We start from the raw sequence: 55,507 nt of genomic DNA on the forward strand, positions 1-55,507 counted from the left end.
AAGAGACAGGGTGAGGGCGGGGGCGGGGGCGGGGATCGGCTCGGTGGTGAGCAACTCCCGGTGCAGGGAGCGAAGTTCGGCCCCCGGGTCGGTGCCCAGCTCCTCGGCCAGGGTGCGCCGGATCTCCTCGTAGCGGCCGAGCGCCTCGGCGGTGCGGCCGGCCGCGCGCAGGGCGCGCAGTTGGAGGGCCTGCAACTGCTCGTCGAAGGGGTGCTCGCGGCAGAGTTCGGCGAGTTCGGCGGTGACCTCGGCGGCGCGGCCGAGTTCCAGGGCGGCGGTCAGCCGGTGCCGGCGGGCCTCCTCGCGCTGGGACTCCAGCCGGGCGGCGGGGGCGGTGCGGTCGGGCAGGTCGGCGAGGGCGGGGCCGCGCCACAGCGCGAGCGCGGCGGCGAGCTGCTCGGCGGCGGCGGCCGGGTCGCCGCCCCGCAGGGCGCGGGCGCCGTCGGCGGCCCGGCGCTGGAACTCGGCGACGTCGGTGCGCGGGTCGGTCAGCCAGTACCCGGCGGGCCCGGAGCCGATCTCGGCCCGGCCGACGGTCCGGCGCAGCCGGCCGACCAGGGTCTGCAGCGCGGCGGCGGCGTCCTGCGGGGGCTCGTCGGCCCACACCTCGTCGGCGAGCAGCTCGGCGGGCACCGGTCGGCCCTGGCGCAGCGCGAGCGCGGCCAGCAGCGCGCGCAGCCGGGCGCCGCCGAGGGCGACCGGGGTGCCGTCGTCGTGGTGGGCGGTGGTGGTGCCGAGGATGCCGTAGTGCACCCGCCCATTCTGGGGGACGCGCCGACCGCCGTGGGCACACCCGTGCGGAACGCCCGGCCGCTCCCGTACGTTCACCCGGGGCCGCTTGTCCGGCCCGCCCGTCCGACGGCATGATCGGACGCCCCGTCCGTCACCCACCTCGGAGCCCCCTCGACATGACCTACGCCAGCACCGGCCAGCGCAGCGCGGAGAACCGGGTCAGCCCGATCTTCCTGGCGATGGCCGGCATCTTCCTCGCCTCCGGTCTCGCGCTGGCCACCGGCTGGGGCAACGACCGGCTCGGGGTGTTCCTGTTCGTGGTGGCGGGCTGGATGGTCTCGCTCTGCCTGCACGAGTACGCGCACGCCCGCACCGCGCTGGCGGGCGGCGACATCACGGTCGGCACCAAGGGCTACCTGACGCTGAACCCGCTGAAGTACGGGCACGTGGTGCTGAGCTTCGTGCTGCCGGTGGTCTTCGTGATCATGGGCGGCATCGGCCTGCCCGGCGGCGCGGTGTACATCGAGCGGGACCGGGTCTCCGGCCGGCTCAAGCACAGCCTGATCTCGGCGGCCGGCCCGCTGGTGAACGTGGCCTTCGGCGTGGTGACGCTGCTGCTGGTCGGCCGGGGCTGGTTCGACAACCCGGACGTGCCGTCCACCGTGGGCGAGCTCGAGTACGGGATCTCACCGCTGCCGGCCGCCCTGGCCTTCCTCGCCTACCTGCAGGTCACCGCGGCGATCCTGAACCTGCTGCCGGTGCCCGGCCTGGACGGCTACGGCATCGTCGAGCCCTGGCTGTCGTACAAGGTGCGCCGCGCGATCGCCCCGTACGCGCCGTACGGCATGCTGCTGCTGTTCGCGCTGGTGTGGCAGAGCCAGGTCGGGGAGTGGCTGCAGGAGGGGACGCTGCGGATCTTCGACCTGTTCGGCGTCGACCCGGTCTACCCCGCGCTCGGCGACCACCTGTTCCGGTTCTGGAAGTAGCCGCTCAGCCCCGCTCGGCGGCGGCCGCGGCGCGGCGCTCGGCGCGGCCCTTGCGCAGGTGGTACCAGGCGAGGTTGCTGGCCACGCCGGCCATCAGGATCCACACCACGCCGAACCAGGCGCCGTTGGCGAAGGAGACCACCGCGGCGACCACCGCCAGGACGAGGACGATCGTGGCGTACAGGGCGTTGCGGGGCATGGCGGGGGCTCCTCGGGAGTGGCGGTGTCGCCCGGCCATTCTCGCCGACCGAACGTACCGGCCGGGGCCGGGGGTGGTGACGGTACGGGCGCGCGCCGGGAGCGCGGGGCCGGCCCCGGCGCGCGCCGGGCTCACACGTCGGTGATCCGCAGTCCCGCGTGCGCCTTGTAGCGGCGGTTGACCGAGATCAGGTTGGCGACCAGCGACTCCACCTGGTGGGCGTTGCGCAGCCGGCCGGCGAAGATGCCGCGCATGCCGGGGATCCGGGAGGCCAGCGCCTGCACGGTCTCGGTGGCGGCCCGGTCCTCGCCGAGCACCATCACGTCGGTGTCGATCCGCTCCACGCTCTCGTCCTGGAGCAGCACCGCGGACAGGTGGTGGAAGGCGGCGGTGACGGTGGAGTCGGGCAGCAGCGCGGCGGCCTGCTGGGCGGCCGAGCCCTCGGGCACCTGGAGCGGGTAGGCGCCCTGCTTGTCGAAGCCCAGCGGGTTGACGCAGTCGACCACGATCTTCCCGGCGAGTTCGGCGCGCAGCGCGGTCAGCGTCTCGGCGTGGCCGTCCCACGGCACCGCGACGATCACCACGTCGCTGTCGGCGGCGCAGGCCGCGTTGTCGGCGCCGCGGATGCCCAGGCCGAGCTCGGCGGCGCAGGCTTCGGCGCGTTCGGCGCTGCGGGAGCCGATCACCACCCGCTGTCCGGCCTTGGCGAGCCGCAGCGCGAGGCCGCGGCCCTGGTCCCCGGTGCCGCCGAGGACACCCACCACGAGGTGGGAGACGTCGGGGAGGTTCCGGCCCGGCCCGGCCGTCGCGTTCACTGAATCGGGTTGCGTCATGCCGAAGATCCTGCCAAACCCGCTGCCCGGGCAGCATGCTGTCGCGCATGGACGCGGTGAGAGTTTCCGCACTCCGGCAGTCACTGGCCGGCACCGGCTGGCCCGAGCGGGCGGGCGCCTTCGCCGCCGCGCTGCGCGGCTCGGTGACCAGGCGCAGCGCGAGCGGCCTGCTGCTGGTCGGCACCCCCCGCTACGAGCCGTGGCACCTGGCGGCGCACCTGAGCGACGAGGCCGCGTACGGCGGCCTGCCGGAGCTGGCCCCGACGCTGCTGCGGCACGCCGTCCCGGCGGGCGCGCCGGAGCACCTGGCCTGCGGGCTGCCCCGGCTCGCGGAGGCGCGCGGAGGCGCGACGGTGCTGCTGGTGGCGCCCGACCCGGCGGACGCGCCGCTGCTGGAGCGGCTGGACGACGCCCGCCGGGCCGGGGCGGTGCTGCTGGCGGTGGACGACGGCGATCCGGAGCTGGCCGGCCTGGCGCACGAGCGGCTCACCGTGCCGGGGGCCGCGCCGGAGCCGTTCGAGCTGGTGCAGCACCTGGTCAGCTCGGCCACCACGGCGGCCGAGCCGCGCTCGCGGCTGTCCCGGCTGGCGGAGCGGCTGACCGCCTCGCCGGTGCTGCGCTGGTAGGGCCGGACCGGGCCCGGCCCGACCGCTCCGAAAACCCGTTGCCGTCCGGGGGCCGCGTGACGCAGCATCTGGCCATGTGACAGGTACCGCTCCTCTTCTCCGTCGGCTCCTCCCGGATCTCACGCCCTGGCGTTCCTCCCGGGAATTCCGGCTGCTCTGGGCATCGGGGTGCGTCACCGGTTTCGGCAGTTTCCTGACCTTCGTGGCGCTGCCGATCCAGATCAAGGAACTGACCGGCTCGACCTTCGCGGTGGGCCTGGTCGGCGCGTTCGAGCTGGTGCCGCTGGTGGTGTTCGGCCTGTGGGGCGGCGCCCTGGCGGACGCGCTGGACCGGCGGCGCCTGGTGCTGCTGAGCGAGGCCGGGCTCGCCCTGCTGGCGGCGCTGCTGCTGGCGAACTCGCTGCTGCCGCGCCCGCTGCTGTGGCCGGTCTACCTGGTCGCGGCGCTGACGGCGGCGCTGGCCGGGGTGCAGCGCCCGGCGCTGGACTCGATGGTCCCCCGGGTGGTGGCGCACGACCAGCTGCCCGCCGCGTTCGCCCTCAACTCGCTGTACCGCAACGTCGCCTCGGTGGCCGGCCCGCCGCTGGCCGGCGTGGTGGTCGCGGTCGCCGGGGCCCGCAGCGCCTACGCGCTGGACCTGCTGACCTTCCTGGTCTCGCTGGCGCTGATCGCCCGGATGCGGCCGGTGCCGCCCGCCGAGAGCGCCGAGGCCCCGTCGCTGCGCACCATCGGGCAGGGCCTGTCGTACGCCTGGAGCCGCAAGGACCTGCTGGGCACGTACGCGATCGACCTGGTGGCGATGCTGTTCGCCTACCCGGTGGCGCTGTACCCGTTCCTGGCCGCGGAGCTGGACGCCGAGTGGGCGCTGGGCCTGCTGTACGGGGCCACGGCGGCGGGGGCGCTGCTGGTGGCGGCGACCGGCGGCTGGACGGCCCGGGTGCACCGGCACGGGCGGATGCTGCTGTTCGCGGCGCTCGGCTGGGGCGGTGCGATGGCGCTGGCGGGCCTGGTCGGGAACGTCTGGCTGGTGCTGCTGTTCCTGGCGGCGGCCGGCGGGGCGGACCAGGTGAGCGGGGTGGCCAGGTCGACGATCTGGAACCAGTCCATCCCCGACCAGCTGCGCGGGCGGCTCGCCGGGGTGGAGGTGCTCTCCTACTCGGCGGGCCCGCAGCTGGGCCAGGTGCGGGCCGGCGGGATGGCGGCGCTGGTGGGGGTGCGCGGCTCGATCTGGGCGGGCGGGGTGATGTGCGTGGCGGGCGTGCTGGCGCTGACCGCGGCGATCCCGAAGCTGCTGGCCTGGGACTCGCGCACCGACCCGCACGCGCTGGCGGTGCGGGCCCAGCACGAGCGCCAGGCCGCGGGCGTCTCCTGACCGGCCCTCACTCCCGGGGTTCGTCGTCGTTCCAGCGCGGGTCCTGCCGCCACTCCTGGTTGCGCTCGGCGGCGGTCTCCAGGGCGTGCGCGGCCTCCTCCCGGCTGGCGTACGGGCCGAGCCGGTCCTTGGCGGGGCACTCCGGGCCCTCCTCGACCTTGCCGTGCTTGATGCAGTAGAACCACTCCCCCGGCTGCCCGGTGGGCTTGCTGCGGCCGAACGCCATGGTCTGCTCTCCCGTCCTGGTGGTGGCGCCGCGGCGGGGCCGCGGCGGTCGGTGGTGATCCTTTCCCCCGGCGGCGGCCCTACACGCGGCCGGGGCCGGACGGGCGGCGGCCGATACACTCGCCGTCATGGCTCTGGTACCCGGCACGCTGTCCCCCACCCGCAAGGTCCCCGCGCACATCGCGCGTCCGGAGTACGTCGGCAAGCCCGCGCCGACGCCGTACACCGGCCCCGAGGTGCAGGACGCCGAGACGGTCGAGAAGATGCGGATCGCCGGCCGGATCGCGGCCCGGGCGATGGCCGAGGCGGCGAAGCTGATCGCCCCCGGCGTGACCACCGACGAACTGGACGCCGTCGCCCACGCGTACATGTGCGACCACGGCGCGTACCCGTCGGACCTCGGCTACCGGGGCTTCCCGAAGTCGATCTGCACCTCGATCAACGAGGTGATCTGCCACGGCATCCCGGACTCGACGGTGCTCCGGGACGGCGACATCGTCAACATCGACGCCACCGCGTACATCCACGGCGTGCACGGCGACCTGAACGCCACCTACCTGTGCGGCGAGGTGGACGAGGAGTCCCGGCTGCTGGTCGAGCGCACCGAGGAGTCGCTGAACCGGGCGATCAAGGCGGTCAAGCCGGGCCGGCAGATCAACGTGATCGGCCGGGTCATCGAGTCGTACGCCAAGCGGTTCGGCTACGGGGTGGTGCGCGACTTCACCGGCCACGGCATCAACACCTCGTTCCACTCCGGCCTGATCGTCCCGCACTACGACAGCGACCGGGCCACCCAGGTGATCAAGCCCGGGATGACCTTCACCATCGAGCCGATGCTCACCCTGGGCACCTACGACTACGAGATCTGGCCGGACGGCTGGACGGTGGTCACCAAGGACCGCAAGCGCACCGCCCAGTTCGAGCACACCCTGCTGGTGACCGCGGACGGCGCGGAGATCCTCACCCTGCCGGCAGCGGGCGCTCGGGGCCGCGCAGCCAGCGCACCTCGGAGCCGCCCGGCAGCGCGGCCGGCGGGACGAGGGTGTACGAGCCCCGGCAGTGCCAGCGCAGGCCGGGGTGCTCGGAGACGGTGTCGGGGGTGGCGTCCAGCGCGCTGGTCCACCACTCGTCCTCGTCCTGCGGGGTGCCGCGCGTCGCGGTGAAGAACAGGTACCTGTCGGCGCCGACCGCGGCGACCGGGCCGACCGCGCCGAGCGCCTCCAGCCGCTCCAGGGCCAGCACGCCGGCCTCGGCCGGCACGTCCAGCACGTCGTGCGCGCGGCCGGTCGCGGTGACGAAGTTCGCCTCCGGGTCCCGGGAGAGCCAGCGCTCCAACTGCTCGGCGTCGGTGGTGGCCTGGGACTGCCAGGCGAAGGAGAGCGGGTGCTGGGCCGGGGCCGGACAGCCGACCCGGTCGCACGAGCACCGGTGCCCGGCCGGGTGCGCCGCGGGCGCCACCGGGAACCCCGCCCCGGCCGCTCCCAGCAGCAGGTCCAGCCGCGCGGCCGCGTCCCCTCCGGGGGCCTGCGGACGATCCCGCCGGTCCCGCCGCCACCAGGACGTCCACCTGCTGCTGGCTACCATCTGGCCCCTTCCGCACGCACCTGTCTGAGCTGCCGTGCCAGGTACGGCACGGCCACCGACGCAACAACCGACGCCAACGCACGGAGCGGCTCGCTGCTTCCCGAGGGGCACCACGCGCGGGGGCGTCCTGCCGCCGACCGGCGCCGGGGTCTCCGGGCCGCCGACGTCCGGGGTCGGGTACGGAGTACGAGGTTCGTGCTCGGCGGGCGGGCGCACCGCGGCGCGCCCCACCCGACCCGTACGGGCCCGCGGACCCGGGTGAACCCCGGGGGCGTACGTAGCAGGATAAGGCTCCCGGAGGCCTCCGGATGACCGGGGGCGGTGCCGCCCCCGTCACACCCGCTCCACACCCCCGCTCCGGAACGGACACACCCGCCCGCTCAGGGCCCCCGCGCCGCCCCTACCCTGGACGGGTGAAGAGCGCCGACACCGAGTTCGTCGGGGGACCGCTGGACGGGCGGGTCCTGCCGGTCCTGCTGGGCATGACCCACAGCGTCCCCAAGGTCTACCGGGTGCCCGTCCCCGCGCACGGGGACACCCCGGCGACCACCCTGGTCTACCGCCGCGCCAAGGAGTACGACGCCAAGGGGCGCTACCGCTGGCGCTACGAGTACGACGCCGGAGCCTGACCGCCCGCGCGTCCGCGCGCCCTCGTACCCTCACCCCTAGTCCGCGCCTCGCCCGCGCCTCGCCCGCGCCTCGCCCGCTGCCGGCGGGGCTCAGTCCTCCTCGGCCAGGATCAGGTACAGCTTCTTCTTCGCCTCGGCCAGCACCGCGAGGCCCTTGGTCCGCTGCTCCTCGGTGCCGGTCATCATGACCTGCCGCACCGCGTGGTCCACCGCCGCGAGCGCGGCGCCGACCTCCTGCACGGCCTCCCAGTCGTCCCGCCGGCCGGCCTCGTCCCACGGGGACGCCCCGGCCTGCCCGGCCTCGGCCCGGCCCTGCTCGGTCAGTTCGAACAGCTTCTTGCCGGACTCCTCGTTGGCCTTGATCAGCCCCTCCTCCTCCAGCAGTTGGAGCGTCGGGTAGACCGATCCGGGGCTGGGCCGCCAGGCCCCGCCGGTGCGCTCACCGATCTCGGTGATCATCTCGTAGCCGTGCATCGGACGCTCCAGCAGCAGCGCGAGCAGCGAGGCCCGCACGTCCCCCCGCCTGGCCCGCCCGCCGCGCCGCCCGCCGTGCCCGCGCGGACCGTGGCCCCCGAACCCGCGCCCGCCCGGCCCGAACCCGGGCCCGAACGGCGGCATCGGCCGCCCCGGCGCCCCGAACGGCCCGAACGCCGCCCGCCCGTCGAACCCGCCGGGCCCGTCCCCGGGCGTCCCCGGCCGCTCGGGGCCGCCGGCCCAGCGACGCCGGCCCTCTCCACCGACTCCACCAAAACGCTTGTCGTACCGCATGACGAACACCTGTCTTCCAAGAAGAGTGGACGCTCCACTTACCGAAGCATCTCGATACCTCGACGATATATCGCTAACTATCGGAAGACAACCCGTTCCGACACTCGTCCGCCGCCGGGCCCGCACCGCCTCCCCGGGCCGGGGGACGCACTACCGTGGCGGCATGGCAGGCGAACGCGACCTCGACAAGCTGCTCTCCGGGATGCGCCCCGTCCACAACCCGGGCCGCTACGTGTTCTGCACCCTCCCGGGACGGGTGCCCGCCGGGCTGCGGCCGGTGGTCACCGTGGCCGAGCCCGAGGGCGTCACCTTCGTGGTCGCGCAGGAGGAGGCCGACTCGCTCGGGCTGCCGTACTCGTACGTCGCCGCCTGGCTGACCCTGCGGGTGCACTCGGCGCTGGAGGCGGTCGGGCTGACCGCCGCCGTGGCCGGTGCGCTCGCCGAGCGGGGGATCGGTTGCAACGTGGTGGCCGGCTTCCACCACGACCACCTGTTCGTCCCCGTGGACGAGGCGGACCGGGCCGTCGAGGCGCTCGACTCGCTGGCGGCGTCCCGCTCCTGAGCCGCCGCCGGTCAGGTGCTCCGGCACCGGTCAGGTGCTCCGGCACCGGTCGGGCGCTCCGGCACCGGTCGGGCCTCTGGCACCGGAGGCCCGGCGCGGGCGACAATCCGGGGGAAGGCACCGCCGGCCGGAGGGGAGGGACGTCGTGTCCGCCGATCCGCAGCGGCGCGCCGCCGACTGGCTCCGCGCCACCACCGCCGCACTGGGCGACGCGCTCGGGGCCGCGGTGGACGGCGGCCAGTTCCCCGGCGGGGTGCTGGTGGTCGGGCAGGCCGGGGCGGGACGGGCGGTGGCCGCCCGCGGGGTGGTCGCCCCCGAGTGCGGCGAGGCCCGCCCCGACGAGCACACCCGCTACGACCTGGCCTCGCTCACCAAGGTGCTCGCCACCTGGCCGCTGGTCGGCACCGCCGTCCGCGCCGGGCTCCTCGACCTGGACGCCCCGCTGCGCGCCGCCTTCCCCGGACTCCCCTCCCCCGGCGGCGAGTTGACCGCCGCCCAGCTGCTGAGCCACACCTCGGGGCTGCTCCCGCAGACCGGCCTGGCCCGGTACCAGCACACCGGCCGGCCGCTGGTCGAGCACCTGTGCGCCGAACCGCTGGTCTCCGCGCCCGGCGCGCACCACAGGTACGTCGACCGCGGGTTCATCCTGCTCGGCCTGCTGCTGCCCGAACTGCTGGGCCGCCCGCTGCCGGTGCTCGCGGACGGACTCTGGCGCGGGCTCGGCCTGGACGCCACCGCGTACGGCCCGCTGCCGCGCGACCCGTGGCTCGCCCCGACCGAGCAGCGGCTGCGCGGCGCGCCCCGCACCTGGGGCATCCCGCACGACCCGAGCGCGGCCCTGCTCGGCGGGGTGGCCGGGCACGCCGGGGTGTTCTCCTCCGCCGCCGACCTGGCCGCCTTCGCCGAGCACCTGCTCGGCGCGTCCGGCCCGCTGCCCGAGTGGTTCGCGCTGAGCCGCCGCCCGCGCACCGCCGTCGAACCCGGCCTGCACCGCGGGCTGGCCTGGATCGTCACCGCGGACGGCTCGGTGGCCTACCACCACGGCTTCACCGGCACCAGCCTGTACCTCGCCCCGCCCACCGGCCGCTTCGTGGTGCTGTGCACCAACGCCGTCTACCACGGCTGGGACCGCGCCCGGCTGGCCGGGCTGCGCGGGATGGCCCTGCGCGCGCTGCTGCCCTCGGGCTGAGGCGGCCCGGCGGGCAGGCCCGGCGCAGCGGCCATGCGCGGCGGGTCAGCGCGGTACTCCAGCGCGGCGGGTCAGGTCTGCGCGTCCCGGCGGCCGCCGGTCAGCACGGTGAGCACCTCCCCCGGGTGGCGGCGGTGGCCCGGGCGCGGGGCGACCGGGGCGGCGGCGAGCAGCGCGATGTCGTCCTCGGCGGGGGCGGGGGCGTGCGCCAGGACGGCGTCCAGCAGGTCGGCCGGGCCCGTGCCGGCGGGCGGGCGCAGGGCGGTGAGCCGGGCCAGCGAGCGGTCGATGTCCTCGTCGCGGCGCTCGACCAGGCCGTCGGTGTACAGCAGCAGGGTGCGGCCGGGCGGGAGGAGGGCGGTCGTCCGGGTGTACCCGTTCAGGCCGGTGCCGAGCGGGGGGCCGGGCTCGACCGGGAGCAGGGCCACCTCCCCGCCGGGGCCGACCACGGCGGGCGGCAGGTGGCCGGCGCTGGCCAGCGAGTACCGGCCGCGGGCGGGGTCGGCGTAGACCACCAGGCAGGTGGAGGGCCGGTAGTCGTGGACCTCGCAGGCCAGGTGGTCGAGGCGGGTCAGCAGCCGGTCGGCGGTGGGTTCGAGCAGGGCCATGGCGCGCAGCATCGCCTGGTAGTGGCTCATGTGGGCGGCGGCCTCGATGCCGTGGCCCATCACGTCGCCGATGGCCAGCACGGTGCGGCCGTCGGGCAGCGCCACCGCCTCGTACCAGTCGCCGCCGACCAGCGCGCCGGTGCCGGCCGGGCGGTAGCGGAAGGCGACGTCGAGGTCGGGGTGCGGGCTGCCGGGCTCGGCGAGCATGGCACGCTGCAGGTCGACCGCGATGGCGTGCTCGTGGCTGTAGCGACTGGCGTTGTCGAGCGTGATCGCGGTGCGCCCGGCGAGGTCCTGGGCGGCGACGGCGTCGTCCTCGGTGAAGCCCGGGGAGGCGCCGGCCCGCATCAGCGTGACGGTGCCGATCCGGTGGCCGCGGGCGGTGAGCGGCACGATCATGCCGGAGTGGATGCCGATCTCCCGGTAGCGGGCGACCCGTTCGGCGTTGGGGGCGGAGCGGGCCAACTCCCGGTCGCCGAGCAGGTTCTCGATGACCGGGCGGCCGGTGTCCAGGCAGCGCGGGATGGCCGAGCCGGGCTGGTAGTCGACGTGCTCGCCGCGGTCGCCGAGCCCGCGGACCCCGGCCAGCAGGGCGGGGGCGGCGGCCAGTGCGGCGCGGCGCAGTCGGCGGCCGCCGTCGGGGCGGGGGCGGGCGTGCCGACTGTCCGGGTGCGGGAGGAGTTCGACGGTCGCGGCGTCGGCGAGGTGCTCGACCAGGAAGGCGGCGAGTTCGCCGCAGGTGGTGTCGACGTCGAGGGTGGTGCCGACCTGGGTGGCTGCGGCGTCCAGCAGGGAGAGCCGGGACCTGGCCTGTTCGAGTTCGTGCTGCTGCTCGCGGGAGGCGGTGACCTCCAGGACGATGCCGACCAGACCGAGCGGGCGGCCGTCCTCGGCGTCGATCCGGTGGTAGGCGCCGTGCCAGTAGCGGCGGCGCAGCGAGGAGGCGGCCCGGGTGTGGCCGTTGGAGGTGACCTCACGGGCCCTGCCGTCGGCCAGGACGGCGCGCAGCACCTCCTCCCGGGCGTCGATGTCGGGGAGCAGTTCGGCGATGGTGCGGCCGAGGTGCAGTTCGGCGGGGACGCCGTTCATCCCGGCGAGGGCGGGGTTGACGTAGCGGTAGCGCAGGCCGGTGTCGAGGACGGCGATGCCGGCGGCGGTGCCGTCCAGGACTTGGCGCAGCGGCGGGGGCAGGGCGCTCCAGAGCTCGTCGGCCATGGCTGGCGCACCTCCTCGCCGGGCGCTGGGACACCGTGGACCCGGCACTGTGACCAGTAAACACAGCGGCGCGGATCGGGGCGATCCGGTGCCGGGCGGCCTCGGCCGGGCCGGGCCCGGGGCGGCGCGTTCACCCGGATGGAGTCGCCCGAATGCCCGGGGGCGGGCTGTGCCGGAGGGTCGAACCAAGACCTGCTTCGGCCTAGGAGGTTCCATGAGCTCGTCTGTCGGTCCGACCGCAACACCGCCCCCCGGTTCACACGCCGGAACCTCTCCCCGGGCTCCGCGGAACAGGGGCTGGGTCTCCGGGATGGTGCTGTTCGCCGGTGTGATCATGCTGGTGAGCGGCATCCTGGAAGTGTTCCGCGGGATCATGGCGATCGCCGAGGACGACGTCTTCGTCACCACGCCCCGGTACGTCTTCAGGTTCGACCTCACTTCCTGGGGTTGGATCCACCTGGTGATCGGCGCGCTGGTCGCGCTGGTCGGTTTCTTCGTGATCAAGGGGGCGGCCTGGGCCCGGATCATCGGTATCTTCCTGGTCTCGCTCGGCCTGATCGGGAACTTCCTGGACCTGCCGTACTACCCGCTGTGGTCCGTGGTGATCATCGCGCTGGACGTGTTCGTGATCTGGGCGCTGGCCGTCTACCGGGAGGAGTGAACCCGGAGCGCCGTGTGCCGCCGGTGCGCGGCCGGGCAGCCCGCCCGGTGGCGTCCGGAGGGACGTCGAGGGGCCCCGCGGGCCCGCTCCTCCGGGAGCGGGCCCGCGGGCTGTGCGCCGCCGGTCTCGGGGCGGCCGGCGGCGTGACCCGCGGTGGGTCACTTGTTGAGGGCGTCCACCCCGGCCTGGGCGAACTGCTCGTCCTGGTCGCCGCTCGGGGCGCCGGCCACGCCGATGCCCGCGATCGGGGCGCCCTTGACCTGGACCGGGGCGCCGCCGCCCAGGAACAGGGTGCCGGGGATGTCCTTCAGGTTCGGGGCCTGGGCCAGGCGCTTGACCAGCTCGGAGGTCGGCGCGTTCCAGGACACCGCGGTGTAGGCCTTGCGCTCGGCCGACTCGAAGGCCTGCGGGCCGGAGCCGTCGCCGCGCAGCTCGACGATCACGTTGCCGTTGCGGTCGACGACGGCGACGGCGACCTTCTGGCCGGCCTTGGCGGCGGCGTCCAGGCTGGCCTGGGCGGCCTTGGTGGCGGCCTCGACCGTCAGGTGGGTGGACTGGAAGGTGTTCTTGTTCTGGACGTCGGAGTTGACCGCGGCGGCGGGGGCCGCGTTCGGGGTCTCGGCGCTGGCGGAGACGGCACCGACCACGCCGGCCCCGACCACGACGACCGCGGCAGCACCGGTGGCGACGCGGGTGCGGGTGCTCAGCTTCTTCATTTTCAGCTCCTGTATCGGGGTCTGCATCGGGGGCTGTACCGGGGATCGGCGTTTCGGTCCGGCGCCGGATTCCTGTGCGCTCCGGCCTCGGCATCCATGTTTCGCCCCGGCACCCCCTCCCCGGATCGGCGGACCGGCTCGCTCCGCGGAGCATGATGGACGACATCCGTGTCAACCGATCGGTGGATGTGCGGGCGGCCGCCCCGGTCCACCATCGCTATGACGGGCGTGACGCAGCGTGATCCTCCGTGATCGAGCGTCACACCGCGTCGCTCCGCCGGGAGCCCGGCGGGAGACCGGCAGAACGCGAAGGAGGCCGCCGTGATGCGTCAACCCCTGTCCCGGGCCATCGACCCGGACGCGGGCTGGCTCACCGTCGTGATGCGGTTGGCCTTCCTGCTGCTGCTCGGCACCTCGCTCGCGAGGTACCTGGCGCACCACCTGTACAGCCCGCTGACGCCCTGGGTGGTGGCGCTGAGCCTGGCACTGGCCGTGGGCCACCTGTCGGGGCTGTCGGAGCGGCGGCCGGCCTGGCTGACGGCGGTACTGGCGAGCTGGGCGGTGCTGGTGCTGATGGCGCCGAGCTTCGCCTGGTGCGCCGTCCCGCTGGTGTACACGGTGCTCCGGGCGCTGCCGCCACGGGCCGCGATCCCGCTGGTGACGGCGCTGACGGTGCTGGTGGTGGTGTCCGAGCTGCGGCTGCCGGGCGGCTTCGACCCGACGATGCTGCTGCTGCCCCCGGCCGTCGCCGCGCTGGCCACCGCGGTGTTCCTGTACATGCAGCGGCAGGGCGCCCGGCAGCGGAAGCTGATCGTCGACCTGATCCGCACCCGGCGGGAGCTGGCCGCGGTGGAGCGCCGGCAGGGCGCGCTGGCCGAGCGGGAGCGGCTGTCGGTGGAGATCCACGACACGCTGGCCCAGGGCCTGTCCAGCCAGCAGATGCTGCTCCAGGCCGCGGAGCGGACGTGGCAGCAGGATCCGGCGGCCGCCCTGGGCCACGTCCGGACGGCCGCCGCGATCGCCTCGCGCAACCTCGCGGAGGCCCGCCGCTTCGTCCACGACCTCGCCCCGGCCGACCTGGCGGAGCAGGGCACCCTGGAGGCCGCCCTGGAGGCGCTGGCCGACCGGGAGGCCGCGGAGAGCGGCCTGGCGGTCCGCTTCCACCTGGACGGGCCTCCGATACCCATGCCGGCCGCCGCGCAGTCCGCCCTGTTGCGGATCGCGCAGGGCGCGCTGGCGAACACCAGGGAGCACGCCCGGGCCGAGCACGCCTCGATCACGCTGTCCTACCTGGGCGACCAGGCGGTGCTGGACATCGCGGACGACGGCTGCGGCTTCACCCCCGGCCGGTCCGACCGGGGCGAGCGCGGCGAACGGGCGGGCGACGGGAACCGCGGGCACGGGCTCCCGGCGATGCGGGCCCGGCTGCGCCAGCTCGGCGGCACGCTCACCATCGAGTCCGCCCCGGGCGAGGGCACGGTGGTCTCCGCGGCCATCCCGCTGGCGGGCCGCTGAGCCGACTCCGACGCCGGAGCCGGCACCGGAACCGACCGGTAGCGTCGGCCGCCGACGGCAACACGAGAGGAGCTGTTCATGAACGACACCGTCCGGTTGGTCATCTGCGACGACCACGCCATGGTCCGGGCCGGGCTGCTGGCCCTGCTGTCCAGCGATCCGGCGATCGAGGTGGTCGGCGAGGCCAGCACCGGGGAGGAGGCCGTCTCGCTGTCCGCCGCCCTCCGGCCGGACGTGGTCCTGATGGACCTCCAGCTCGGCGCGGGCATCGACGGGGTGGAGGCCACCCGGCGGATCCTCGCCGGTCCCGGCCACAGCCACGTCCTGGTGCTGACCACCTTCGACACCGACACCGACATCAGCCGGGCGATCAGCGCGGGCGCGACCGGCTACCTGCTGAAGGCGGAGAAGCCGGAGGAGCTGTTCGCCGCCATCCGCGCCGCGTCGGCGGGCCGGCCCGCCCTGTCCCCGCCGATCGCCTCCCGGGTGATGGCACAGATGCGCTCCCCGCTGCCCCAGCTCACCGACCGCGAGCAGGACATCCTCGACCAACTGGGCCAGGGGCTCGGCAACAAGGAGATCGCCCGGGCGCTGTTCATCAGCGAGGCGACGGTGAAGACCCACCTCGGCCGGATCTACGCCAAGCTCGGCGTGGACACCCGCTCCGGCGCGGTGGCCATCGCCAAGGAGCGCCGCCTGCTGCGCTGACACCTCCCGCTCCGTCCCACCGCCCCGCCATCCCAACCGCCTCACCACCTCCACCGCCTCACCACCCCGAGCGCCCCACCGCCCCCACCGCCTCACCGCTCCTTGACAACCGAACAGACACCCACCGAACGGCCGCCGAACAGCTACGAGCGCCCCCGCCCCACCCCCAACCGCTCTGCTGCGTACCGGACCTGACGAACCGGCGGCTTCCGGGAGGTGCAGAAGTGGCGGGAGAGGGGTAACCACACGAGGCCCTCCGCTTCTGACGCGAACGCGTAAGAAAGGCGCCACCCTCCGCTCACCTCCCCCTCGCCGACCTGTCGTTCGGGCGCGACACGGTTTGGCCGGAACCGACGTCACGAAAGGCGGACGCGCACCATGCCGACCGCACCACCCCCGCCGGCGCGTCCGCGCCGTCTCGGGGAGCACGGGCTCGCCTGGGCGTTCCTGCTCCCCTCGGTCGCCGTCTTCGCCCTGTTCATCGGCTATCCGCTCGGGCGCACCCTCTACCTCAGCGCGCACGCCAACGACCTGTTCGGCGCGCCCTCGCGGTACGTCGGGCTGAAGCACTACACCGACCTGCTGGCCTCCGCCGAGTTCCGCGACACCCTGCTCACCACCGCCCTGTTCGTGCTGCTCACCGTCGTCCCCGGGGTGCTCGGCGCGCTGGCCGTGGTGCTGCTGCTGGAGGGCCGGATCCGCGGCGTCCGGCTGCTGCGCTCGGCCTTCGCCCTGCCGTTCGCCTTCTCGGTGGCCAGCGCCTCGGTGGTCTTCTCGGTCTTCTACAACCCGGCCAGCGGGGTGCTCAACGGGCTGCTCTCCCAGTTCCACCTGGGGCCGGTCGGCTGGCTCACCGACTCGCGGTACGCGCTGCTCTCGGTCGCCGCGTCCACGGTCTGGATGAACCTCGGCTACAACGTGCTGGTGCTGTCCGCCGGCATCGGCTCGATCCCCGACGAGATCACCGAGGCCGCCCGACTGGACGGCGCCTCGGGGCTGCGGCTGGCCCGCTCGATCACGGTCCCGCTGCTCGGCCCCAGCCTGTTCTTCCTGACCGTGGTCTCCACCGTGAACGCGCTGCAGAGCTTCGGCCAGATCCACATCCTGACCAGGGGCGGCCCGGACGGCGCGACCCGCACCCTGGTCTACTCCGTCTACCAGAATGCCTTCGCCTACGGCTCCAGCGACTTCGGCACCGCCAGCGCCCAGGCCGTGGTGCTGCTGGTCGTCGTCCTGGCCTGCACCGGCGTCCAGTTCGGCACCCTGGAGCGGAAGGTGCACTACGCATGACGGCCGCCCCCGCCGAGACCGGCACGCCCGCCGCCTCCGCCCCCGCCGCCCCGGCCCGCACCGCCCGGCGCCCCCGCCGGAGCCCGCGCGGCAGGCTCGCCACGGCCGTGGTGTACCTGCTGCTGCTCGCCGCCGTGCTGACGGTGCTCTTCCCGGTCTACTACGTGTTCGCCGGCGCGTTCATGCGCCCGGACGAGATCGCCGGCTACCCGCCCTCGCTGGTGCCGCACTCGCTCACCGGGCGGAACTTCTCCGGCGCCGTGCACGCGGTGCCACTGGCCCGCCAGTACGCCAACTCGGTGCTGGTGGCCGGCGTGATCACCGCGGCACAGCTGTTCACCTCGGTGCTGGCCGCGTACGCCTTCGTCTTCCTGCCGCTGCGGGCCCGCCGGGTGGTGTTCGGGCTGTTCCTGGCCACCCTGATGGTGCCGTGGGAGTCCGTGGTCATCCCCAACTACCTGACGCTGTCCGGCTGGGGGCTGGGCAACACCTACTTCGGGCTGGTGCTGCCGTTCCTGGCCTCCGCCTTCGGGACGTTCCTGCTGCGGCAGTCGTTCCGGCAGTTCCCAGCCGAACTGCGGGACGCCGCCCGGATCGACGGGGCGGGCCACTGGCGGTTCCTGTGGCGGATCCTGGTGCCGCTGAACCGGCCGGTGCTGGCGGCGCTCGCCGTCTACGTGTTCCTGTCCGCCTGGAACCAGTACTTCTGGCCGCTCATCATCACCCGCACCGCGGAGATGCAGACCCTGCAGATCGGCCTGTCCACGCTGCGCGACTCGGAGATGGCCGACCCCGGCCTGATCCTGGCCGGCGTGGTGCTGTCGCTGCTGCCCACCCTGGTGCTGGTGCTGTTCGGTCAGCGCTTCATCGTCCGCGGCCTGACCGCCGGCGCCGTCCGCTGACACACCGTCCGCTGATGAGCCATCCGCTGACGAGGCGTCATTCACCCTGCGCGCGAGCACCATCCGCTCCCGCAACCGTTCCCGCCCCACTCTCCCGGTACCCACCCTCGCAGAAGAGAGAAGCCCGTGAAGAAGAGTGCCCGCGCGCTCGCCGCCCTGCTGGTGTCCGGCCTGGCCCTGACGGCCTGCAGCTCCGGCGGATCCGGCGGCGGCGCCTCCGGTGACGCCGCCGCGCCCGCCGCCTCCGCCCTCGACCAGGCGTCCGGAACGACCACCGTCGAGTTCTGGCACTCGATGACGGGCAAGAACGCCGAGGCGCTGACCGCCCTGGTGACCGAGTTCAACGCCGCGCACCAGGGGAAGATCGAGGTGAAGCCGGTCTTCCAGGGCTCCTACGACGACCTGATCGCCAAGTACAAGGCGTCCGTGCAGCAGAAGGCCACCCCGGCGCTGGTGCAGGTCTACGACATCGGCACCCGCTTCATGATCGACTCCAAGCAGACCGTCCCGACCCAGGCCTTCGCCGACCGGGACGGCTACTCGCTGGACGACCTCCAGCCCAACATCCGCAACTACTACTCGGTCGACGGCAAGCTCGCCTCGATGCCGTTCAACTCCTCGGTGCCGCTGCTCTACCTGAACACCGACGCCTTCCGGGAGGTCGGCCTCGACCCGGCCCAGCCGCCCGCCACGCTGGCCGAACTCGGCGACCTGGCCAAGAGGTTGACCAAGAAGGACGGCAGCGGACAGACCGTCAGGTACGGCTTCGGTGCGGCCGTCTACGGCTGGTTCGTCGAGGAGCTGCTGGCCGAGTCCGGCTCGCTCTACTGCGACAACGGCAACGGCCGGACCGGCAAGGCCGCCAAGGTCTCCTTCGACACCGCCAAGGGCGCCGAGGTCGTCCAGTGGTGGGCCGACCTGGTCAAGGGCGGCTACGCGGCCAACACCGGCCGCCAGACCACCGACGCCCAGGCCGCGTTCAAGGCCGGCACGGTGGCCATGCACCTGGAGTCCACCGGCGTGCTGCGCGGCTACACCGAGGCCGCCAAGTTCACCGTCGGCACCGCGCCGTTCCCGAAGACCGCCGCCGGCGACCAGGGCGGCCCGGTCATCGGCGGCGCCTCGCTGTGGATCTCCGGACCGGGCCACTCGGACGCCCAGAAGCGGGCCTCCTGGGAGTTCGAGAAGTTCCTCGCCTCCCCCGAGCAGCAGGCCGCCTGGCACACCGGCACCGGCTACTTCCCGGTCAACACCAAGGCCCTGGACGTCGCCGCCGACAAGCAGTGGGTCGCCAAGTACCCCCAGTTCCAGACCGCCATCGACCAGTTGGCCGCGACCAAGCCCACCCCCGCCACGGCCGGCTGCCTGCTCGGCGTGATGCCGCAGGCCCGCAAGGGCGTCGAGACCGCGATCGAGCAGACCGTCTCCGGCTCCAAGACCGCCCAACAGGCCCTGGCCGACGCCGCGAAGGAGCTCCAGCCCGCCATCGACGGCTACAACGCCTCGGTCGGCTGACACCCCGCTCCCCCGCCCCCGCCCCGTCCGCCACACCCGCCACAGGGCCCTGACACACCGTCCGCCACACCCGCCGCAGGGGTCCGGCCGCCACGCCGCCGGGCCCCTGCGGCACGTCGTGTGAAGACTTGCCGCCGGAGCGTCGGGCACTTTGTGTGCAGTCGACACCTACCCCGTCTGTCGGGGTGTCGGCCGGAGGGTGTATTAATTCTCCGCCGGATCACACAGGCCCGGCTATTCTCTGGAGGGGGATAAATGCGTAACAGCACGCTCAAGCGTGCCGCCGCGCTGCTCATCGGCGCGGGCGCTCTCATGGCCGCCACCATTCCTGCGGCGTCCGCCAACGCGGCCCCGAAGGTGGACACCAGCAAGGCCGAGGTCGTCAAGCGCGCGCTGCCGAAGTCCGTGGCGCCGAAGCAGTCCCGGACCGCCAAGTCGGCCGCCGCGGCGACCGACCCGGTCGTGACTCCGACCTACGCGCTGCTGAACCCGGGCGCCGTCCTGAAGTCCGGCACCGACCTCGTGGTGGGCAACACCACGCTGTCGATGCAGACCGACGGCAACATGGTGCTCTACTTGAACGCCGGCAACGGCTCGCACATCCAGGTGCTGTGGAGCAGCAAGACCTGGGGCAACACGGGCGCCTACGGCGTCATGCAGTCCGACGGCAACTTCGTGATCTACCGGGCGGGCGGCGAGTCGGCCGGCGCCGTGTGGAGCACCCAGACCTGGAACAAGCCGAACTCCGCGTTCGCGCTCTACCAGGGCGACCTGTCCGTCAGCGACGAGACCACCTACTACTGGGAGAGCCAGACCGGCTTCCTCCCGGTCCGGGACGCCGCGGGCAACTACGGCGAGACGCCGTCGGACATCCTGAAGAACGACCAGGCGCTCTTCCCGAACACCTGGATGGAGTCGTCCACCACCGTCCTGGTCATGCAGGGCGACGGCAACCTGGTGCTCTACCGCAAGAGCGACGGCAAGGTCATCTGGTCGTCCAACACCTGGGGCCACCCGGGCGCGCTGGCCGTCCTGACCGACACCGGGATCTTCGGCGTGGCGGACCAGAACAACGCGTACTGGTACACCAACACCTCCGGCAACTACGGCGCCTACGTCAAGGTCCAGTCCGACGGCAACGTCGTGCTGTACCGCGCGGGCGGCGAGTCGGCCGGCGCCGCCTGGGCCAGCAACACCTGGGGCAAGGCCTGATCCACCCGCGGGCCTTCGGGCCCTGAGGTGATCCGGTAGTGCGAGGAGGGGAGCAGTCGCACCGCGGCTGCTCCCCTTCGCCGTCCCCGGCCCGTTCCGTCCCGCCGGCGCCCGCCGGAGGGACGGCGGGGCCCCGCGCACGGCCGGTGCCCCGCCCGTCGGGGGGCCTTCGCAGGGGTGCGCAGAACAGCCTTCGCAGGGGGCGCCCGGCACGAGGGCGCGCAACGCGAGGGGGCACAGAACCCGGGCCGGACCGCCAGAGGTCCGGCCGCTCGTTGGAGGGGGATACATGCACACCAGCACGCTCAAGCGTGCCGCCGCGCTGCTCGTCGGCGCGGGAGCTCTCATAGCCGCCACCGTTCCCGCCGCGTCCGCCGACCCGGCGCCGGCGGGCCTGTCCCCGCGGGCGACCGCGGCGGGCGACCCGACCTACCTGAAGCTGGCCCCGGGCGCGACCCTGGCGTCCGGTCAGAACATGGTGCTCGGCAACACCACGCTGTCGATGCAGTCCGACGGCAACCTGGTGCTCTACTTGAACGCCGCCAACGGCTCGCACATCCAGGTGCTGTGGTCGACCGGCACCTGGAACAACCCGGGCGCCTACGCCGTCATGCAGACCGACGGCAACTTCGTGATCTACCGGGCGGGCGGCGAGTCCGCCGGCGCCGTGTGGAGCACCCAGACCTGGAACCAGCCCGGTGCCGTCTTCGTCCTCACCGAGGGCGACCTGCTGGTCGGTTCGGACCAGACCGGTGCCGTCTCCTGGGAGTCCAAGACCGGCTACCTCCCGGCCCTGGTCAACGGCGAGCCCACGGCGCAGCCCGCGGACACCATCGCCCCGGACGCGAGCCTGGGCGCCAACCACTGGGTGGAGTCGAGCAGCACCGTCCTGATCATGCAGGGTGACGGCAACCTCGTCCTGTACCGCAAGAGCGACGGCGCCGCCGTCTGGGCGACCGGCACCTGGAACCACCCGAACGCGATCGCGGCCGTGAACGGGGCGTCCGGCCTCTTCCACGTCTCGATCCGGGCCTCGCGGTACTGGGACAGCGGCAGCCCGAACTCCCCCGGCGCCTACGTGAAGGTGCAGGGCGACGGCAACGTCGTGCTGTACCCGGCGGCCGGCGAGTCGGCCGGCGCCCTGTGGGCGTCCGGCACCTGGGGCAAGGCCTGATCCAGGCCGGCTCCCGGAGCCCGAGGGGGGTGGCCGCGCCGCGGCCGCTCCCCTTTTCCGCGCTCCCGGGGGCGGCGGGGAAAACGGCGCGCGAAATTTCCGGGCCCTTTATGGAGTGGCCACGACAAACGCGGGGAGTTCGCACCCGATCACAGCTCGGTGCGGCGGAACCCGGAACCGGGATACGGGATACGGAACCCGGGATACGGAACCCGGAACCGGCGCCGGCGGGCGGCGTGCGGAAGCGGGGACCGGAGGCGGCGGACGAGTCGGCCTGTACGCCGGGTTCTGTCTCCCAGGCCGCTCGCGCGGCCGGGGGAGGCGGCCATCCATCTAGGGCTGCCGTTGCCGACAGCCTCGTGCGGTCTACCCGCGGGCTCGGGCGAGCAGCCCTCGAACACCCGCGCACGGTGCCCGGGGGCACCGATCTTGACCTTGCTCCGAGTGGGGTTTACCGAGCCGGCCGAGTCACCTCGGTCGCTGGTGGTCTCTTACACCACCGTTTCACCCTTACCTGCCGCCGGAGCGGCAGGCGGTCTGCTTTCTGTGGCACTGTCCCGCGGGTCACCCCGGGTGGGCGTTACCCACCACCCTGCTCTGTGGAGCCCGGACGTTCCTCGGCGGGCCCCGAAGGGACCCGACGCGACCGCCCGGCCGGCTCGTCCGCCGTACTGGTCATCGTAGCCGCTCCGCGGGGTGCTCCCGCACGCCGCCCGGCCGCCGGTCGGAGCGGGCGGCGACCCGGGCGGCGGTGGCGGTGGCCCAGGGGGTGGTGGTGACCAGGCCGAGCAGCAGGACGGTCAGGCCGAGGCCGGTGACGATCCACCAGCCGGCGTGGGTGGCGGGGGTGAAGCCGCCGGCCGAGGCGACCGCGCCGGCGACCACGCTGCCGATCACCGCGACGCCCAGCGACTGGCCGACCTGGCGGCTGGTGGAGGCGACCGCGGCGGCCACCCCGGCCTGGGAGAGCGGCATGCCGGAGACCGCGGAATTGGTGATCGGGGCGTTGACCAGGCCGAAGCCGATGCCGAACAGGGCGTACGCGGGCAGCAGCAGGAGCGCGGAGGAGTCGGCGGTCAGCCGGGTCAGCAGCAGCCCGCTGGCGGTGATCGCCGCGCCGGAGACCAGCAGCGGCAGGCGCGGACCGCGACCGGCCACGATCCGGCCGGACAGCGGGGCGGCGACCAGGGTGAGCCCGGCCATCGGGAGCGTCCACAGTCCGGCCACCACCGGGGTGTAGTGGCGGACCTCCTGCAGGTAGAGGGTGTTGAGGAAGAGGAAGCCGCCGAGCGCCGCGAACGCGCACACCGCGGTGACGGTGGCGCCGGTGAACGGGGCGCTGCGGAAGAAGCGGGGGTCGATCAGCGGCTCGGCGACCCGCAGTTCCCACAGCGGGAAGGCGACCAGCGCGGCGGCGGCGAGGGCGGCCAGGGCGAGGATGCCGGGCGAGGTCCAGCCGTGGCCGGGGCCCTCGATGATCGCGGCGGTGCCGCAGCCCAGCAGCACCACCATCAGCAGCTGCCCGACCGGGTCGAGCCGGCGGGCCCGGGGCGCCCGGGACTCCGGGACGTACCGGAAGGTCAGCAGGCAGGCGGCCAGCCCGACCGGCACGTTGATCAGGAAGACCGACGGCCAGCCCGCACTGTCCACCAGGAGGCCGCCGATCAGCGGGCCGAGCGCCATGCTGATGCCGATCACGCCGCCCCAGACGCCGATCGCCCGGGCCCGCTCCCCGGGGTCGGTGAAGGTGTTGGTGATGATCGACATCGCCACCGGGTTCATCATCGACCCGCCGACCGCCTGCACCGCGCGGAAGCCGATCAGCCAGCCCAGCCCGGGGGCGAGGCTGCACAGCAGCGAGCCGAGCACGAACAGCACCAGCCCGGTCATGAACACCCGCTTGCGGCCGATCCGGTCGGCCACCGAGCCGGAGAGCATCAGCAGCGAGGCCAGCACCAGGGTGTAGGCGTCGATCACCCACTGGAGGCCGGAGGCGGGCGCGTCCAGGTCCTCGCGGATCGCGGGCAGCGCGATGTTCACGACGGTGTTGTCCAGGCCGACGATGAACAGGCTGAGGCAGCAGACGGCCAGGATCAGCAGCCTGTGACGGCGGTCCGGCGCGGTGATCGGTCGGCTCATCATCCGATCCTCCCACCGCCTCCTGAACGGTTCCTGGGACTACCCGGCGGCCGCCAGCGCGAACCGGACGGACCGGGTCGCCGGATCGGCCAGGGTCAGCCGGACGGTGACCCGGCGGCCCAGCGGCAGCCGGTCGGGGGCGTCGCACTTGGCGACCACCGCCGGGTCGCGCAGCTGCACCGTGCCCACGGTGGGGCGGCGCTCGTCCACGTCGACCACCACCGCCTCGAACTCCTCGCCCTCCCGGCCGCGCAGCAGCTCGGTCTCCACCAGGTCCACGCAGGCCCGCTCCACCTCGTGCGCCCGCCGGTCGCCCGACTCCATCAGCCCCGGCACCAGCGGCAGGGCGTCCCGCACCCAGCCCGGCACGTCGGTGCCGCCCGCCACCGCCGCGCAGACCTCCAGCGCGTACCGGTCGCCGAGCCGGCGCAGCGGCGCGGTGCAGTGCGCGTACGGGGCGGCCAGCGCGGCGTGGACCGGGTCGGCGGGCGGGGCGGTGCCCCGGGCGGTGTCGAAGGCCCGGTAGCCGGCGCCGCGCAGCAGGCCGGTGCACTCGTTGAGGAAGGCGGCGTCGGCGGTGCGGCCCGGGTCGAGCGAGCGGATCAGCGCCGGGTAGGGCAGGCCCTCCGGCCAGTCGACGCCGAGCGCGGCGGCGGTGCGGCGCAGCCTGTCGTACGCGGGCACGGGGGCGGCGGGCAGGGTGCGCAGCAGGCCGATCCCGGCGTCCAGCATCAGCTCGGCGGCGGCCGTCCCGGTCAGCAGCGAGATCTGCGCGTTCCAGCCCTCGGCGGGGCGCGGCGCCCGGTAGCCGAGCCGGTAGCCGCCGTCCTCGGCGGTCACCTCCTGCTCGGGCACGGGCAGGCTGACGCCGCCGCGCTCCCGCTCCCGGGCCTCGCGCAGGGCGCCGACCTCGGCGAGCAGGGCGAGCTGTTCGTCGGCCCGGCCCGCGTCGATCCTGGCCTGGACGCCCGCGTAGTCGAGCCGGCGCCGGGAGCGGACCCGGGCCCGGCGCAGGTCGGCCAGGACCAGCGCGCCGTCGGCGTCCAGGTCGAGCTGCCAGAGCAGGGCGGGCCGCAGCTCGCCGGGCAGCAGGCTGGCGGCGCCCTCGGAGAGCCGGGCCGGGTGCAGCGGCACGTTCCCGTCCGGGAAGTACAGCGTCTGCACCCGGTGCGCGGCCTCGGTGTCGATCGCCCCGCCCGGGGTGACGTACGCGCCGACGTCGGCGATCGCGTAGTGCACCCGGTAGCCGGTGCCCCGGCGGGACAGCTGCATCGCCTGGTCCAGGTCCCGGGAGTCCGGCGGGTCGAGGGTGAACAGGTCCAGGTCGGTGGCGTCGAACTCCGGCAGCCGGGGCAGCGCGGCGGCCCGGTCGGCCTCCGCGAGCACCTCCGGCGACCAGTCGGTGCGGATCTCCAGGCGGGTCCTGAGGTCGGCGAGCTCGGTGTTGATCCTGGCGGTCTGGGCGGCCCGGACGCTGAGGTGTCGGCGCGGCATGGTCGCAGCGTAAGCGGCGGTGGCGTGGAAGGCGCGGTGAAACAGGCGTGAAGGCGGTTGTGGCGCACGGGGATTGACCACGGGGACGCCGGGGCCGCGACGGTGCGGACGGGCGCGGGGGGCGCTCCGGCGACGGGTGCGGGCGTCCGGAACGGCGGGGGGCCGCGCTCCCCCTCCCGGGTGTTCCGGGATTCGGGACGCGCCCGGGCGGTCGTTAGGGTGGTCGGGTTCGGGTGCCACGGGTTGTCGAAGGGGTGTCGTCGTGCTGGTTCTGCTGCCGCCGTCCGAGGGGAAGGCCGCGCCGGAGGCGGGTGCGCCGGTGGAGCTGGCGGAGTTGTCGCTGCCGGGGCTGACCGGGGCGCGGCGGCGGGTGCTCGGCGCGCTGGTGGAGCTGTGCGCCGGGGACGAGGAGCGGGCGGCCGGGGTGCTGGGGCTGAGCAAGGGGCTGCGCGGGGAGGTGGGCAAGAACGCCGGCCTGCTGACGGCGGGGGCCCGTCCGGCGGGCGAGGTCTACACGGGGGTGCTGTTCGACAACCTGGGCCTGGCGAAGCTGGACGAGGCCGCGTACGCCCGGGCGGAGCGTTCGCTGCTGGTGTTCTCGGGGCTGTGGGGCGCGGTGCGGATCGGCGACCGGATCCCGCCGTACCGCTGCTCGATGGGCGTGAAGCTGCCCCCGCTGGGCGCGCTGGGCGCGTACTGGCGGGGCGAGTTGGACGCGGTGCTGCCCGAGGTCGCGGACGGCCTGGTGCTGGACCTGCGCAGTTCGGCGTACGCGGCGGCGTGGAAGCCCGCCGGGGCGGTCGCGGGCCGGACGGTGACGGTGCGGGTGCTGCAGGAGCGCGAGGTGGACGGGGTGCTGAGGCGATCGGTGGTGTCGCACTTCAACAAGGCCACCAAGGGCCGGCTGGTGCGCGACCTGCTCGCGGCCGGCACGGAGCCCGCCGCCCCCGGCGAACTGGTGGACGCGCTGGAGCAGTCGGGCCACCGGGTGGAGGTCTCGGCGCGCGGCACCGACCGCAGGCCGTGGCAGCTGGACGTCGTGGTGACCGACGTCCACTGACCGCCCGCCGGGGGTGCCTCAGCGCAGGTGCGAGGTGTCGTTGAGCAGCCGCACCGAGGCGTTGCCGTCGCTGTAGTACTGGACGGCGCAGAGCGAGGCCGCGGACAGTTCCATCCGGTGCACGGCGTCCGGCGGGGCGCCCAGGGCGAGCCGGACCAGCGTCTTGATCGGGCTGACGTGGGAGACCACCAGGACGGTCTGCCCGGCGTACCGGGCGGTGATCCGGTCGCGGGCCCGGGCGACCCGCTGGGCCAGGGTGGTGAGGGATTCGGCGCTGCCGGTGGGCTTGGCCCGGGCGGAGCCGAGCCAGGTGGTGAGGTCGTCGGGGTGGCGCTCCATCACCTCGGCGAAGGTGAGCCCCTCCCAGTCGCCGAAGTCGAGTTCGCGCAGGTCCTCCTCGATCCGCACCTCCAGGCCGAGCCGGCGGGCGGTGGCCTCGGCGGTCTGCCGGGTGCGCAGCATCGGGGAGGCCACCACGGCCTGCACGGTGCCGCGGGCGGCCAGGGCCTCGGCGGCGCGTTCGACCTGCCAGCGGCCCTTCTCGGAGAGGCCGGGGTCGCTGCCGGTGCTGCCGGAGAAGCGCTTGAGCGGGGTGAGCGGGGTCTCGCCGTGGCGCAGCAGCACGAAGGTGGTGGGGGCGCCGAGGTCGGCGGGCGCGGCCCAGCCGGCCCTGGGCGCGGACGCGGCGGGCACCGGTTCGTCCACCGCCGCGGGCACGGGCGCGGCGGGCCGGGCGGCGGGCTCCCACCGGCGGCCCCGCTGCCCGGCGTCCATCGCCTCGTTGGCGAGCCGGTCGGCGTCCTTGTTGCGCTCGCGCGGGATCCACTCGTAGGTGACGTTCCCGGCCGGGAGGACGGTGCGGGCCTCGGCGGCCAGCGGCCGCATGTCGGGGTGCTTGACCTGCCAGCGCCCGGACATCTGCTCGACGACCAGTTTGGAGTCCATCCGGACCGCGACCCGGGCGTCCGGGTCGAGGTCGCGGGCGGCCCGCAGTCCGGCGATCAGGCCCCGGTACTCGGCGACGTTGTTGGTGGCGTGGCCGATGTACTCGGCGGCCTCGACCAGGACCTGCCCGGTGCCGGCGTCGCGCACCACCGCGCCGTAGCCGGCCGGCCCCGGGTTGCCCCGGGAGCCGCCGTCGGCCTCGACGACGTACCGGGCGCCCGCCACCGGATCCCGCACGGGGATCAGACGCCCGACTCGCCGGTGCGGACCAGGATCCGGCCGCAGTTCTCGCAGCGCAGCACCTTGTCGGCGGGCTCGGCCTTGATCGCGTTGAACTCGGTGATCGAGAACTCGGTGCGGCAGCCCTCGCAGCGGCGCTGGTAGAGGCGGGCCGCGCCGGTGCCGCCCTGCTGCTCGCGCAGGCGCAGGTAGAGCTTCATCAGGTCGGCGGGGATGACGTTGGCGACGGCCTCGCGGTCGCGGCGGACCTTGTCGGCCTCGGCGTCGATCTCGGCGAACTTGGCGTCCCGGCGGCCCTCGGCCTCGGCGACCACCACGGCGGAGTGCTCCAGGCGGGCGGTCAGCTCGACGACCCGGGTCTGGGCGGACTCCAGCCGCTCCATCACCTCCAGGACGATGTCCTCCAGGTCTCCCTGGCGCTTGGCCAGCGAGGCGTTCTCGTGCTGGAGGTTCTCCAGGTCCCTGGAGGAGCCGACCGCGCCGGAGTCCATCCGCTGCTGGTTGCGGGCGGCCCGGGCGCGGACCTGCTCGACGTCCGCCTCGGCCTTGGCCTGCTCGCGGGTGGTGTCGCCGAGCTGGGCCTGGGCGGCGATCACCAGGTCCTTGAGGGCGGTGTGGTCGGCGGCGGCCTTGTCGATCTCGGCGTGCTCGGGCAGGGTGCGGCGCCGGTGGGCCAGCTGGTCGAGGCGGGAGTCGAGGGCCTGCAGGTCGAGCAGGCGGTTCTGGTCGGCGGGCGCGGCGTTCACGCGGCAGGGCTCCTGTTGAGTTGGTTCGGCGGGAGGTCAGGGGGCGTACGGCATCGGCGCGTGCGCCGTCCACGGGTCGGTGACCCGGGTGGAGACGCGGGTCTCCAGCGGCCAGCCGCGGCTGTCGGCGCGGCCGGTGAGCTCGCGGGCGGCGAGGGTGAGCCAGGGCCACTCGGTGGCCCAGTGCGCGGCGTCGACCAGGGCGACCGGGGCCGCCTCGACGGCCTCGGAGGCCGGGTGGTGCCGCAGGTCGGCGGTGACGTACGCGTCCACGCCGGCCGCGCGGGCCTCGGCCAGGAAGGAGTCGCCGGAGCCGCCGCAGACCGCGACCCGGCGGACGAGCCGCTCCGGGTCGCCGGCGGCGCGGACGCCCGCGGCGGTGGCGGGCAGCCCGGCGGCGACCTGCGCGGCGAACGCGGCCAGCGTCATCGGCTGCGGCAGTTCGCCGATCCGGCCGCTGCCCCGGCGGCCCGCCGGGTCGGTCGGGTCGGCCACCAGCGGGCCGGTGACCTTCAGCCCGACGGCCTCGGCCAGGGCGTCCGAGACGCCGGGGTCGGCGTGGTCGGCGTTGGTGTGCGCGACGTGCAGGGCGATGTCGTGCTTGATCAGGGTGTGCACCACCCGGCCCTTGAAGCCGGTGGCGGCGACGGTGGTGGTGCCGCGCAGGTAGAGGGGGTGGTGGGTGACCAGCAGGTCGGCGCCCCACTCGACGGCCTCGTCCACCACGGTCCGCACGGGGTCGACGGCGAACAGCACCCGGCGCACCTCGGCCCCGGGGTCGCCGCAGACCAGGCCCACCGCGTCCCAGGACTCCGCCCAGCGCGGGGGGTAGACCTCTTCGAGCACGGCGATGACGTCGGACAGTTTCGGCACCTGTCGAGACTACCGCGTGCCACGGCCGGCCCCGGTCGCGCGCCCGTTCCCGCCCCGGCGTGCGGTCCCGGCCCGAGCGTCGTACACCTGCGCGTCAACCCGGCCGAGGGCGGCGGGCGGGGGCTCCGGACGGTGCCCCGGCGGGCCCGCGGAGCGGAGCTGACCGGCGGCCGCGCGGCACGCCCTGCCCACACACCCCGGGCGAACGGATTCGAAAACGAAACTGGATCACCCTTACGGGTGAAGTGACCCGACCGGTGTTGAGTCGCACCCTCCCCGAAAGTAACTTCTAGTCCTGCGAACGAGAGTTGCCTCGACCAGGGGGGTCGAAAAAGGCGACCGGCCGCAATTCCCCCGTGCGACGCGTGGAATTCCGCGTGGAACCCCGGCGAATTCGGCGGGCGCCGCCGAGGCTCTCGCGACTTCCGCAGACCGCTCGGTCGAGTCCACCGCGAAGGGGTGTGAAGCAGATGGGGACGGGCACACCGCCGCGCAGGACAGGGGCCGGGTCCGGTCGACGACGGGCCGGGTGTGGACGGCACGTCGGTGGAGGCGGCACGGGCGGCCGTGGCCGGCAGCAGGGCCCGGGGAGGCGGCGGCGACCGGGCGGTCGCCGCCGGGGGCTCCTGGTGCACGGCGCGGCCGCCCGGCCGCGGTCTCCCCGTCCGGCGCCGGGGGCCGGGGCCGCACGCCGGCGCGGCCTCCCCGGCGGCGGTCGGGGTGCTGTCCGCCGTGGCCCCGGTGATCGCCGGCGGTCCGTGCGCCTTCGAATTCACCGCCGACCGGAATCGGCTCCGCGAAATCGGTTCCCGGAAGAACGGGCGCGGCCCGGCCGGGAAATTCCTCACCGCCCGCCCGGGCGGCGACGAGCAATTCCGGCGGCGGCTCGCCGAGGAACTCCACCTCGCCACCGCCGGAATGTCCGGGCCGGTGGTAACCCCGACCGCCCGCCCCGGGCGGCCGACCCCGTCGAGGGGGCGGGATCGGCCCCCGGCGGCGGACCGGCACCCGGCGGCACCGGCAGGGGCTCGGAGAGCGGCGGGGACTCGGAGAGCGGCGGGCCCGCGCCGCCGGAGGTCGCGTCCCGTCGAAGCCCCGTGCCGCTCCCGGCCTGAGGACGGAACCGGAAGCCGATACCGCGCACGGGCGGTGAACCCGCAGCCGCCACGGCCCCGCCGTTCCCCGGGCCCCTGGACGCTCCGTCTCCCGAAAGGCGATCCCCGATGAGCACGCAGACCGTGCACCTCGCGTTGCGACGGCTCGGCTTCACCTTCGCCGACGACGGCTCGCACGCCGCGTGCCTGGCCGCCGGGGCCGACGGCGGGTGGTACGCGGAGAGCTGGCGCCTTCCGGCGGAGGGACCGGCCGTGCCGACCGCGCTGCCGTCCCGGGAGGGGCTGCGGGCGCAGCTGCTCGCGCTGCCGGACGGCCGGGTGCTGGTGTGCCGGCACGACGGGGACCGGCACGCGCTGGTGCTGCTGGCGGCCGAGGTCCCGGAGGTGCCGTTGGCGGCGCTGCGGCTGCCGGGTCTGCGGATGCTCGCGGTGCCGGGCGGAGCGGCGGCGGGGGGCCCGGCCGGGGGCGCCCCGGTCGCGGTGCTGCTGGGCACGGACGCCCGTCCGGTGACGACGGTGTGGCTGCTGGCGGCGGACGGCTCGGCGCCGCGGGAGGTCGCGCAGTTGCCGGGGGTGCACGGCGGCGGGGTGTGGCTGGACGCCGCGGGGCGGCTGCTGGCGCTGGACCGGGTGGTCGGCGGGATGGTGAAGACCGTCGTGCTGGATCTCGAACTGGCTTCCACCACACCGCTGTTGGAGCTGGGCGCGAGCAGCAACGACCGGCTGGTGCTGTTCGACCCGGCGACCGGGTTCGGGATGCTGCGCAGCGACGCGCCGGGGGTGGACCGGCTGGGCTGGGCGCTGATCGGCGGCGGTGAGCCGGTCCGCTTCCCGGACTGCCTGCACCAGCCGGGGCGGCTGCTGCGTCCGGTGGCGGCGGCGCCCGGGTCGGCGCCGGGCGCGGAGCCGCAGGTGGTGCTGCAGGTGGACCACGGGGCGTCGTCGGCGCTGGTGCTGTGGCGGGCGGGCGAGAAGCGGTTGCGTCCGCTGCCGGTGCCGCCGGGCCGGCTGGGGGCGGTCGGGCACTGGTCGGCGGCGGGGCTGCGGATGCCGTACTCGGCGCCGGACCGTCCGGCGGCGCTGGCCACGCTGGACGTGGCGGCGCTGCTGGTGGCGGAGCCGCGCCCGGAGGCGGCCCCGATGGCGTTGCCGCTGCCGCTGGCGCCGCTGGACTCGCCGTCCTCCCGGCGGACGGGCCCGTCGGCCCCGGAGGCCCCGGCGGGCTGGCGGCTGGACGGTTCGGCGGCGCCGGGGGACGGGAGCCGGTGGCGGCCGGCGCAGTGCCTGGAGCTGGCCGGTCCGGCCGGTCCGGTCGAGTCGGTGGTGTACGGCGGCGACGGGTGGCTGTCGGCGCCGCACCTGGTGCTGGCGCTGCACGGCGGACCGGCGGACGCCTGGCGGCTGGAGTTCGATCCGGCGCTGCAGCGGATGGCGGCGGACGGCCTGGCGGTGCTGGCGCCGAACCAGCGCGGTTCGACGGGGTACGGCCCGGAGTACGCGATGGCGATCCGGGGCGCCTGGGGCGGGCCGGACCTGGAGGACGTGCTGGCGCTGCTGGAGGGCGTGGCGGGGCAGCGGGCGGCGTTGGGGCTGGAGCCGCCGGCGCTGTTCGGGGTGAGCTACGGCGCGTTCCTGGCGCTGCTGGCGGCGGCGCACGCCCCGGCGGGGTCGGTGTCGCGGTGCGCGGTGGTGGCGCCGTTCCTGTCCGGCGGGCGGCTGCTGGCGGAGGCGTCGGCGCCGGTGCGGGCGCTGACCGCCCGGCTGGGCGGCGACCGGGTGGTCGAGGACGCGCGGGGGCCGCGCGACGTGCTGCGGGTCGCGGACCGGCTGCGGGCGCCGCTGCTGGTGGTGCACGGGGACCGGGACGAGGTGGTGCCGGTCGGCCAGTCCCGTTCGCTGCGGCACGAGTTGCTGCGGCTGGGGCGGGTGGAGGGCGTCGACTTCCGGTACGTGGAGGCGGCGGGGGCGGGGCACGAGGTGCTCGCCGAGGAGGGCGCGGCGGCGGTGCACGAGCTGCTGGCGGGCTTCCTGCGCACCGGCCGCCCGGCCTGACGCCCCGGCGGAACGCCCGGGTCCCCCGGCGCCGTCCGCCGGGGCCGCGGCTGCTGCGGGTCCACCGTCGTTGCGCGGCGCCGGCTCCGGGTTCCGCTCCCCGGCCCGAAGCAGCACGGGCCTTCGGCGGACCCCGGCCTTCAGCGGCACGGCCCCGCCGCTCCCCGGGCCCCTGGTCGCTCCCGCCCCGCGCGGAGGTTCACCGTGCGCCCGGCCGGGGTTTCGGTAGGCTCCGATGATGTTCGGCGGCACCGACCACGCCCGCTTCCTTCGCCCGGAGAAGACCGACCTGATGTCCGAGACCATCGACGGCACCACCGAGCACGGCCACCGCGCGCCGGGCACCGACGAGACCCCCGACGGCGGGGCGCACGGCCGGCACCGGGGCACCACCGCCGGCGACGACGCCCCGGAGGCGGACCCGCACGGCCGGCACCGCCGCTGACCCCGGGTCGCCGCGGGGGAGCCCCGGAAGAGACCACATCGCACCGGTCCGGCGCCCCCGGTTCCCGTCACCGTCCTGACGGGGACCGGGGCGTCGGCGTCAGTCGGTGAGCAGGACGGTGCGCAGCGCCTCGCCGGCCCGCATCTGCCCGATCGCCTCGTTGACGCGTTCCAGCGGCAGCCGGTGGGTGATCATCCCGGCCAGGTCGAGCCGTCCGGCGCGCCACAGGTCGATCGCCAGGCCGACGGTGCGGCGGACGTCGCCGCCGCCGTACAGCGAGGGCAGCAGCCGCTTCTCGTTGAAGAAGAGTTCGCCCATGTGGAAGGAGACTTCGTCGTCCCGGGCGCCCGCGCCGATCACCACGACGGCGCCGCCGCGCCGGGCCGCGTCGTAGCCGGCCCGGACGGTCGCGGCCCGGCCGACCGCCTCGAACACGTGGTCGTAGCCGCCGGCGGGCAACTCGCGGGCGGCGGACTTGAGTTGCTCGGGAGCGATGGCGTCGGTGGCGCCGAAGCCGAGGGCCCGTTCACGCCGGGAGGCGACGGGGTCGACGACGGTGATCCGGGCGGCTCCGCTGATCCGCGCGCCCTGGACGGCGGCGACGCCGACGCCGCCCGCCCCGATCACGGCGACGGTCTCGCCGGCCCGGACCCCCGCGGTGTTGACGACCGCGCCGAGCCCGGTGGTGACGCCGCAGCCGATCAGGGCGGCGAGCTCGAAGGGCAGGTCGGCGGGCACCGGGATGACGGTGTCGGCGGCGACCACGAGCTCCTCGGCGAACGCGCCGGTGCTGTAGAAGCCGTACGCGTCGGTGTCGCCGCCGATCCGGAAGGTGGGGGTGGTCAGGCGGCGGATCGAGGCGGTGCACAGGTGGGTGCGCCCGGCCAGGCAGGCGGGGCAGCGGCCGCAGGGGGGCATCCAGCAGAGCACCACCCGGTCGCCGGGGGCGAGGCCGGTGACGCCCGCGCCGACCTCGACCACCTCGCCGGCGCCCTCGTGGCCGGGCACGAACGGGGCGGGCTGCGGCAGGACCCCGGCCATCGCCGACAGGTCGGAGTGGCAGAGGCTGGCGGCCCGGACCCGGACCCGGACCCTTCCGGGCCCGAAGCCGACCGCCTCGACGTCGTCGCGGACGTCCAGGGCGTCCTGTCCGGTCTGCTGCAGGATCGCTGCGCGCACGGGCTGCTCCCAGGGTGTTCGGCCGCCGGTGACGGCGGGGTGACGGCCTGCGGTGGAACACGTTCCACCACGGCCGCCCCTGTATAGCGCATCCCCGCCCGGTGCGCCGGTCCGCTCGGCGGCGGTGCGGGACAGCGCTTCCCCCCGGTCGTCCGGTGTGGCAGGATCCGCCGCCGTGTCCCTCTCCGAGATCCCCTCCCCGGCCGCGAACCCGCAGGTCAACGATGCCACCGGGGCCGCTGCGCCGCGCTGCCCCGAGTGCGGTGCGCCGGTGGCCGCGCAGGAGCGCTTCCCGACCTGGTGCCCGTCCTGCGAGTGGAACCTGCTGCCGCCCCGGCCGTCCACCGACGACCTGCCGCCCCGGGCCCGGCGCCGGGCCGAACGGGAGGAGCGGCGCGAGGAGAAGCGCCGACGGGAGGTCAGGGCCCGTACCGAGCAGGTGTTCCGGCTGGTCTCGGAGGGCGGGTCCGACCTGCGGCACGGCGCGTCGGCGGGCGCCTTCCTGCTCGCCGGGGCGGTGCACCTGGTGTCGCTGGCGGTGCTGCTGGCCGGGGTGCTCCTGGTCGTCGGGTGGCCGCTGGGCGGCCTGCCCGCCCGGGTGCTGGGCGTGATCGCGCTGGCGGTGGCGTTCCTGCTGCGTCCGCGGCTGGGCCGCCCGGAGCGCTCCGGAGTGCTGACCCGGGAGGCCGCGCCGAACCTGTACGGGCTGGTCGACCTGGTCTCGGCGGAGCTGGGCGCGCCGAAGGTCGACTCGATCGCGGTCACCTCCGCCTTCAACGCCTCCTTCGGCACCCACGGGCTGCGCCGCCACCGGCAGTTGAGGATCGGCCTGCCGCTGTGGACGGTGCTCACCCGGCAGCAGCGGGTGGCGCTGCTCGGGCACGAGATCGGGCACTGCGTGAACGGTGACGTCCGGCGCGGCGTGTGGACGGGTTCCGCGGTCAACGCGCTGGCCGAGTGGCACGGGCTCACCCGCCCGTCGCGCGGCGGCGGGCCGAACAGCAGCCTCGTCGTCGCCCTCGCCTCCGCCGTCGCCGACCTGGTGCTGGGCGCGGTCCACCTCGGGGTCCGGGCGCTGACGGAGCTGATGCACCGCCTGCACCTGCGCAGCGGGCAGGCCGCCGAGCACCGGGCCGACCTGATGGCCGCGCGGCTGGCGTCCCCCGGGGACGCGCGGGGCATGCTGCGGGCGCTGTCGAACGCGCCCACGCTGGAGGCGGCGCTGACCCGGCAGCGCGCCCTGCCCCGGGCCGGTGGCCGGGCGGCGCGGGCGGCCGCCGCCGCGAACCCGGCGCCGGACCTGTGGGAGGCGCTGGCGGAGGCCGTCCGGTCGGTCCCGCCGACCGAGGTGGAGCGCCGGGTGCGGCTGTCGGAGCGGGAGGCGTCCGCCACCGACCTCTCGCACCCGCCGACCTACCTGCGGCTGCGGCTGCTGGCCTCGGCTCCCCCGTCCGACCGTCCCCCGCTGGTGCTGGACGCCGGGCGGGCCGCCGCGATCGAGGCGGAGCTCGCACCGAGCCGGGCCCGGATCGCCGCCGAGCTGCTGTAACCGTCCCGCCCGGGACGCGGCGGGGGCGTCCCTACCATCCAGTAGGGTCCTGGGCAGTCACCCCCGGCCCGGCAGGAGCGCCCGATGACCGATCCCACCCCCACCGCTCAGGTCCCGGACCGGCAGGTCCTGGAGGCGTTCCGGGCCGCCACCGGCTTCATGCCCGAGGACGAGGGCCTGGCGCTGTACGCGGCGGCGCTCGACGCGGCCGGGCGCACCGGCCTGCCGCTGCTGGAGATCGGCACGTACTGCGGGCGCTCGGCGCTCCTGCTGGCGGACGCGGCCCGCCGGGCCGGGACGGTCGCGCTGACCGTCGACCACCACCGCGGCTCCGAGGAGCAGCAGCCCGGCTGGGAGTACCACGACCCGTCCCTGGTCGACCCGGAGGTCGGCCTGATGGACACCCTGCCGCGGTTCCGCCGCACCCTGCACGCGGCCGGCCTGGAGCCGCACGTGATCGCGCTGGTCGGCCGGTCGCCGCAGGTCGCGGCGGTGTGGCAGGGCCCGCTGGCGCTGGTGTTCGTGGACGGCGGGCACACCGACGAGCACGCCACCGGCGACTACGAGGGCTGGGTGCCGCACCTGGCCGCGGACGGCCTGCTGGTGGTGCACGACGTCTTCCCCGACCCGGCGGACGGCGGCCAGGCGCCCTACCGGGTGTACCTGCGGGCGCTCGCCGAGGGCTTCGAGGAGGTGTCGGCGACCGGCTCGCTGCGGGTGCTGCGCCGCCGGTCCGCGGTGTCCGGCTGACCGCCCGCCGAGCGGGCGGGTTCCCGTCCGGGGCCGGGATCCCGGCCCCGGACGGGAACGATCGACGCCGCTGCGGCGTCGTCCCCACCGCGACGCGTCGTCGATCCGCCGTGACCGCTCCCGCCGGCGGCCGGTACGGTGTCGGCGGCGGACGACGAACGGCCAGGCCGGGGAGCGGCCCGTTCGGAGCAGGGGCACCGGCCACCCGGTGCGGTACCGGTCAGTTGGGGGCGAGGGCAGGGCATGACGGAACAGGGCAGTGCCGCGAGGGCGGTCTGGGATCCCACCGCGAACAACGGCGCGGGCGGCTGGGTCCGCCGGCCGGTGGCGGACGACCCGGCTGCGGCGGGACCGCCCACCACGGCGATCCCGCTGCCGCCGATCCCGGCCGCTCCGGTGCCCCCGCCGGCCGCCCAGCAGCAGCCGGCCCAGCCCCAGCCGGCCCCGGGCGGCTACGGCTACCCGCAGGCGCCGGACCCGCAGCAGGGCTTCACCCCGCCGCCCGCCCAGCCGCAGCAGACCTTCGGCGGGCAGCAGCCCTTCCCGCCCCAGCAACCCCAGCAACCCCAGCAACCCCAGCAGACCTTCGGCGGCCAGCCCGGCTTCGCTCCCCCGCCCGCCGGCGGCCCGTCCTTCGGCGGGAACCAGACCTTCGGCGGCCAGCAGCAGCCGTTCCAGCCCGGCCCGCCGCCGCCCCAGCAGACCTTCGGCGGCCCGTCCTTCGGCGGCCAGCAGCAGTTCAACGCCCCTCCGAGCGGCTACGGCACCTACCAGGAGCCGGAGTTCGACTACGACGAGGACCCGCGCCGCCGCCGCACCCCGCTGCTGATCGGCGCGGCCGTGGCCCTGGTACTGCTGATCGGCGGGGCCGTGGTGCTGGTGGTGCAGAACAACGACTCGAAGGACTCCCCGTCCGCCAAGGGCAGCGCCGGCCCGACGGCGGCGCAGCCGAGTCCGGGCGGCGACGCCACGACCGGCGGCAGCCAGGACGGCGCGCCGTCGCCCTCCGCCCCGGCGTCCCCGTCGGCCTCCGCGTCCGCGTCCGCCTCGCCGTCGGCGGGCCCGCAGGCGGAGGCCCAGGCGAAGGCGCTGGACTCGCTGCTCAGCGAGGGCGAGAGCGCGAAGGCGCCGATCGCCAACGCGGTGGCGAAGGTGCGCAGTTGCCCGGCCAAGGCGGAGGTCGACAGCGCCGCGCAGGTCTTCGACACCGGCGCCCAGCAGCGCGACGCGCTGCTGACCAAGCTGGCCGTGCTGAAGACCGACAGCCTGCCGGGCGGCGACGCGGCGGTGACCTCGCTGCGGTCGGCCTGGCAGACCTCCGCGGACATCGACCGGGCGTACGCGGCCTGGGCCCGGACCGTCTCGGAGAAGGGCTGCACCAACAACCAGGCGCCCGGCGGGGCCGACCTGGCCCGCGCCAACGACCTCAACCCGAAGGCCACCCAGGCGAAGCAGGACTTCTCCGCGAAGTGGAAACCGATCGCCCAGCAGTACGGGCTGACCCCCCGTACCGGGGACAGGATCTGAGGAACACGTGACAGGCCGCACCACCCCGCACCACGTCCGTCCCCACGGCCCCGACGGACCGGACGGCCCCGGCGACCCGGACCCGTACGCCGACGCGGCGCGGCGGACCGCCCGCTGGCGGGCCCCCCCGGAGGGCGCGGCGGGGGGGGGGCCGGGGGGGCGGGTCCGGAGGACGGCTCCCCGGCCGCGACCGCCCAGGACCCGGCGGGGGCGCGGTCCGCGGCGGCCGCCCCGGCCCCGGCCTCCCCGGCCCCGGCCTCCCCGGCCCCGGCCTCCCCGAGCGGGGGCCCGAAGCCGCTGGCCGGGCGGACCGTCCTGCTCGACCCGGGCCACAACCCGGCCAACGCCGCGCACGCCACCGAGATCAACCGCAAGGTGGACATCGGCAACAGCCGCAAGGAGTGCGACACCACCGGCACCGAGACCAACGCCGGCTACCCGGAGGCCGACTTCACCCTCGACGTGGTGCACCGGGCCCGGCAGATCCTCCAGGACCGGGGCGCGAACGTGGTGCTCACCCAGGACGGCGACCGCCCGTGGGGCCCGTGCATCGACGAGCGCGCCCGGATCGGCAACGAGGCCGGGGCGGACGCCGCGGTCTCGGTGCACGCGGACGGCGCGCCGGCCTCCGGCACCGGCTTCCACGTGATCATGCCCGCCCGGGTGGTGGGCGGGGCGGCCGACACCTCGGCGATCGTCGACCCGTCGCACCGGCTGGGCGTGCTGCTGCGCGACGCCTTCGAGGCCGGCACCGGCGAGCCCTACTCCAGCTACATCGGCCAGCAGGGCCTGGACACCCGCGGCGACCTCGGCGGACTCAACCTGTCGAAGGTACCGAAGGTGTTCATCGAATGCGGCAACATGCGCAACTCGGGCGACGCCCAGCGCATGTCCGATCCGCAGTGGCGCCAGAGGGCCGCCCAGGCCCTCGCGGACGCCCTGACCAGCTATCTCACCGGGTGAACCACCGCGTCCACCTGCCGCTCCATCCCCGTCCCACCCTGATTCCCGGCACTCCCGTTCCGTACCGATTCGGTGCGGATCCGGAGGGTGCCGTGCACGCGGCGTCGCCTTGGCTCTAGGCTTTTGCCCCGTCGTACCGACCCGGTACCACGGGGGCCCGGTCAACCGCCCGCCGACCACGACTACACCAATGAGGGGAACGTCAGTGAATCTGCGCGCTCTCACCAGGGGAGACGCCGCCGTCGCCGGTGCGGCCGTATTGCTCCTGATTTCGTCCTTCCTGCCGTACCGCAGCTCCGACTGCAGCGGGCCGTACTGCGGCAAGGACACCTCGATCAACGCCTGGGAGTCGGACCTCTTCCCGATCCTCCAGTCGATCTTCCTGCTCGGCGTCATCGGCGCCGTGCTGATCGTGCTGGCCCGCACGCAGAAGGCGACGCTGGGCAACAAGGAGTTCATCGGGCTGCGCCTCGACCAGTGGGGCGGCGCCGCGATCGTGATCGCGCTGTGGGACATCCTGTGGTCCATGGGCGGCTTCACCGGTGGCAGCACCAGCATCGGTGGCGGCGCCTGGCTCGGCCTGGTCTGCCTGCTCGTCATGGGCGGCGTCGTGATCGCCGGCGGCGCGCTGCCGGCCCTCCAGGCCCCGCTGACCTCGGCCACCCCGGGCGCCCCGGGCGTCGGCCAGCAGTACCCGGCGTACGGCGCCCAGCAGCAGGGCGCCCCCGGCGCCTACGGCTACCCGGGCGCCCCCCAGCAGCAGCAGCCGTTCCCCGGCCAGCAGCAGCCGGCGCAGGCCCAGCCGGCTCCGGGCGGCTACGGCTTCCCGCAGGCCGCCCAGGCCGCCCAGGCTCCGTCCGCGGCCGCCGCGGCGGTGGCCCCGCTGCCCACCGCGGTGCAGCCGGCCGTCCAGGACCAGGTCCCGGCGCAGTCCGGCGGCCCGTTCTCGCCGTTCTGGTTCGCCGTCCCGGCGGTCCGTCAGCTCGCCAACAAGGACAACCCGGCCGCCCCGCCGGTCGGCGAGCTCGTCCCCGGCACCTGGTACCTGGCCGTCGACCAGCGCGGCGCCGCCCTGGTCGCCCAGCTCCCGGACGGCACCCACGGCGTCCTGAACGACACCAACGGCATCCAGCGCGGCTGACACCCCGTCTGCCGCGCCCTGGCCGGGGGCGCGCCCGGACACCCCAACGCGAAGGTCCGCCCGGAGAGGTAACCCCTCTCCGGGCGGACCTTCGCGTTGCGCCCCCGGGCGGAGCCGCCCGGGGGCGCCGCAACGCCTAGCAGCAGTCGTTGACCGCCAGCCCGCCCGGCAGGTGCTCGCCGCCGAAGACGCTGACCGTCGCGTGGTCGCCGCCCAGGGCCGCGACGGCGAGCAGCAGGGCGCCGGCGGTCCAGGTGGTGCGCTCCTCGGGCCAGATCGCGCGGTCCTCGTAGACGTAGCCGGTCCAGTAGGAGCCGTCCTCGTGCCGCAGGTGCTGGATCCAGCGGAGGATCTCGACGGCCCGGTCGGACTGTCCGGCGGCCCACAGGGCGAGGGCGAGTTCGGCGCTCTCGCCGCCGGTGACCCAGGGGCGGTCGCTGACGCAGCGCACGCCGAGGCCGGGGACGACGAAGCGGTCCCAGTCGGCGGCGAGCCGCCGGGCGGCGTCCTCGCCGCGCAGGGCGGTGCCGAGGACGGGGTAGTACCAGTCCATGGAGTAGCGGCCCTTGTCGAGGAACCGCTCGGGGTGGCGGGCGATGGCGTGCTGGAGGCGGCCGGCGGCGAGTTCCCAGTCGGGTTGCGGCCGGTCGAGGTGGTCGGCGACGGCCAGCCCGCAGCGCAGCGCGTGCAGGATCGAGCAGGAGCCGGTGAGCAGCGCGTCGGTGGCGGCGGTGCCGTCCTGGTCCTGGCGCCAGGCGATGGCGCCGCCGGGGAGGCTGAGCCCGACGGTGTGGTCGAGGGCGCGGCTGACGGTGGGCCAGATCCGTTCGAGGAAGCCGTCGTCGCCGGTGGCCAGGTGGTGGTGCCAGGCGCCGACGGCGACGTACGCGCAGAAGTTGGTCTCGCGGGCGAGGTCGGTGGCGGTGCCGTCGGCCGTGCCGGGCTGCCCGTAGGCGTAGGCGGCGTACCAGGAGCCGTCGGGGTTCTGCCGGTCGGCGAGCCAGCCGTAGGCGGCTTCGGCGGCGGCGTGTTCGCCGGCGGTGTCGAGCGCCATGGCGGCCTCGGTGTGGTCCCAGGGGTCGAGGTGGCCGCCGTGGAACCAGGGGACGGCGCCGTCGGGCTGCTGGTGGGCGAGGATCGAGCGGACGGTGTCGGCGGCCTGCGCGGCGTCCAGGACGCCGTCGAGCAGCAGGGCGGCGGGGACGGCGGCCGTCACGCGACGGCTCCGGGCTCGTGCGGCTTGCTGGCGTAGACCACGAAGGACTTGCCGAGGACGGGGTTGAGGGCCTTCTCGGCGGCCCTGGTGAGGGTGGAGACGACGGGGGTGCCGACGATGTCCCAGACCAGCAGCCGGTGGTAGGCGCGCACCGGCAGCGCCTTGTCGTTGTCGACGCCGACCGCGCACTTGATCCACCAGTAGGGGGCGTGCAGGGCGTGCGCGTGGTGGGTGCCGTACGGGGTGAGCCCGGCCGCGCGGACCTTCCCGACGAGTTCGTCGCCCTTGTAGATCCGGATGTGGCCGCCCTCGACCTCGTGGTACTCGTCGGACAGCGCCCAGCAGATCTTCTCGGGCAGGTAGCGGGGCACGGTGACGGCGAGCAGTCCGCCGGGCTTGAGGACGCGGACCATCTCGGCGAGGACGCCCTCGTCGTCGGGGATGTGCTCCATCACCTCGGAGATGATGATCTTGTCGAAGGTGCCGTCCTCGAAGGGCAGGTTCAGCGCGTCGCCCTCCATCGCGGTGGCACTGGCCCCGGCGGGGGCCTCACCGGCCTGCTCCATGGCGGCGAACCACTTGCGGACCTCGGCGATCTCCTCGGCGTTCCGGTCGAGGGCGACCACGTTGGCACCGCGCCGGTAGCACTCGAACGCGTGCCGGCCGCCGCCGCAGCCCAGGTCGAGCACCCGGTCGCCGGGGGCGAGCGGGAAGCGGGAGAAGTCGACGGTCAGCACTGCGGGGCTCCCATTCACGAAGGGGGTGGTACCGAGAGGTTGACAGGTCATCGGCCGGCAGGGCGTCAGCCGACGCGGCGTCAGCCGGTACGGGCTCAGCCGACGTAGCGCCAGCCGGGGCCGGAGCGGGCGGCGGCGCCGGTGCCGGTGGCGATCGCGGCCCGGTAGCGCTCGACGGTGAGTTCGGCGGCCCGGGCCCAGGTGAACCGGGCCAGGACGCGCTCGCGGCCGGCGGCGCCGAGCCGCTCGCGCAGGGCGGGGTCGTCCAGCAGCCGGCCGAGCGCGGCGGCCAGCGCGCCCGCGTCGCCGGGCGGCACCGCGAGGCAGGTGACGCCGTCGGGCCCGGCGACCTCGGGGATGGCGCCGCCGGTGGTGGCGACCAGCGGGGTGGCGGTGGCCATCGCCTCGGCGGCGGGCAGCGAGAAGCCCTCGTACAGCGAGGGGACGCAGGCGGCTTCGGCGGAGCGGTACAGGTCGACGAGTTCGGCGTCGCTCAGGCCGGTGCGGAACTCGATGTGCCCCTCCAGGCCGAAGCGGCGCACCGCCGCGGTGACCGGCCCGTCCTCCTTCTGCGGCTTGCCGACCACCACCAGGTGCGCGTCGCGCTCGGTGCGGACCTTGGCGAGCGCCTCGACCAGGTGCACCAGGCCCTTGAGCGGGACGTCGGCGCTGGAGGTGGTGACGATCCGGCCCGGGACGCGGGCGGTGGCGGCGGACGGCGACCACAGCCGGGTGTCGGCGCCGATCGGGACGACCGAGACGGCGCCGGGCGCGGTGCCGAGGTGCTCGGCGATCTCGGCCCTGGAGCTCTCCGAGACGGTGATGACGTGCGCCAGCCGGGCTGCGACCCGGCGCTGCATCCGGGTGAAGGCGTACCAACGGCGCTTGCCGAGCCGCTCCAGCCGGGTGCGGGCGGCGTCGATCTCCAGCCGCCGGTCCACGGTGACGGGGTGGTGGACGGTGGTGACCAGCGGGAAGCCGTGCCGGTCCAGGCCGAGCAGGCCGTAGCCGAGCGTCTGGTTGTCGTGCACGACGTCGTAGCGGCCCCGGTGCCGGGCCAGGAAGGCGCGGGCGCGCAGCGAGAAGGTCAGCGGCTCGGGGAAGCCGCCGGTGCGCATCACCGCGTACTCCAGCAGGTCGACCGGGCCGCGGAACTCGCCGGGGGCGGGGGTGCGGAACGGGTCGTCGGCGCGGTACAGGTCGAGGCCGGGCAGTTCGACCAGGCGGACCGAGCCGGGGCCGTCGACCTCGTCGAGCACCGGGTACGGCTGGGCGCCGATCACGTCGACGTGGTGGCCGAGCCGGGCCAGTTCCCGCGACAGGTGGCGCACGTACACGCCCTGGCCGCCGCAGAACGGGTCGCCGCGGTACGACAGCAGGGCGATCCGCAGCGGCGGCGGCGACACAGCGGTCATCCCCAGTCCCCTTCTTCGGTGCTCACCGGGACCGGCGACGGAAGCGGCCGCCGACCGGTAAAGTAGATCACGTTTCACAGCGGTGCGGGCTCGTCGTTGGAGAAAGTGAACAACGAGGGACCTCGAAGATTACCGGCCCGTAGCTTGTCGTCAGGAGCCCCGGCGGGTGATTCGCACCACGCCGTTCCCGCCGCCCGCCGCCCCGCTCCTGGAGTGCCCGTGACCGCCACCGCCGCCGACGGGCCGCTGACGCCCCGCCAGGCCGAGCGCCGCCGGGGCATCCTGCGCGCGGCCACCGCGCTGGCCGCCCGGGGCGGGTACGAGGCGGTGCAGATGCGCGAGGTCGCGGAGGACGCGCACGTCGCGCTCGGCACCCTGTACCGGTACTTCCCGTCCAAGGTGCACCTGCTGGTGGCGGTGATGCGCGAGCAGTTGGAGCGCCTGCACGAGCAGGTCCGGCGCCATCCGCCGGCCGGCGCGGACCCGGCGGCCCGGGTCGCCGGGGCGCTCACCGCCGCCTTCCACGCGCTGCAGCGCGAACCCCGGCTGGCGGAGGCCATGGTGCGGGCGCTGTCCTTCGCGGACCGCTCGGTGGGCTCCGAGGTGGACGAGGTCACCCAGGCCACCGGCGCCATCGTGCTGACCGCCGCCCGGCTGCCCGGCCCGCCCACCGCCGACCAGCAGGCGGCGCTGCGGGTGGTCGGCCACACCTGGCACGCCACCCTGCTGGCGTGGCTGTCCGGGCGGGCCTCGCTGGCCGAGGTCCGGGCCGACCTGCACACCGCCGCCCGACTGCTGGCCCCCGCCCGGGCGGGGGCCGACGAACCGTCGGAACTGCAACCGGTTCCACCACCTGCCTCCGGTGCGGTGCCGACCGAGGGCTAGAGTCAGGGGGCGCGGTCGGCCCGTCCGGCCCGCGACAACTTCACATCCGCCTCCGAGGCCGGGGGAAGCCGGTGCGATTCCGGCGCTGACCCGCAACCGTGAGCCGCCCCCGCACCGCCGGGGCGCGGCGCAGTCGGACTGCCCGGCCGGAGGCGAGCGGCCCTCCTCCGTCGTGGGTCTACGGGCGAAACCGGGGTGTGCCCCGGCCCGCTGCGACCGCTCACCGAAAGGCTTCACCCCCCATGCCGACCGCTGCCCGCCTGGGCGCCGCCGCGCTCGCCGGCGCCCTGCTCGCCGGCGCCGCCACCGCGCCCGCGCTCGCCGACACCGCCTCCCCCTCGGTTTCCCCTTCGGCCTCCACCACCGCCTCCGCCTCGCCGTCCCCGTCCTCGGGCGTGCCCGCCGGGCTGTACGGCAAGGGCGACCCGCAGTACGACGGGGTGTGGCGGCAGTCGCTGGCGCTGATCGCGCTCCACCAGCAGCAGGTCGAACCGGCCGAGGCCGCCGTGCAGTGGCTGCTCGGCCAGCAGTGCGAGGACGGCGGCTGGCCCTCGTACCGGGCCGAGGGCACCCCGTGCGCCCCCGCCACCGAGGACACCAACGCCACCTCGATGGCCGTCCAGGCGCTCACCGAGCTCGGCGGCCACCAGCAGCCCGTCACCCGCGCCGCCGACTGGCTGCGCGCCCACCAGAACCCGGACGGCAGCTGGGCGTACAACCCGGGCGCGCCCGGCGACGCCAACTCCACCGCCGTGGTGCTGAACGGCCTGCTCGCGGCCGGCCTCGACCCGGCGCGGGTCTCCGCCGGCGGCCGCACCGGCTGGGACGGCCTGGCCTCCTTCCAGCTGGGCTGCGCCACCGCCGCCGACCAGCGCGGCGCCTTCCTCTACCAGCCCGCCGAGGGCGTCCCGGCCGCCGCCGACACCCTCGCCTCCGCGCAGGCCCTGCTCGCCGCCGCCGGCGGACACCTCCCGGTCACCACCACCGACCGCAAGGACGCCCCGCCCAAGGCGTTCCCCTGCGACGGCGGCCAGGCGGCCGGGCCGGTCGCGCACGCCGACTCCGCCGAGGCCGACGCCGCCTGGCTGACCGCCCGCCTCGCCGCCGACGGCCAGCACCTGGTGGCCAAGACCCCCGGCGCGGACACCGCCACCCCCGCCTACGACTCCACCGCCTGGACGGTCCTCGGCCTGGTCGCCTCCGGCCACCCCGCCGAGGCCGCCAGCGCCGCCGACTGGCTGGCCGGCAACGCCTACCCGTGGGCCGCCCAGGGCAAGGACGGCACCAACCCGGCCGCCACCGCCACCCTGGTGCTGACCGCCCGCGCCGCCAAGCTCGACCCGTACAACTTCGGCGGCGCCAACCTGGTGCAGTTGCTGATCGACTCCGGCCCCGCCCCGAAGTCGGCCCCCGCCGCCGGCGACCCGCAGGCCACCCGCGCCCCCGGCGCGGCCATCACCGAGCCCGACGAGAACAGCGGTTTCTCGGCCGGCTGGCTGATCGGCCTCGCCCTCGCCGTCGGCGTCGTCGTGGTCGTCCTGCTCAGCCTCAACCGCCGCCGCCAGAAGGCGGTCCCCGCCGCCCCCGGCACCGAGGCCCCCGCCCCGGACGCGGCCCCGGCCCCGGCCTCGTCCTCGGACGACCAGCCGGAGCAGACCCGATGACCGGCCCCGCCCCCGGCCCCTCCCGCCGCCCCTCCCCCTCCCCTTCTCCCTCCGGCCCCTCCTTCGTCTTCCCGCTCCTCCTCGCCCTCCTCACCGCGTGCGCGACGCTCCTCGGCCCGGCCGCCGTCAGCTCCGCCGCCACCGAGTACCGCTACTGGTCCTTCTGGAAGGGCGGCGCCGACGGCTGGGCCTACCAGCAGGTCGGTCCGGCCGGGAACGTGCCGGCGGACGGGGCGGTGGACGGCTGGCGGTTCGCGCTGAGCCCGGACGGCGGCCAGGACGCGCCGCGGCCCGGCCCGGCGCCCGACTTCGCGTCGGTCTGCCAGGGCACCGCACCCGGCGGCGGCCACAAGCGGGTCGCCGTGGTGCTGGACTTCGGCACCGCGCAGGACGCCCCGAACGGCGAACAGCCGCCCGCCGCCCGCTCGGTGTGCGCCTCGGTGCCGGCCTCGGCGAACTCCGCCGAGGTGCTGGCCGCGGTCGCCGCCCCGCTGCGCTACGACTCCGGCGCGATGCTGTGCGCGATCACCGGCTACCCGCGCGCGGGCTGCGGCGACCAGGTCGCGGCGGGCGCGGACACCTCGGCCGCGCAAGGCGGTCCGAGCGGTGACGGCGGTGACGGCGGCCCGAGCGTGGGCCTGTTCGCCGGTGCCGGCGCGGTGCTGCTGCTGGGCGCGGGCGCGGTCTGGCAGGCCCGTCGCCGCCGCGCGCGCTGAGCATGTCCACCTCCTACCGCCGGACAGCCGACTCCCGTCCCCCGCAGGGCCGTTCGGCTGCCGTGCACAGCCGGTCGCTGCCGCGGCAGCTGCACCCGGGGGCGTGGTGGCTGTGGTCGCTGGGCCTGGCCGCGGCGGCCAGCCGGACCACCAATCCGCTGCTCCTGCTGCTGATCCTGGCGGTGGCGGGTTTCGTGGTCGCGGCCCGGCGCGGCGACGCGCCCTGGTCGCGCTCGTACGCGGCGTTCCTGCGGCTGGGCCTGCTGGTGCTGGCCGCCCGGATGGTGTTCGCGGTGCTGCTGGGCTCCCCCGTCGGCGGCACCCACGTCCTGTTCACGCTGCCCCAAGTCCCGTTGCCCGCCTGGGCGCAGGGCGTCCGGCTGGGTGGTGCGGTGACGCTGGAGGGGGTGCTGTTCGCACTGTACGAGGGGTTGCGGCTGGCGGCGCTGCTGGCGTGCGTGGGCGCGGCGAACGCGCTGGCCTCGCCGTCGCGGCTGCTGCGTTCGCTGCCGGGCGCGCTGTACGAGGCGGGGGTCGCGGCGGTGGTGGCGCTGACCTTCGCGCCGAACCTGGTCGCGGACGTGCGGCGGCTGCGCGCGGCCCGTCGGCTGCGCGGGCGTTCGGACCGGGGGGTGCGGGCGGTGCTGTCGGTCGGACTGCCGGTGCTGGAGGGCGCGCTGGAGCGTTCGGTGGCGCTGGCGGCGGCGATGGACACCCGGGGTTTCGGCCGGACGGCCGCCGTCCCGCGCCGGGTGGTGCGCACGGCGGGGGCACTGACCCTGCTGGGGCTGCTGGCGGTGTGCGCGGCGACGTACGGGCTGCTCGCCGCGGGCAGTCACCCGTGGGCACCGCCGGTGCTGCTGGCGGGCGCCGCCGCGGCCGGTGCGGGCCTGGTGCTGGGCGGTCGCCGCTCGGTGCGCACCCGCTACCGGCCCGACCCGTGGGCGCTGCCGGAGTGGCTGACGGCCGCCTCGGGCGCGCTGGTCGCGGCCGCGCTGATCTGGTACTCGGGCCGCTGGCCGGGGGCGCTGACCCCGGGCGTCGTCCCGCCGACCGCGCCGACCCTGCCGCTGCTGCCCGCACTGGCCGCGCTGCTCGGCCTGCTGCCCGCCTTCGTCACCCCCGAGCCGCCCCGGAGCACCCGGTGATCACTTTCGAACAGGTCGGCGTGCAGTACGCCGACGCGCCCGCACCGGCCCTGTCCGGTGTCGAACTGACCATCCCGGAAGGCGAGTTGTGCCTGCTGGTCGGCCCGTCCGGCTCCGGCAAGTCCACTCTCCTCGGCACCGTCTGCGGCCTGGTGCCGCACTTCACCGGCGGCACCCTGACCGGCCGGGTCACGGTGGCCGGACGGGACACCCGCACGCACCGGCCGCGCGACCTCGCGGACGTGGTCGGCACCGTCGGGCAGGACCCGGCCGCGCACTTCGTCACCGACACCGTCGAGGAGGAACTCGCCTACGGCATGGAGTCGATGGGCCTGGCCCCGGCGGTGATGCGCCGCCGGGTCGAGGAGATGCTCGACCTGCTGGGCCTGGCCGAGCTGCGCGGCCGGGCGCTGTCCTCGCTGTCCGGCGGGCAGCGCCAGCGGGTAGCGATCGGCTCGGTGCTGACCGTCCACCCGAAGGTGCTGGTGCTGGACGAGCCGACCTCGGCGCTCGACCCGGGCGCCGCCGAGGAGGTGCTGGCCGTCCTGCAACGCCTGGTGCACGACCTGGGCACCACCGTGCTGCTGTCCGAGCACCGCCTGGAGCGCGTCGTCCAGTACGCCGACCAGGTGCTGCTGCTGACCGGCCCGGGCGAGCCGCCCGTCCTCGGCGACCCGGCCGCGCTGATGGCCCGCTCCCCGGTCCGGCCGCCGGTGGTCGAGCTCGGGCTGCTGGCGGGCTGGACGCCGCTGCCGCTCACCGTCCGCGACGCCCGCCGCCGAGCGGCGCCGCTGCGCGAGCAGCTCCCGCCGCCCGCACCGCGGTTGCCGCCCGCCCCGGCCTCCCCCGCCGAACCGGTCGCCACCGTGAGCCGCCTGGTGGTCTCCCGGGGGGCCGTCCCGGCCCTGCGCGGGGTCGAACTCACCCTCCTGCCGGGGCAGATCACCGCCCTGATGGGGCGCAACGGCGCCGGCAAGTCCACCCTGCTCGGCACCCTGGTCGGCCTGCACGCCCCCGCCTCCGGCACCGTCCGGGTCGACGGCCGCACCCCGCACAAGACCCGCCCCAAGGAGCTGATCCGCTCCGTCGGGCTCGTCCCGCAGGACCCGCGCGACCTGCTGTACGCGGAGACCGTCGCCGAGGAGTGCGCCGCGGCCGACCGGGACGCCGGCGCCGCCCCGGGCACCTGCCGCGACCTGCTGGCCACCCTGCTGCCCGGCGTCGCCGACGACCGCCACCCCCGCGACCTCTCCGAGGGCCAGCGCCTCACCCTCGCCCTGGCCGTCGTCCTGACCGCCCGCCCGCCCGTCCTGCTGCTCGACGAGCCCACCCGGGGCCTCGACTACGCGGCCAAGGCCCGCCTGGTCACCGTCCTGCGCGACCTCGCCGCCCGGGGCCACGCCGTCCTGCTCGCCACCCACGACGTCGAACTCGCCGCCGAACTCGCCCACCGCACCGCCGTGCTGGCCGAGGGCGAGATCGTCGCCGACGGCCCCACCCCCGAAGTCGTCCTCGCCTCGCCCACCTTCGCCCCGCAGACCGCGAAGATCCTCCCGCCCCACCTCACCGTCCCCGAGGCCGCCGCCGCCCTCGCGGCCCTCGACCAGCCCGCCGCGCCCGCCGCGGAGCCGCCGCGATGAAGCCCGCCGCCCCCCTCGACCGCCCCGTCCCGCTCGGCCGCCGCTCCGCCCTCCTGCTCGTCCTGGTCTCCGCGGTCGGCGCCGCCTCCTTCGGCTGGCCGCTGCTCGCCGCCCGCACCTCCGACCTGGTCGGCCACTCCGCCGACGCGCCCTGGCTGTTCGCCCTGCTGATGCCGCTGCTGCTGGCCGTCCTGCTCGCCCAGCTCTCCGAGAACCGCGACGCCACCGGCGCCCCCGGCCTGGACGCCAAGGCCGTCGCCATGCTCGGCGTCCTCGCCGCGGCCGGCGCCGCGCTGCGTCCGCTGGGCGCGGGCACCGCGGGCCTGGAGCCGATGTTCTTCCTGATGGTGCTGGCCGGCCGCGCCCTCGGCCCCGGCTTCGGCTTCGTGCTGGGCGCGCTCACCATGTTCTCCTCCGCCCTGCTCACCGGCGGCGTCGGCCCCTGGCTGCCGTTCCAGATGCTCACCATGGGCTGGGTCTGCCTCGGCGCCGGCCTCCTCCCGGGCGCCGCCCGCCTGCGCGGCCGCCCCGAACTGCTCGTGCTCGCCGCCTACGGCGTCCTCGCCTCCGTCGGCTACGGCACCGTGATGAACCTCCAGGGCTGGCCGTACATCGGCGGCCTGGGCCTGTCGATCTCCTTCGTCCCCGGCGACCCGCTCCCCGCCAACCTCGCCCGCTTCGTCCTCTACTGCCTCACCACCTCCCTCGGCTGGGACCTCTCCCGCGCCGCCCTCACCGCCGTCCTCTGCCTCACCGTCGGCGGCCCCCTGCTGCGCACCCTGCGCCGCGCCACCCGCCGCGCCGCCTTCCGCTAGCACGGCACGGTGCCCGATCGACCGGTGCCGTCGACGCGCCCGGCGGCATACTGGCGGGATGCGTTCCGAGGTGTGGGCCGGCGAGGGCTGCACGGTGTTCGGGGAGAGGTTGCCGCGGGTGGCGGAGGGCCTCGGGGTCGTCCTGCCCGAGCAGGACGACCGGGGCGCGTACGTCGCCGCAGGGCTGGACCGGCGGGCGAGTGTGTTTCCGGTCGACGAGCAGCGTCGGACCTTCTGGGTGTACCTGCGGAGCGGCCACCTCCGCCTGGCCGCCGGGATGACCGCCGATCCGGCCGAGATGGTCAGGGCGGTGGCGGCCTGGGCCGATGGAGCGGGGCTCGAGGAGACCAAGGAGCGGGCCCCGTTCATCGAGTTCCGCCCCTGGGCGCTCGCGCACGAGCGGGAGCCGCTCGGTGCCGTCGAGTTGGAGTGGTGCCGCAGGCTCGACGGCGTCCACACCTGGCCGATGAACGGCTTCCCGCGCGTGCACGCGCTGCTGGTGGCGGCGTACGCCCAACCGGTGCTCCGCCGACTGATGCCGGTGACCAGCCACGACAACCTCTGGTTCTCCACCAGCACCATTCCGAACTGGCATCCGGAAAGGGTCGGGCCGATGATCTGGCCGCACTACGAGCGGACCTGCGCGGTGCGGGACGGGCACGAGGTGCTCGCGCAGTTCGAGACGCCGGAGGAGACCGTCGCCTTCGTGGTGGCCTGCCTACCGGAGGGCACCGGGCCTACGAGTTGAGGCGCCGCCCGAGCGGTACCGGTAGCGATCGCGGCCGCAGCGGCACCCCGACGGAGGGCCGGTCCGACCGGGACCGGCCCTCGTGCTGCGCTACCTCGTCACGCCTTCGGGCCGGTCTGCTGCACGACCTCGAACGACCACACCTCCGACCCACTGGCCGCCGGTCGCGGACGGTCACCCCCGCCCTGGTGCGCGGCCTTCATCGGGCCCTCCATCCACGCCTTGAACGACTCCTCGTCGCGCCACCGCGTGTACACCAGGTACTGGTCCGTTCCCTCCACCGGCCGCAGCAGCTCGAACCACTCGAACCCGTCCGAGCCCTCCACCGCACCGGCCCGCGAGGCGAACCGCTGCTCCAGCACCTCCCGCTGCTCAGCGGGAACCGTCAGCACGTTGATCTTCACTACGCTCATGCCGTCCATCCTGCCCCACCTCACACCCGTCCCGGCGGTCCGGCGACCCCGTCGGCAGGAGGTGGTCGAACTCCCCGCCCAGCAGCAGTTCCCGCAGCCGCGCGAACTCGGCCCGGGTCGCGAACACCACGGCGTTCGGCTGGTCCACGTGCGCGATCGCCACCCCGTCCCGGCCCGACTCGGCCAGCACCAGGCCGCGCACCTCGCCCTCCCCGTCCACCCGCGTCGCCTCCCAGTGCAGCCCGAACACACCGGCGGGGTAGAACTCGACCACGCTCATCGCCACTCCTCGCCCACCGTCGGCGCCCCGCCGACCTCCAGCCACAGGTACGCCCGGCGCTCCGTCTTCCGGTGCCCGAACCGGTCCCCCCGCCCCAGCACGTCCAGCACGGCCCGCGCCAGCGTCTCGTCGTGCCGACCCCGCACCCGCACCGAGACCTTGACCGCCCCGCCCCGCGTCCACGTCACCGAGGGCCGCTCCCCCGTCAACGCGTACAACTCCCGGGCGTGCCCCCTGGCCGCCGCCCGCTCGGCGTGCCCGCTCACCGTCGTTTCCACCACTTGCCCCGCTCTCACCGGTTGTCGCTTTCCGTCATCAAGCATCGACCGGCGGTAGTACCGTGACGAGGGGTCAGTTCTTGACAAGAACCGGTGTCACCCGGGGAGCCGCACGGTGGAACGTCGCAAGGGCACACACGGATCGGCGTTCTGCTCGCCGGACTTCTTCGCCTCCGAACTCGTCCGGGCCCGCGAGAGGGCCGGTCTCTCCCAGGGCGACCTGGCCAACCTGGCCCACTGTGACCGCTCGTTGATCAGCCGCATCGAAGCAGCCGAACGGGTCCCCCAGCAGGACTTCGTCCGGGCCTGCGACAAGTTGCTGGACGCGGACGGACTGCTGCTGCGGATCTGGGAACGCGTGCCGTGGCGCCAAGGCGTCGAATACCCCGACTGGTTCCGGCGCTTCGCGGAGATGGAGGCGCGGGCGACCATGCTCCGTGACTACCAAGTCTCGCGCGTCACCGGCTTGTTGCAGACTCCGGAGTACGCCAGGGCGCTGCTCGCCCAGGGCGATGCGGCGGGCGACGAGCAACTGATCGACGAACGCGTGGCGGCGCGCATGGACCGGCAGCGCCGGTTCTTCGAACTGGACGAGGACGGGCCGCTGCTGATCGTCGTCCTGCACGAGGCGGCGATCCGTACCGTGGTCGGCGGCCCCGCAGTGATGGCCCGGCAGTTGGAGCGGCTGCTGGAGGTGGCGCGCCACCCGAACATCCTGCTCCAGATCGCCCCGTTCGACATGGGCGAGCACACGCCCTCCAGCGTGTCACTGACCCTGGTCACGCTGCCGGGCGGCCAGGAGTGCGTCTACTCGCAGAGCCTCAACAGGGGCCACTTCATCAGCGACAACGCCGAGATCACCCGCCTGGCCCGGCGATATGATCGACTCCGAGCCAACGCCCTGTCAGCACCCGACTCCGCCCGCCTGATCCGCAGCATCATGGAAGGACTGTTGAACATGCTCCCCCAGCTCGACCTGGCCTCCGCCTCGTGGTCCAAGAGCAGCTACAGCGACGAGAACGGCGGCCAGTGCGTCGAGGCTTCCCACACCTTCGCCACCACCGCCGGCATCGTCCCGGTCCGCGACAGCAAGGACCCCGAAGGCCCGGCCCTGCTCTTCCCCACCACCACTTGGCAGACCTTCCTCACCGGCCTCAAATCCGGTGACATCACCACCTGACACGCCCTCACCCGTGCCCCCACGGACACCCCCACAACCGCCGTCCCGGTCAGGGTCGTCCGGGCCTTGGTGGCAAGCCAGGCCCGGTTGGACCCCGATGGGTACCGTGCTGCGAGGCGGTCACATCGTTCCTACCACCGCGGTCAACTCGCTGACGAAGGTCTGCCAGGAGGGAAGCAGGGAGACCGGCCCGTACGGATCGAGGCGTTCGAGAAGCTTGTGCCGGTGCTGGGGGAAGCGCTTCTGGAAGCCCTCCAACCGACGGCCGGAGTATCCGCTGGCCGTGGCCAGCGAGTCCTTGAGCAGCTTCTTGGGGTCGGCGACCTTCTCGACGGACGCTCCCTTGGGCAGGTTCAGCGGTACCCGGCCCTTCGGGTTCTCTGCGACCTGGCGGATCAACGCCTCGTCGAGCAGCAGCCAAGCCTCCAGCATCCGGACCGGGACGACCGCGATGTGCGGACAGTTCGGCCACTCGGACGCGACTGCTTCCGCGATCTCCTCCCGGCGCTCCGACACGCCGGCCCGGTCGGCGTCCCGGTGGATCGCGATCAGGTCGTAGTCGTCTCCGAACTTTCTCGCCACCCGCAGCTTGTCCGGTACGGAGTGGGCCGCGACGTTGCTCAGACGGCCGAAGTCCGGCGAGGTGACGGACGCCGTTCTGCCTGCGCGGGCCACGATCGCCTCGATGTGGCGGACCAGGCCGTCATCGCTGCTTCCCTCACCGGTGAAGAGGACACGGAACGTCACATGTCCCCCAAGTCGAGCGTGGTCTGGGCTCCTGGGGGAGTAGTGAGGTAGGGAAGGATATCGGCCTTCGTCACGTAGGTCCGATGCCCCTCGGGTACCCGCCAGGTGTCGCGCAGCGGACGCAGTCGCAGGGCTCGTGCGATCGAGCCGTCTTCCAGCGGGTGCAGTGCGGTGTCCGCGAACAGGAGGTCATCGGGGGAGACCAGTTGAACAACGCCGGGGGAATGGGTATTGATCAGCACTTGCCGGAACGGGTTGTCCGTTCCGGGGGCGGTCATCGGGTCGACGGCGAGGTCCCGGACGAGATCCACCATGGGGACGAGATTGGCCGGGTGGATTCCGTTCTCCGGTTCCTCCATGCACAGCATGCCCCGAACGGTGGGGTCTTCCAGCAGGACGCACAGTGCGAGGAAACGCAGGGTGCCCTCGGAGAGGCTTCGAGCGGGCAGCACCATGCCGTCCGACTCGCGTACCTGGACGGTCAGCAGTTGACGGACTTCGTCCTGATCCACGGCCAGGTCACTGACCTGCACGCCTGTCAGGTCGGACAGGCGGCCTGCGACCCGGGCGTACACCTGCTCCGGGTCCTCTCCGGCAACGGTGTGGGCGACGCGGTACAACGCCGCCGGCAGGTGGACACCGTCCACGCCCATCACCTGCGGGTCGATGAAGCGGTCGGCACTGCGCAGGGCCGAAGGCTCCAGGGCGAGTCGCCGCCAGGACTCCATCTCCCGCCGTGCCGCGAGGATGGTCGGATCATCGCTGGAGGTGATGGTGGAAACCACGGTGGCGGGTGCCCGGGATGCGGCGGCGGGCTTGGGCTGTCCGCGGCTGCCGCCGTCCTGGTGGATCTTGACGATCGGGCTGCCGGATTCGGCGTCGATGTCGGTCGAGATGAACGGAGCGCCACTTCGATGTCCGACGATCACCTTGTCGCGGAACTGGCCGGCACTGTGCGGGAAGCGCAGATGGCGTTTGGCGGCACCCTTCGTGATGTGCCGGAGTTCCTCGTGCAGGAGCGTGAGGCGGCCGAAGCGGTCGAGTCCCGAAGGGTCCTGGTAGCCGATTTCGAGTTCGTAGCGGAGGAAGGAAGTGGTGGGCTTCGTCGCTCGCCCGAAATCGTCCTCGATGGCCAGCGGAACGATCATCTCTGCGGCGAATCGCATCCTCAGCCGCTGGGAACCGAAGCCCTTCCAGAAGAGGTCGCGAGGGTCACCGTGCCGTTCGCCGTGGACTCCGCGGACCTCCTGGGCCGCCTCCATCATCGACTTGTCAGCGAGCAAGGAGAGGAACTGGACGGCGTCGAACACATTCGACTTTCCGGTGCCGTTCGCACCCGCGATACAGGTGAACGGACCGAAATCGATTGCGGTGTCCAGCAGGTTCTTGAATCCGTGGACTTCGAGTCTGGTGAGCATCAGGGGCTGGCCTCCGAAGGGTCTTCAGACGTGAGGGTACTCGCCCGCGAGGCCGCAGCCTGCGGTCTCGCGGGCGACGACTCTCCGGGCCGTGCTCGAGAAGCGTGCGGGAATATGTGGGAATGTGCGGGCCTCTCTCTGGAGGAACTCGGCTGCTGGACGGCCATGTTCGCCATCAGACCCCAACTCCCAGATGCCTTCCCGCTGGTGGAGCACTACAACGTCGGCTCCTACACCCTGTGACTGCACGATGCGGCCGTCACCTCCTAGCCACGGCCTCACGGGCGTCGAACGCTTCGGCCTGACCGTCACCCCGAGAGCCGCGCCGTCTGGCCGGACGGCCCGTCAGGACGCGCGGGTGAGCGCCCCGATGAGGCAGCCGAAGGCGGCGGTGGAGGTGACGGCCCGGACCAGGTTCCAGCGGACCCAGACGTCCTCGAACGCGGCGCGGACGGCGGCCGGGTCGGTGAGCGTGCCGGGTTCGCCCGCGGCGGCGAGCCTGTCGTTGAGCGGGACGTTGACCGTGCCGGTGATCACCAGCATGGCCAGGTACAGGACGGCGGCGGCGGCGATCCACAGCAGGACGGCGCGGTCGCCCCCGCCGTGCCACTGGCACAGGCCCGCGGCGGCGATCAGCACCAGCGCGCCGAGGAAGCCGAGCATGAACCAGCCGTTCAGGATGGCCGTGTTGATGCGCTGCATGGTCTCGATGAAGACCCGGTCGTCGACCCTGGCCAGGCCCGGCATCACCGAGCAGGCGTAGGAGTA

The 55,507-nt window shown here is 74.9% G+C and carries 55 protein-coding genes, 1 other RNA gene and 1 pseudogene (1 of these 57 cut by a window edge); 33 read left to right on the forward strand and 24 right to left on the reverse strand.

Translation table 11 applies throughout. The features are described 5' to 3' along the window. A partial coding sequence (locus OO48_RS19860; RefSeq protein ID WP_167346460.1) for an AfsR/SARP family transcriptional regulator occupies positions 1–753 on the reverse strand: 753 nt, incomplete at its 3' end. Positions 754–908: 155 nt separating this feature from the next. Between OO48_RS19860 and OO48_RS19865 the strand changes: the two genes are divergently transcribed. Further along, positions 909–1,718 carry a site-2 protease family protein gene (locus OO48_RS19865; protein WP_033218140.1) on the forward strand — a complete coding sequence of 270 codons (810 nt, stop codon included), beginning with the start codon at positions 909–911 and terminating at the stop codon, positions 1,716–1,718. Between the two features lie 4 nt (positions 1,719–1,722). Here OO48_RS19865 and OO48_RS19870 read toward each other — a convergent pair whose 3' ends face one another. Next, positions 1,723–1,917 (reverse strand): hypothetical protein, encoded by a 195-nt coding sequence (locus tag OO48_RS19870; protein WP_033218142.1) that lies wholly within the window; start codon positions 1,915–1,917, stop codon positions 1,723–1,725. Between the two features lie 131 nt (positions 1,918–2,048). Next, positions 2,049–2,750, reverse strand: a complete 702-nt coding sequence (gene npdG / locus OO48_RS19875) for an NADPH-dependent F420 reductase (RefSeq protein WP_033218144.1) — start codon at positions 2,748–2,750, stop codon at positions 2,049–2,051. 47 nt (positions 2,751–2,797) lie between these two features. Between npdG and OO48_RS19880 the strand changes: the two genes are divergently transcribed. Continuing rightward, positions 2,798–3,376 (forward strand): hypothetical protein, encoded by a 579-nt coding sequence (locus OO48_RS19880; RefSeq protein ID WP_033218292.1) that lies wholly within the window; start codon positions 2,798–2,800, stop codon positions 3,374–3,376. 76 nt (positions 3,377–3,452) lie between these two features. After that, a complete protein-coding gene (locus tag OO48_RS19885) occupies positions 3,453–4,748 on the forward strand; it encodes an MFS transporter (RefSeq protein ID WP_033218146.1) in 1,296 nt (431 codons plus the stop codon). A 7-nt stretch (positions 4,749–4,755) separates the two neighbouring features. On the opposite strand, the gene OO48_RS19890 is transcribed toward OO48_RS19885, so the two are convergent. Next, complete coding sequence (locus OO48_RS19890) at positions 4,756–4,974, reverse strand: hypothetical protein (RefSeq protein WP_033218148.1); 219 nt, start codon at positions 4,972–4,974, stop codon at positions 4,756–4,758. 127 nt (positions 4,975–5,101) lie between these two features. On the opposite strand from OO48_RS19890, the pseudogene map reads away from it, so the two are divergent. Then, positions 5,102–5,944: pseudogene (map, locus tag OO48_RS19895) on the forward strand (type I methionyl aminopeptidase); the annotation flags it as partial. Here the strand turns inward: map and OO48_RS19900 are convergent. Beyond that, the gene (locus tag OO48_RS19900) at positions 5,934–6,557 is read right to left on the reverse strand and encodes a bifunctional DNA primase/polymerase (RefSeq protein WP_245194720.1); all 624 of its coding nucleotides are present in this window, start codon (positions 6,555–6,557) and stop codon (positions 5,934–5,936) included. The pseudogene map and the gene OO48_RS19900 overlap by 11 nt on opposite strands. 413 nt (positions 6,558–6,970) lie before the next feature. Here OO48_RS19900 and OO48_RS19905 point away from each other — a divergent pair, with 413 nt between their 5' ends. Next, positions 6,971–7,186, forward strand: a complete 216-nt coding sequence (locus tag OO48_RS19905) for a hypothetical protein (protein WP_033218298.1) — start codon at positions 6,971–6,973, stop codon at positions 7,184–7,186. Positions 7,187–7,276: 90 nt separating this feature from the next. On the opposite strand, the gene OO48_RS36430 is transcribed toward OO48_RS19905, so the two are convergent. Continuing rightward, positions 7,277–7,954: a PadR family transcriptional regulator gene (locus tag OO48_RS36430; RefSeq protein WP_081952247.1), complete on the reverse strand. Its 678-nt coding sequence runs from the start codon at positions 7,952–7,954 to the stop codon at positions 7,277–7,279. Between the two features lie 163 nt (positions 7,955–8,117). Between OO48_RS36430 and OO48_RS19915 the strand changes: the two genes are divergently transcribed. Continuing rightward, the gene (locus OO48_RS19915; protein ID WP_033218150.1) at positions 8,118–8,516 is read left to right on the forward strand and encodes an ACT domain-containing protein; all 399 of its coding nucleotides are present in this window, start codon (positions 8,118–8,120) and stop codon (positions 8,514–8,516) included. Positions 8,517–8,661: 145 nt separating this feature from the next. Further along, entirely contained in the window at positions 8,662–9,705 is a 1,044-nt protein-coding gene (locus OO48_RS19920; RefSeq protein WP_033218151.1) for a serine hydrolase domain-containing protein, read from the forward strand. 71 nt (positions 9,706–9,776) lie between these two features. Here the strand turns inward: OO48_RS19920 and OO48_RS19925 are convergent, their stop codons facing one another. After that, a complete protein-coding gene (locus tag OO48_RS19925; RefSeq protein WP_033218153.1) occupies positions 9,777–11,528 on the reverse strand; it encodes a SpoIIE family protein phosphatase in 1,752 nt (583 codons plus the stop codon). 310 nt (positions 11,529–11,838) lie between these two features. On the opposite strand from OO48_RS19925, the gene OO48_RS19930 reads away from it, so the two are divergent. Then, on the forward strand, positions 11,839–12,189 hold the full coding sequence (locus tag OO48_RS19930; protein ID WP_033218155.1) for a DUF7144 family membrane protein: 351 nt from the start codon (positions 11,839–11,841) through the stop codon (positions 12,187–12,189). Between the two features lie 158 nt (positions 12,190–12,347). On the opposite strand, the gene OO48_RS19935 is transcribed toward OO48_RS19930, so the two are convergent. Continuing rightward, positions 12,348–12,905, reverse strand: coding sequence for a GlcG/HbpS family heme-binding protein (locus tag OO48_RS19935; protein ID WP_033218157.1), 558 nt, complete (start codon positions 12,903–12,905; stop codon positions 12,348–12,350). A gap of 324 nt (positions 12,906–13,229) precedes the next feature. On the opposite strand from OO48_RS19935, the gene OO48_RS19940 reads away from it, so the two are divergent. The 7 genes from OO48_RS19940 (at position 13,230) to OO48_RS19970 (ending at position 21,221) form a co-directional block, all read left to right on the forward strand. Next, positions 13,230–14,420, forward strand: a complete 1,191-nt coding sequence (locus tag OO48_RS19940) for a sensor histidine kinase (RefSeq protein ID WP_033218159.1) — start codon at positions 13,230–13,232, stop codon at positions 14,418–14,420. A 78-nt stretch (positions 14,421–14,498) separates the two neighbouring features. Then, positions 14,499–15,128: a response regulator gene (locus OO48_RS19945; protein ID WP_033218161.1), complete on the forward strand. Its 630-nt coding sequence runs from the start codon at positions 14,499–14,501 to the stop codon at positions 15,126–15,128. Positions 15,129–15,506: 378 nt separating this feature from the next. Continuing rightward, positions 15,507–16,418, forward strand: a complete 912-nt coding sequence (locus OO48_RS19950) for a carbohydrate ABC transporter permease (protein ID WP_033218163.1) — start codon at positions 15,507–15,509, stop codon at positions 16,416–16,418. After that, entirely contained in the window at positions 16,415–17,320 is a 906-nt protein-coding gene (locus tag OO48_RS19955) for a carbohydrate ABC transporter permease (RefSeq protein ID WP_033218165.1), read from the forward strand. Before OO48_RS19950 ends, OO48_RS19955 begins: the two co-directional genes overlap by 4 nt. A gap of 126 nt (positions 17,321–17,446) precedes the next feature. After that, complete coding sequence (locus OO48_RS19960; RefSeq protein WP_033218166.1) at positions 17,447–18,835, forward strand: ABC transporter substrate-binding protein; 1,389 nt, start codon at positions 17,447–17,449, stop codon at positions 18,833–18,835. Between the two features lie 255 nt (positions 18,836–19,090). After that, the gene (locus tag OO48_RS35250) at positions 19,091–20,047 is read left to right on the forward strand and encodes a hypothetical protein (RefSeq protein ID WP_051732341.1); all 957 of its coding nucleotides are present in this window, start codon (positions 19,091–19,093) and stop codon (positions 20,045–20,047) included. A 289-nt stretch (positions 20,048–20,336) separates the two neighbouring features. Further along, positions 20,337–21,221: a hypothetical protein gene (locus OO48_RS19970; protein WP_033218167.1), complete on the forward strand. Its 885-nt coding sequence runs from the start codon at positions 20,337–20,339 to the stop codon at positions 21,219–21,221. 261 nt (positions 21,222–21,482) lie between these two features. Here the strand turns inward: OO48_RS19970 and rnpB are convergent. From rnpB to OO48_RS19980, 3 genes are all read right to left on the reverse strand, one after another. Beyond that, positions 21,483–21,883, reverse strand: an RNA gene (gene rnpB, locus OO48_RS35270) — RNase P RNA component class A. A 13-nt stretch (positions 21,884–21,896) separates the two neighbouring features. Continuing rightward, the gene (locus OO48_RS19975; RefSeq protein WP_106970364.1) at positions 21,897–23,360 is read right to left on the reverse strand and encodes an MFS transporter; all 1,464 of its coding nucleotides are present in this window, start codon (positions 23,358–23,360) and stop codon (positions 21,897–21,899) included. Between the two features lie 39 nt (positions 23,361–23,399). Then, on the reverse strand, positions 23,400–24,854 hold the full coding sequence (locus tag OO48_RS19980) for an RNB domain-containing ribonuclease (protein ID WP_033218168.1): 1,455 nt from the start codon (positions 24,852–24,854) through the stop codon (positions 23,400–23,402). 262 nt (positions 24,855–25,116) lie between these two features. Here OO48_RS19980 and yaaA point away from each other — a divergent pair, with 262 nt between their 5' ends. Further along, positions 25,117–25,914, forward strand: coding sequence for a peroxide stress protein YaaA (yaaA, locus tag OO48_RS19985; RefSeq protein WP_033218170.1), 798 nt, complete (start codon positions 25,117–25,119; stop codon positions 25,912–25,914). Between the two features lie 18 nt (positions 25,915–25,932). Here the strand turns inward: yaaA and OO48_RS19990 are convergent, their stop codons facing one another. The 3 genes from OO48_RS19990 to OO48_RS20000 are packed head-to-tail and all read right to left on the reverse strand — an operon-like array spanning position 25,933 to position 28,718. Next, positions 25,933–27,096, reverse strand: a complete 1,164-nt coding sequence (locus tag OO48_RS19990; protein WP_425338563.1) for a bifunctional RNase H/acid phosphatase — start codon at positions 27,094–27,096, stop codon at positions 25,933–25,935. A gap of 5 nt (positions 27,097–27,101) precedes the next feature. Continuing rightward, on the reverse strand, positions 27,102–27,845 hold the full coding sequence (locus tag OO48_RS19995) for a zinc ribbon domain-containing protein (protein ID WP_033218179.1): 744 nt from the start codon (positions 27,843–27,845) through the stop codon (positions 27,102–27,104). Positions 27,846–27,881: 36 nt separating this feature from the next. After that, entirely contained in the window at positions 27,882–28,718 is an 837-nt protein-coding gene (locus tag OO48_RS20000) for a Nif3-like dinuclear metal center hexameric protein (protein ID WP_033218181.1), read from the reverse strand. A 567-nt stretch (positions 28,719–29,285) separates the two neighbouring features. On the opposite strand from OO48_RS20000, the gene OO48_RS41350 reads away from it, so the two are divergent. From OO48_RS41350 to OO48_RS20010, 3 genes are all read left to right on the forward strand, one after another. Then, a complete protein-coding gene (locus OO48_RS41350) occupies positions 29,286–29,945 on the forward strand; it encodes a class III lanthionine synthetase LanKC N-terminal domain-containing protein (RefSeq protein WP_483413975.1) in 660 nt (219 codons plus the stop codon). Further along, a complete protein-coding gene (locus OO48_RS35255) occupies positions 29,942–31,885 on the forward strand; it encodes an alpha/beta hydrolase family protein (RefSeq protein WP_051732342.1) in 1,944 nt (647 codons plus the stop codon). Before OO48_RS41350 ends, OO48_RS35255 begins: the two co-directional genes overlap by 4 nt. Before the next feature lie 238 nt (positions 31,886–32,123). Further along, positions 32,124–32,330, forward strand: a complete 207-nt coding sequence (locus OO48_RS20010; protein WP_157845494.1) for a hypothetical protein — start codon at positions 32,124–32,126, stop codon at positions 32,328–32,330. 99 nt (positions 32,331–32,429) lie between these two features. Here OO48_RS20010 and OO48_RS20015 read toward each other — a convergent pair whose 3' ends face one another. Next, complete coding sequence (locus tag OO48_RS20015; protein ID WP_033218185.1) at positions 32,430–33,509, reverse strand: alcohol dehydrogenase catalytic domain-containing protein; 1,080 nt, start codon at positions 33,507–33,509, stop codon at positions 32,430–32,432. Positions 33,510–33,684: 175 nt separating this feature from the next. Between OO48_RS20015 and OO48_RS40725 the strand changes: the two genes are divergently transcribed. The 5 genes from OO48_RS40725 (at position 33,685) to OO48_RS20040 (ending at position 39,439) form a co-directional block, all read left to right on the forward strand. Continuing rightward, on the forward strand, positions 33,685–35,058 hold the full coding sequence (locus OO48_RS40725; protein WP_051732343.1) for a M48 family metalloprotease: 1,374 nt from the start codon (positions 33,685–33,687) through the stop codon (positions 35,056–35,058). An 84-nt stretch (positions 35,059–35,142) separates the two neighbouring features. Beyond that, the gene (locus OO48_RS20025; RefSeq protein ID WP_033218187.1) at positions 35,143–35,808 is read left to right on the forward strand and encodes a class I SAM-dependent methyltransferase; all 666 of its coding nucleotides are present in this window, start codon (positions 35,143–35,145) and stop codon (positions 35,806–35,808) included. Between the two features lie 243 nt (positions 35,809–36,051). After that, on the forward strand, positions 36,052–37,335 hold the full coding sequence (locus tag OO48_RS20030; protein WP_033218189.1) for a hypothetical protein: 1,284 nt from the start codon (positions 36,052–36,054) through the stop codon (positions 37,333–37,335). 114 nt (positions 37,336–37,449) lie between these two features. Next, positions 37,450–38,298 (forward strand): N-acetylmuramoyl-L-alanine amidase, encoded by an 849-nt coding sequence (locus OO48_RS20035; RefSeq protein ID WP_033218191.1) that lies wholly within the window; start codon positions 37,450–37,452, stop codon positions 38,296–38,298. 259 nt (positions 38,299–38,557) lie between these two features. Further along, positions 38,558–39,439 (forward strand): hypothetical protein, encoded by an 882-nt coding sequence (locus tag OO48_RS20040; protein ID WP_033218193.1) that lies wholly within the window; start codon positions 38,558–38,560, stop codon positions 39,437–39,439. A gap of 136 nt (positions 39,440–39,575) precedes the next feature. Here OO48_RS20040 and OO48_RS20045 read toward each other — a convergent pair whose 3' ends face one another. The 3 genes from OO48_RS20045 to OO48_RS20055 all read right to left on the reverse strand — a co-directional run bounded on the left by OO48_RS20045 (position 39,576) and on the right by OO48_RS20055 (position 42,807). Then, the gene (locus OO48_RS20045; RefSeq protein WP_081952243.1) at positions 39,576–40,655 is read right to left on the reverse strand and encodes a prenyltransferase/squalene oxidase repeat-containing protein; all 1,080 of its coding nucleotides are present in this window, start codon (positions 40,653–40,655) and stop codon (positions 39,576–39,578) included. Further along, positions 40,652–41,392, reverse strand: coding sequence for a class I SAM-dependent methyltransferase (locus tag OO48_RS20050; RefSeq protein ID WP_033218195.1), 741 nt, complete (start codon positions 41,390–41,392; stop codon positions 40,652–40,654). Before OO48_RS20050 ends, OO48_RS20045 begins: the two co-directional genes overlap by 4 nt. A gap of 95 nt (positions 41,393–41,487) precedes the next feature. Beyond that, the gene (locus OO48_RS20055; protein ID WP_033218197.1) at positions 41,488–42,807 is read right to left on the reverse strand and encodes a glycosyltransferase family 4 protein; all 1,320 of its coding nucleotides are present in this window, start codon (positions 42,805–42,807) and stop codon (positions 41,488–41,490) included. 219 nt (positions 42,808–43,026) lie between these two features. Between OO48_RS20055 and OO48_RS20060 the strand changes: the two genes are divergently transcribed. The 7 genes from OO48_RS20060 (at position 43,027) to OO48_RS35260 (ending at position 50,423) form a co-directional block, all read left to right on the forward strand. Next, on the forward strand, positions 43,027–43,692 hold the full coding sequence (locus OO48_RS20060; protein ID WP_245194721.1) for a TetR family transcriptional regulator: 666 nt from the start codon (positions 43,027–43,029) through the stop codon (positions 43,690–43,692). A gap of 242 nt (positions 43,693–43,934) precedes the next feature. Continuing rightward, positions 43,935–45,356, forward strand: a complete 1,422-nt coding sequence (locus OO48_RS20065; RefSeq protein WP_051732344.1) for an SCO2321 family membrane protein — start codon at positions 43,935–43,937, stop codon at positions 45,354–45,356. After that, the gene (locus OO48_RS20070; RefSeq protein ID WP_033218200.1) at positions 45,353–46,072 is read left to right on the forward strand and encodes an SCO2322 family protein; all 720 of its coding nucleotides are present in this window, start codon (positions 45,353–45,355) and stop codon (positions 46,070–46,072) included. The genes OO48_RS20065 and OO48_RS20070 overlap by 4 nt, the downstream gene beginning before the upstream one ends. Before the next feature lie 2 nt (positions 46,073–46,074). Next, positions 46,075–47,220: an energy-coupling factor transporter transmembrane component T gene (locus tag OO48_RS20075; protein ID WP_245194722.1), complete on the forward strand. Its 1,146-nt coding sequence runs from the start codon at positions 46,075–46,077 to the stop codon at positions 47,218–47,220. Next, positions 47,217–48,860 (forward strand): ABC transporter ATP-binding protein, encoded by a 1,644-nt coding sequence (locus OO48_RS20080; RefSeq protein WP_033218204.1) that lies wholly within the window; start codon positions 47,217–47,219, stop codon positions 48,858–48,860. Before OO48_RS20075 ends, OO48_RS20080 begins: the two co-directional genes overlap by 4 nt. Then, entirely contained in the window at positions 48,857–49,675 is an 819-nt protein-coding gene (locus tag OO48_RS20085) for an ECF transporter S component (RefSeq protein ID WP_033218206.1), read from the forward strand. Before OO48_RS20080 ends, OO48_RS20085 begins: the two co-directional genes overlap by 4 nt. Before the next feature lie 58 nt (positions 49,676–49,733). Then, the gene (locus OO48_RS35260; RefSeq protein ID WP_051732345.1) at positions 49,734–50,423 is read left to right on the forward strand and encodes a DUF6193 family natural product biosynthesis protein; all 690 of its coding nucleotides are present in this window, start codon (positions 49,734–49,736) and stop codon (positions 50,421–50,423) included. Between the two features lie 98 nt (positions 50,424–50,521). Here OO48_RS35260 and OO48_RS20095 read toward each other — a convergent pair whose 3' ends face one another. The 3 genes from OO48_RS20095 to OO48_RS20105 are packed head-to-tail and all read right to left on the reverse strand — an operon-like array spanning position 50,522 to position 51,382. Then, positions 50,522–50,836: an antibiotic biosynthesis monooxygenase family protein gene (locus tag OO48_RS20095; RefSeq protein WP_033218208.1), complete on the reverse strand. Its 315-nt coding sequence runs from the start codon at positions 50,834–50,836 to the stop codon at positions 50,522–50,524. Further along, the gene (locus OO48_RS20100; RefSeq protein ID WP_033218210.1) at positions 50,796–51,116 is read right to left on the reverse strand and encodes a hypothetical protein; all 321 of its coding nucleotides are present in this window, start codon (positions 51,114–51,116) and stop codon (positions 50,796–50,798) included. The genes OO48_RS20095 and OO48_RS20100 overlap by 41 nt, the downstream gene beginning before the upstream one ends. Beyond that, the gene (locus tag OO48_RS20105; protein ID WP_157845495.1) at positions 51,113–51,382 is read right to left on the reverse strand and encodes a hypothetical protein; all 270 of its coding nucleotides are present in this window, start codon (positions 51,380–51,382) and stop codon (positions 51,113–51,115) included. The genes OO48_RS20100 and OO48_RS20105 overlap by 4 nt, the downstream gene beginning before the upstream one ends. Positions 51,383–51,509: 127 nt before the next feature. Between OO48_RS20105 and OO48_RS34485 the strand changes: the two genes are divergently transcribed. Then, positions 51,510–52,574 carry a helix-turn-helix domain-containing protein gene (locus OO48_RS34485; protein ID WP_051732346.1) on the forward strand — a complete coding sequence of 355 codons (1,065 nt, stop codon included), beginning with the start codon at positions 51,510–51,512 and terminating at the stop codon, positions 52,572–52,574. A gap of 120 nt (positions 52,575–52,694) precedes the next feature. Here the strand turns inward: OO48_RS34485 and OO48_RS20115 are convergent, their stop codons facing one another. Then, positions 52,695–53,321 (reverse strand): DUF4276 family protein, encoded by a 627-nt coding sequence (locus OO48_RS20115; RefSeq protein WP_033218214.1) that lies wholly within the window; start codon positions 53,319–53,321, stop codon positions 52,695–52,697. Continuing rightward, positions 53,318–54,739, reverse strand: coding sequence for an AAA family ATPase (locus OO48_RS20120; RefSeq protein ID WP_033218215.1), 1,422 nt, complete (start codon positions 54,737–54,739; stop codon positions 53,318–53,320). Before OO48_RS20120 ends, OO48_RS20115 begins: the two co-directional genes overlap by 4 nt. A gap of 114 nt (positions 54,740–54,853) precedes the next feature. Between OO48_RS20120 and OO48_RS40730 the strand changes: the two genes are divergently transcribed. Beyond that, a complete protein-coding gene (locus OO48_RS40730; protein ID WP_280842427.1) occupies positions 54,854–54,982 on the forward strand; it encodes a hypothetical protein in 129 nt (42 codons plus the stop codon). Between the two features lie 102 nt (positions 54,983–55,084). Here the strand turns inward: OO48_RS40730 and OO48_RS20125 are convergent, their stop codons facing one another. Next, positions 55,085–55,507: the 3' portion of an anthrone oxygenase family protein gene (locus tag OO48_RS20125; RefSeq protein ID WP_033218220.1), read on the reverse strand. The gene runs 69 nt beyond the window's last position; 423 of the gene's 492 nt are visible here — the last part of the coding sequence; the start codon falls outside the window, past its right edge — the gene reads right to left on this strand; the stop codon is at positions 55,085–55,087.

The sequence above is a fragment of the Kitasatospora phosalacinea genome (assembly GCF_000716545.1).
Lineage (GTDB): Bacteria > Actinomycetota > Actinomycetes > Streptomycetales > Streptomycetaceae > Kitasatospora > Kitasatospora phosalacinea.

Coding starts and splice junctions, on each gene's coding strand:
- OO48_RS19865 (WP_033218140.1), top strand. CDS start 909: ATGACCTACGCCAGCACCGGCCAGCGCAGCGCGGAGAACCGGGTCAGC.
- OO48_RS19870 (WP_033218142.1), bottom strand. CDS start 1,917: ATGCCCCGCAACGCCCTGTACGCCACGATCGTCCTCGTCCTGGCGGTG.
- npdG (WP_033218144.1), bottom strand. CDS start 2,750: ATGACGCAACCCGATTCAGTGAACGCGACGGCCGGGCCGGGCCGGAAC.
- OO48_RS19880 (WP_033218292.1), top strand. CDS start 2,798: ATGGACGCGGTGAGAGTTTCCGCACTCCGGCAGTCACTGGCCGGCACC.
- OO48_RS19890 (WP_033218148.1), bottom strand. CDS start 4,974: ATGGCGTTCGGCCGCAGCAAGCCCACCGGGCAGCCGGGGGAGTGGTTC.
- OO48_RS19900 (WP_245194720.1), bottom strand. CDS start 6,557: ATGGTAGCCAGCAGCAGGTGGACGTCCTGGTGGCGGCGGGACCGGCGG.
- OO48_RS36430 (WP_081952247.1), bottom strand. CDS start 7,954: ATGCGGTACGACAAGCGTTTTGGTGGAGTCGGTGGAGAGGGCCGGCGT.
- OO48_RS19915 (WP_033218150.1), top strand. CDS start 8,118: ATGGCAGGCGAACGCGACCTCGACAAGCTGCTCTCCGGGATGCGCCCC.
- OO48_RS19925 (WP_033218153.1), bottom strand. CDS start 11,528: ATGGCCGACGAGCTCTGGAGCGCCCTGCCCCCGCCGCTGCGCCAAGTC.
- OO48_RS19930 (WP_033218155.1), top strand. CDS start 11,839: ATGGTGCTGTTCGCCGGTGTGATCATGCTGGTGAGCGGCATCCTGGAA.
- OO48_RS19935 (WP_033218157.1), bottom strand. CDS start 12,905: ATGAAGAAGCTGAGCACCCGCACCCGCGTCGCCACCGGTGCTGCCGCG.
- OO48_RS19940 (WP_033218159.1), top strand. CDS start 13,230: ATGCGTCAACCCCTGTCCCGGGCCATCGACCCGGACGCGGGCTGGCTC.
- OO48_RS19945 (WP_033218161.1), top strand. CDS start 14,499: ATGAACGACACCGTCCGGTTGGTCATCTGCGACGACCACGCCATGGTC.
- OO48_RS19950 (WP_033218163.1), top strand. CDS start 15,507: ATGCCGACCGCACCACCCCCGCCGGCGCGTCCGCGCCGTCTCGGGGAG.
- OO48_RS19955 (WP_033218165.1), top strand. CDS start 16,415: ATGACGGCCGCCCCCGCCGAGACCGGCACGCCCGCCGCCTCCGCCCCC.
- OO48_RS35250 (WP_051732341.1), top strand. CDS start 19,091: ATGCGTAACAGCACGCTCAAGCGTGCCGCCGCGCTGCTCATCGGCGCG.
- OO48_RS19970 (WP_033218167.1), top strand. CDS start 20,337: ATGCACACCAGCACGCTCAAGCGTGCCGCCGCGCTGCTCGTCGGCGCG.
- OO48_RS19975 (WP_106970364.1), bottom strand. CDS start 23,360: ATGAGCCGACCGATCACCGCGCCGGACCGCCGTCACAGGCTGCTGATC.
- OO48_RS19980 (WP_033218168.1), bottom strand. CDS start 24,854: ATGCCGCGCCGACACCTCAGCGTCCGGGCCGCCCAGACCGCCAGGATC.
- OO48_RS35255 (WP_051732342.1), top strand. CDS start 29,942: ATGAGCACGCAGACCGTGCACCTCGCGTTGCGACGGCTCGGCTTCACC.
- OO48_RS20010 (WP_157845494.1), top strand. CDS start 32,124: ATGTTCGGCGGCACCGACCACGCCCGCTTCCTTCGCCCGGAGAAGACC.
- OO48_RS20025 (WP_033218187.1), top strand. CDS start 35,143: ATGACCGATCCCACCCCCACCGCTCAGGTCCCGGACCGGCAGGTCCTG.
- OO48_RS20030 (WP_033218189.1), top strand. CDS start 36,052: ATGACGGAACAGGGCAGTGCCGCGAGGGCGGTCTGGGATCCCACCGCG.
- OO48_RS20055 (WP_033218197.1), bottom strand. CDS start 42,807: ATGACCGCTGTGTCGCCGCCGCCGCTGCGGATCGCCCTGCTGTCGTAC.
- OO48_RS20065 (WP_051732344.1), top strand. CDS start 43,935: ATGCCGACCGCTGCCCGCCTGGGCGCCGCCGCGCTCGCCGGCGCCCTG.
- OO48_RS20070 (WP_033218200.1), top strand. CDS start 45,353: ATGACCGGCCCCGCCCCCGGCCCCTCCCGCCGCCCCTCCCCCTCCCCT.
- OO48_RS20075 (WP_245194722.1), top strand. CDS start 46,075: ATGTCCACCTCCTACCGCCGGACAGCCGACTCCCGTCCCCCGCAGGGC.
- OO48_RS20085 (WP_033218206.1), top strand. CDS start 48,857: ATGAAGCCCGCCGCCCCCCTCGACCGCCCCGTCCCGCTCGGCCGCCGC.
- OO48_RS35260 (WP_051732345.1), top strand. CDS start 49,734: ATGCGTTCCGAGGTGTGGGCCGGCGAGGGCTGCACGGTGTTCGGGGAG.
- OO48_RS20095 (WP_033218208.1), bottom strand. CDS start 50,836: ATGAGCGTAGTGAAGATCAACGTGCTGACGGTTCCCGCTGAGCAGCGG.
- OO48_RS20100 (WP_033218210.1), bottom strand. CDS start 51,116: ATGAGCGTGGTCGAGTTCTACCCCGCCGGTGTGTTCGGGCTGCACTGG.
- OO48_RS20120 (WP_033218215.1), bottom strand. CDS start 54,739: ATGCTCACCAGACTCGAAGTCCACGGATTCAAGAACCTGCTGGACACC.
- OO48_RS40730 (WP_280842427.1), top strand. CDS start 54,854: ATGTGGGAATGTGCGGGCCTCTCTCTGGAGGAACTCGGCTGCTGGACG.